Below are 56,414 nucleotides of genomic sequence, written 5' to 3'. Positions count from 1 at the left end.
CGGGGAATTATCTGGCCGTCGTCGGGGAGATCCAGGTGGCCACCAGCGGGGAAAACCCCAGGCCGCCCACGGGGAGAAAAGAATGGCCATTGACACAAGTCCGTGTCGATCGCGTGGGCCATGTCGGCCCCACCTGAACGCGAGCTGATCGCCGGGCTGCTGCGGCAGGCCGCTCGGGACGCACTGTCCTACGTGGAACGCAACGCCGCGTTCACTCGCCGAGGGAACATGGGTGAGGCACAGGTCGATGTCAACGGCATCACTGCGGCGCTCTTCGAGCACTGGGATTCCCGAGCCTCTGACCCACATCTGCACATCCACGCGCTGGTGTCGTCCAAAGTGCAGCGCTGCGACGACCGTGATTGGACTGCGTTAGACGGGCGCACCATCCTCGCCGCCACCGTCACCGCCAGCGAGTTTTTCGACTCCCGGTTACGCGACCTGTTCCGCGAACACGGGGCCTCCTGGGTCCAGCGTGGAGCCGAGGGAGTGGACCTCAAACGTCCCGTGTGGCAGCTCGCGGGTATCCCGGTAGAACTGGTGAGGACGTTCTCCCAGCGGCACCAGCAGTTCGAGACCGCACGCGCCGCGCGGATCGTACAGTTCCGCCACGAGCACCGTCGGGAGCCGAAACCTAAAGACATCTTCGCCATCAACCGGGCGGCTCAGTACGACAACCGCCCCGGTAAGCAGCCCCCGAAGACGCTGCCGGAACACCTGCGGGCCTGGCGTGAACACGCCGAACAGGTCGTGCCTCAGGAGGTGCTAGACGCCCTGGGGCGACGCGCATTCGTTCCGATGAACACCAAGAACGAGCCGGTCGACGTGCTCGCGCTCGCGCAGAACACCCGCGCAGTCGTCGCCGAACACTACAGTCACTTCTCCTGGTGGAACCTCGCGGCCGAAGCCCACCGCCAATCAGCTCACCTAACGGTGCCCGCGGACAAGCGCGAGCAGCTGATCGATGACGTGGTCGCAGCGATCCTCGACGAACCGGACACGCTCGCCTTGACAGGGCCGGCTGCGGTCGAGGAACCCCCGTCATTACAACGCCGCGACGGCGAATCGGTGTTCATCGAACGGCGCTCCACCCGCTACACCACCACCGCCACCCTGGCCGCCGAGGCGGACCTAGTCGCGTGGGCCCGCCGCGGCGGCGGTCACCGGCTACGCGCCGACACCGTCGCTAAAGCCCTCGCCGAACAGAAACTCAACACCGGCCAGGAGCGCATGGTGCGGGAATTCGCCCGCTCCGGACGCCGCGTGCAGCTCGCGCTCGCCCCCGCCGGCGCCGGTAAGACCACGGCGATGAAGGTCCTCGCCACCGCCTGGCGGCGGACCGGACACCGGGTGTACGCGTTCGGGCCCTCCGCCCGCGCCGCACAAGAGCTCGGGGCCGCGATCGGCGCGAAACCGCACACCCTGCACCAGCTGACCACCACGCAGGCACTGGGGTTCGCGCACCGGGCGTTCCCCATACGGGCCGGGGACCTGGTCATCATCGACGAAGCCGCGATGGCCGGAACCCACACCCTGCACGCTGTCGTCACCTACGCACTACACCACGGCGCCGATGTTCGGCTCATCGGTGACGACGCCCAGCTCGCCGCCGTCGAAGCCGGTGGCGCGATCCGGCTCATCGCCCACGACGTCGGCGCGCTGCGCTTCCGGGAAATCGTGCGCTTCCAAGGCCCCGACCGGGCCAAGCAAGCGGCCGCGTCGCTGCAGATCCGCGACGGCAACCCCGGCGGACTGCGCTACTACCTCACCCACAACCGTGTGCGGGGTGGGTCGCTGGAAACGATGCGGAACGCCGCGCACAGCGCTTGGCGGGCCGACCTCGACCGCGGCATCCAGTCATTGCTCATCGTGCCGACCAACGACGACACCGGGGCACTCAACCTCGAAGCCCGCGGACTCCGTCTACGTCGCGGTGACCTCACCCGTGGCCGCGAAGTCGAACTGCACGACGCCACCACCGCCGGCGTCGGCGACTGGATCGTCACCCGTAACAACCAACGACTGCTCAGCCTGTTCGGTGGCAAGGACTTCGTGAAAAACGGCGACGTCTGGACCATCAAATCAGTCCACCGCAGCGGCCGGATCACCGTGCAACACCGCACCCACCAGGGCACGATCACCCTCCCCGCAGGCTACGTGCGCGCCCATGTCGAACTCGCCTACGCCGCAACCATCAACCGCGTTCAGGGCATGACCTCCACCGGCAGCGCCCACCTACTGGTGCCTCCCACCATGACCCGCGAACAGCTCTACCCCGGCATCACCCGCGCCATGCGCGACAACTACCTGTATGCGATCACCCACCATCACGTGATCGACCAGCACCAGGAAACCCCCGAACCCCAGACCCCGAAAGCCGTCCTCACCGGCGTGCTCCAGCACGTCGCCGCTGAGGTCTCGGCCACCGAAACCCTGCGAGACACCCTCGCCGAAGAACAATCCATGGGCACCTTGGTGAAGCGCTACAACTACACCGCCACCTACCGCGACGAGGACCGCTACCGCGCCGTGCTCGCCCGCCACGCCCCCATCACCCTCGACCTCGACAGCGAAGCAGCGCTCATCCAGACCCTGCGTAACGCCCACGACCTTGGCTGGCAGCCCGACCAGATCCTCACCGCCGCCCTCGGTCGCCGTTCCCTCACTGACGCCGATGACCCCGGGGCCGTGCTCGCCACACGCGTCAACACCGACCTGCAACAACGCCGGCCACCCTCCCCGAGCGTTCCACCGCACCGCGCGGACGTGACCCGCTGGTGCGGCATCATCGACGCCATCGCTCCGCACGCCGCCGTCGAAGACCCCTCCTGGCACCCCGTCTGGCAGCGCGCCGCGGGCGCACTCGCTGCCGGATTCGACATCGACGCTGCCCTGACCGTCGCGGCCCACCAGCTCGCCGCACGCCCCGCCGGGCTCGACCCCATGCCCGATCATCGCTACGCCGAAGCCGCACTCGCCGCCGAACTCGAGCGCCGCGCCGACCGCGGACAAACCCACACACCCGCGCTGCCGTGGCTGGCCCGGCCCGACTTCGCCGCCACCCGACACCACCCCGGGCACACCCAGTACCTGCACGACACGAACACCGCTATCGCCACACGGCTCGAACACCTGCGCGCCGACATGGTCCAGACCCCGCCCTCGTGGGCGGCGGGCCTGGGACCTCGCCCCGCCAACCCGATCGCGGCCGAACAGTGGGACGAGCTCGCCGGGCTCGCCGCCGCCTACCGCGAGACCTTCCACATCACCAGCGACAACGCCGCCACACCACTCGGCGAGCAACCCGACAGCCACGGCGCCAAGGCCGCCGCCTGGCACGACATCACTACACGCTGGACCACCCTCACCGAGCCACCCCCACCCAGCCAACACGCCGCGGTCCAGCGCACGCAGCCAATCGAGATCGAACTCGCTGACTCCTTCGCGGAGTTCACCGGCCAGGACGACCGCCACGCGCTGGAACCCTTGAACGTGCTCGTGCGCCGTTACGACCGGCTCGCTCGCGATGGCGACGAGGACCGCTTCCTCGATCTCCTCGGCCGCTACGTCCCAGCCGCGGTCAATGCCGGAGCCGAACCCGCTGCCCTGGCCGCGCTCAGCCGCGCCCAAGACCAAGGCTGGCAAGCCGAGCGCCTCGTCCGGGCCCTCGCTGACGACACCGGATTCAGCTGGGCTGACGACCCCGCCGCCGTGCTCGCCAAACGCATCACCACCCACACCAGCCGGCATCGGCCACCCGCACGCACTGCCACCCCCGCCACCGAGGAGATCGGCCGCTGGCGGCACATCGTGACCCAGCACCTCCCCGACGCCGAGGTCAGCAGCGCCTCCTGGGACATCGTGTGGCGCCACGCCGCCGGCGGCACCAGATACAGGCTCGACGCTGATTCGGCGCTGGCCGAGGCCGTCCTGCACCTGGCCACCAACACCACCGGCGCTCATCCCAGCGACTACCGGCGCACCGGCGAAGCCCTTGTCGCCGCACTCACCCGCCGCATCGCCCACGGCGAAGGACACCATCGCGCGCTGCCCTGGCAAGCAGTCCCCGACCTCACCGCCCGAACCAACTACCGGCCGACGCTCGAGCGACTCGACGCGCTCAATGCTGAAATCACCGCGCGCATCGACCAACTCCGCGACCAGATCACGCGCGACCAGCCCCGCTGGGCATCCCAGCTCAGCCCACGACCCACCGAGCCCGAACAGACACAGCACTGGAACCACACCGTGGGACTAGCCGCCGCGTACCGCGAAACCTACGGAATCAGCACCACAGACCCTGCCTCCCCACTCGGTGCGCAACCCGCAGGGAACGGCCCCAAAACCCAAGCCTGGCAAGAAATCACCCGCGACTGGAGGCAGCTAATGACCACACCCGACCGCGAAGACATCGAATCTGACGCCATGTACACCCGCGAATCGCGCCGTGACACCCTCAACGCGGTCGGCAAGGAGTTCCACAGCGGCGTCGCAGCCCGCGCTGCAGCAATGCGCGCACAACACGAAGGCGACCGCACCGCACGGGACGACGAGGCGGACGACGAACTTGACAACCTGCGACACGGCGAAGGCGATGACCTGCGCAGCGGCCTCGGGTATTGACCCCGTACGACGAACGCGTCTGGGGGCTGGTCAACCACGCCGACGTCATCAGAGCCGACGACGAGAGACCACAAGCTCGGCATGGGCGACCCAGGGTCGACGGCAGGCGCGTCCAGGAAGCTGGGCGTGCCCTGGCGGCAGCACGGAGCGCGCCGCCCTGACCTGTCACAGGCGGCAGCTCAGCTTTGCTGTCGTCAGGTGATAGCGGTGCCCTTGCCCGGCAGGGACACGACACGGCCTCGTTCGGCGAGTTCGTGAACGGCGCGGTCGATGGTGCGGACGCTGGCGCCGTACTCAGTGGGAGGGTCTTGCGCCTCGGTAGCCAGCCGTCGAATTCTCCGGCTTCAATCCGTTGTACCAGGTGGTTGCAGACTTGTTCCCAGACGTACTCAAGGCCACTGCTGAGCGGGTAGCGTGATTGTTTGGGCTGGTTGCCGGTGGCCCCGAGACGCCGGATCTCTGCGATCCAGTCCAGCTCCGCGTCGGTGAACCCTTGGTCCAGCGTGAACGTCTCCTGCGGCTTCCGGGCCGCATAGAACATGACCTCAGCTTGACGTGCGTTGTCGTCGGCCAGCGCCTCCGCAATGGCCTCGCATTGTTCCTTGGTCAGGACCACGAGCTGTGGGTTTGCGCAGAGTTGATACCGGAGATCTGTGACATCCCAGCGGGCGTGTCCACCCACGGTCACGCAGCCAGGCACTACCAGACCAGATCTCCACCATCGGGCCAGCGTCTGGCGAGGGACGCCAATGGCATGTGCGGCAACGCTGGTTCTCACGAGTGGCATGGACGTCGGTGACGGCACACACCACAATGCCGGCGCTAGGTACCGCGCCGGGCTTGCTACGGCCGGGGAACGAACGTGCCCCGGCCGAAGCGGGTGACGACCAAGCCGTCCTCTTTCAGCTTCAGCAAGGCACGGCCGATCGTCCCGCGGGCTACGCCGTAAATCGATGCCAGGTCCGACTCGCTCGGCAACCGCACACCGGGCGCCAGCGAACCGCTTTCGATGTCGGCACGCAGGTCGGCAGCCACCTGCTCCCAGATGAAGTCCGGTCCGTCGTGATCAATGCGATCTGCACGATTGTCCCAGCTCACCTCCAGGAACCTACGCACCTCTATGCGCTCCCCTTGCGCCAGAGACGCCTGCAGGCGACTATAGGAGTCTATAGACGACTATGTTTGAGCTGCGCGAATATGAGAGTTGAGCCATGAGGGAACCACCAACGACGTCACAACCCCCCACACCCAGCAGCACCACGAACCAGGAGGAGTTCTCCGTGCCGCCCACCAACCACCAGTGCCTTCGGATCGCCGACGCACTGCTGGACGACAATGTGGCGCAGGCCGAAGTCTTCCTGTGGGCCGCGTGGCACCCTCTCGCCGAGTTCCCCGACGAGGACTATTCCCTAGAAGAACAAGCCTGGGCCGCCAGCGTCCGCGCGCTCCGCCGGCCCCCTGACCAGGACCCGGACTCTGCACGGACGCGGCTGGACGACGCGATCCGCGCCGAAACGACCAATCTCCTGCTCCGCGACCACAGCGCTGCGCGGGAGGCGCTGCGGTTGGTCGGCGCCCACCTCGTCACGCGCGGCCACACGGTCCTCATCGCCGCGGAGCCTCGGCCATGATCCTGCGACGACTCCGCCGACGCACCAGCCTCACCGCGCAACAGCGGGACGACATGATCGACCTCCTGAGCGAGGCCACCATCGCCAGCCACGGCACGCTCGAATACCTGCAACGCCGCGGACGGGGCATCCTAGAATCCGCCCGCCGGTCACGACACATCCGCCCACCCGCAAACCCGCTCGACACTGCCGCAGTGCGTTTGCGCTGCGAAGCATACGAGGCGATCGGCCTGCTGATCACCTCCATCGAGCATGCGGACGACCCGCACCACCTCAACCAAGTCGGCGCCGAAGTCCGCATCATCGCCCAGCGCATGGAAGCCTTCCCCCGCGAACCAGACCCGCCGCCGCCCTCTGGCGATATCAGCGTCCAACTCCGGCGCATCAACGGTGCCGTCGACGCCGAAGCCGACATGATCTACCGACTCCAAGACACCGGCAACCCCGTCGCCGCGGCCTACTTCCGACACCGCGGCCTTCATCTCCTCGAACTCGGCATGATCGAAACCGAACAAGCCGGTATGGATGTGACCACGATCCGCGCCGCCATCTCTGCCACGTTCAACATCCCCGACCCACACAGATAGTGGTCTACGCCCTCCTCGTGCACGTCCTGGACTTGCAACGCGTGCACGAGGCGCGGGCCAGCCGCAGCCGCTCGTCGGTCAGCACCCGCGGCCAGCCCGGTTGCAGCTCGGCCTGGTCATATAGACACGCAGTACGTCGAGCAGCACGAGCGGCCCGCACTGCGGGATCGCGAACCGAGCCAATCTGGTTCCCGGTCACATCTCCCAGTTTCGGGTCCGCCAGGCACCAGCCGGCTGGGTCTGAACTCACAACACTCGTCGAAGCGGCCCTGGTCGAGCCGGTTGGCGAAGCCTGCGCCGAAGTCGTTGCAGGCAAGAATAGGACCCCACTAGGGGTGCTGGTGGGGTCGACGAGCGCCTACAGGCAGGACGCGACCCGTGGGTAGCGCTGACAATGCGCAGCAAACAGGTTCTCGTGGACGTCGGGATCACTTTGCAGCGGCCGGGGTGAGAAGTAGCCCCGCGAACCGCTCACTGTTCGTTCGTAAACCGGTCGGGCCTGGATGGTGCGCCGGCGGGCTTATGGCCGTCGGTGAGGCAGTGGGGGTGTGTCCATTCGGTGGTGAGCCGTTCGGCGAAGCCGGCGCGCCAGCGGTCGTGCCAGTATTGGGCGTCGCGGGGTGAGGCGTTCTTGCCGATGTGGGCGGCTCTCCAGGTGTAGGTGAGTGTGGCGAGTTCGGCGAGTAGGGCGGGATGGTTGAGCCAGCAGTCGGGGATGGCCACGGCGCGCGAGCCGGGTTTACCGACGTAGGTTTCGTTGTAGTACCGGACGAAGTGCGCGATGGTGAACAGCGGCGTTTCGTCGCGGTGTTGCTTGTCCTCGGCGGCGGGTGGTGCGGCGAAGGGAAGCCACCGGGCCAGGCGCGGGTTGTGGTCCTGGTCGTCCTCGAGGGCGGTGATGCGTTGTTGCAGCCGGTCGATGTGCGCCTGCTGGCTTTGCATCTGGGTCCACAGTGTTTCGACCATAGCGTCGAGCTCGTCCCGGGTCCGCCGCTGCGGCGGGCCCGCCGGGTCCTCGCTAGGTGCGGGGACTGGGATGTCTTCGTCGTCGTTCACTGCTGCGCCTGACGGTCGTATGTCCTATTCGGAGCGTTCTCGAAAAGGGTCGGGCGGGCATAGCCGTCCGCGTCGACGGAGGCTTGGCCGTTGCGGATCGCGGTGATGTCGGCGCGGAGTTGGGGCCAGTCGGGGCGTTGTTCGACGTCGATGGTGCGTCCGAGGATGGGCAGGAGGTTGGCGTGCAGGATCAAGACGCGGCCTCGGGCAAGGGTACGGATGTCTCCGGGGCGGTAGGTGGGGACGGTCTCGGTGCCGATGGCGGCGCGGCCGGCGCCGAGGAAGCCGTCGCTGTGGTGCTGGTAGGTGCGGCGTCGGTGCTGCCCGGACAGGGTGGAGACCCATTCGAGGGTTTTGTCGTCTTTGAGTCCGGGGAAGATGGTGAGGGTGAGGGTGTTGTCGATGAGCTGGAGGCGGCCGTGTTCGCCGTAGAGCTCGTCGAGCTGGGAGCGGGACTGCGCTGACCAGTGGATGAGCACCCCGCGGCCGGCGGAGTCGGCGATAAGGCCGGGCAGTCGGGGGACGGGGGTGGCCGCGTAGAGCTCGTCGAGGATCGCGGTGACGGGCGGTTCGAGTCGTCTTCGTGGTTGGCGTAGCGCGGTGTCTTGGGCGGTGGTGAGGATCTGTTCGGTGAGTGCGGTCAGCACCGGCCGGGCTTGGGGTGCTTGGTGTTCGCCGGCGATGATGAACAGGCTGCCGCGGCGGGCGAGGAAGTCGTCGATGTTGAGTTCTTCTCCGGGCCCGGGGGTGGCGAAGTGCCGGATGGCGGGGTTCATGAAGGGTTCGATGGCGCGTCGGACCGACATCCAGACCGCGTCGGAGGTCTCGGCGACCATGCCGATCTCGGAGCGGAGGTTGAACGCCAGCTCGGGATGGGTGGGGCGGAGCAGCTCGACCGGTTCTTGGTCGGGTGGTTTGGTGATCGACCAGTTCACAAGGTCGGCGACCGTGCGGTGATGTAGCGCGGCGGCCAGCAGGTAGGCCTGCAGCACGATGGTGGCGCGGCCGCGGAAGACTTTGTCGTTGCCTCCGATGTCTTCCAGGCCCAGCGCGGATGCTTCGATCAGGGTTTCCGCGCGGCGCAGCGCGACTGCGGGATCGTGACATCCGGACACCGGGGACCAGCGTGCTGTCGCAGGCCACCGCAGGGTGTTGGTCGCGTCAATGAGCAGGACCGGACCGGCGTCGGGGCGGCGAGCGCGGGCCAGGAGTCCCCATTCGGCGAGGTCGTTCTTGGTGGTGGAGGCGAGTAATGCTCCGGGGGCGGCGAGGACTTTGTGCACCAGGTCGGTGCGTGACTTGCCTGAGCGGGTGGGGGCGATGGTGCCGGTCGGGGTTTCCAGCGAGGTCACCAGGCGCTGTCGCTGGGGGCCCAGGTGCAGGGGCGTCGCGATCTCGTGCAGTGGTGAGCGGCGGCGGGTGGCCGGGGGTAGGTCGGCTCGTGTCCATCGCGCGGTCTGGCGTGCCGCTGCTGGGGAAAGGGTTCTGCGCAGGTCACGGCGGGAGGCGTGCCCGGCCTGGTCTGGTCCTAGCCAGCGCCAGGCGGGGATCATCGCAGCCAGGATGGCGCCGGTGATCACGAGGATTTGGCTGGTGAACAGGATCCAGAAGGTCGGGGTGTGGCCGGCGAGTCCGCTGGTCCACGGCTCGGGCAGGTTGGTTCCGGGTGCGCCGGGGTGGGTCAGGATGCGGGCTGCGAAACCCAGCCAGTCACCTGGCCGCTGGGGCCAGGTCCAGGGTCCGCCGTGGAGCGCGGTGGTCAGGACCGCAGCGGTGGTCAAGGCCGCCGCAAGCGTGCAGAGGCCGGCGAGCGCGGCGACGCACAGTGCCACGAGGGCGACGTCGCGGTCCAGGGCGAGTCTGTCGGTTCGTGCGCGGGGCATGGCGCACCGCTCCCTCCCGATATTGGGGAGGGACCGTCATGGGCGCGGGTGTCACGTGGTTGCGCTCCCTCCCGGTGGCAGGGAGGGCGTGCTGGGGGTGACGACGCGGCGTATGGACACGATCTGGTCTGCCCAGGCCGACAGAGGTTCGAGGATGACCCCGGTGGAGCTGTCGTAGGAGTTGACGATCAGGCCGTGCCCGGCGTAGATCCCGACGTGGCGGGGCACTTGCGGGGTGCCGAGGGAACCGGGAATGAACAGCAGGTCCCCGGGTTGGATGTGCGCGAGACTCGCTACGGCGTGCCCGGCGTGGACTTGGTTCATGGTGCCTGCCGGGATCCCGACGCCCGCTGCGGCCCACGAGGCGAGCATGAGGCCGGAACAGTCGTAGCTGTCCGGTCCTTTCGCTCCCCACACATAGGGTTTGCCCAGTTGCGCCAGGGCGAACGACACCGCGGCGGCCTGCCGGGAATCGCGGGGCAGTGTGTAGCCCACGGGCAGCGTCGTGGGGTCCACCGTGTCGGGGTGCAGGGGGATGTTGGAACCGCCGAGGTCGGGGCACCGGGTCTTCGCGGTCACCGCCTGGATCGCTTCGGTACCGCTGTCGGCGTCCGAAGTGGGTGGTGTGGGGTTGTCTGGGCCGGTCCAGAATTGGGCCACGATGGCGGCGGCCGCGTCTTCCCTGGGGGCGTAGCGGTCCGGGTAGGCGCTGCGCTGGACTGCTTGCGCGGCGACGCCGGGCGGCATGGTGTCCCAGCCGGGCAGCGCGATCAGCGCGTCGAGAAACGTGTGCGTCGCGTATACGGGGTTCAGGATCTGGGTGGGTGTTCCCCACCCTTGGGACGGGCGTTGCTGGAACACGCCCAGTGAGTCGCGGTCGCCGTAGTTGAGGTTGCGCAGTGCCGACTCGACCATCCCGGCGGAGACGGCGAGGACTGCCGCCCGGCGCGGGAGACCTCGCTGGTGGACGACGTCGACGATCGTGCGTGCGATGTCCATCTGGTCGGCGTCGAGCACCTGTTGGTGCACGGCCACGCTACCGCCGCCGGGGCCGCCGCGGTCGCAGCCCGACAACGCCACGACCGCGCCGGCTGTGGCCGTTCCCAGGACGATCGCTGTGGTCGCGATCGGGATCGCGACCACAGCTGTCACGGCAGCCGAGATCATGGCGAGCGAACCCCCGCCCCCGCTGGTGGTGGCTGGTTCGGTCACCGCGGCTCCCTGGTGTCGCGGTGACGCTGACGGAGTTGGGCGTTGGTGTCGAAGATGGTCTGTTCCAGTCGACTGAGGACGGTCTGCACCTTGTAGCCGGTGCGGTTTTCCACCTTCCACAACGCGCGCCCTTTGCGGTCGTTGGCCCATCCTGTTGTGGTCTGTTGTTCCTTGTCGGACAGGGCGAGGTCGTCGGCGAGTTCGTCGGCGACACGGGTGGACTGTCCGAAAAGGATCCGTGTGCTGCACAGGGCGAGGAGGTCTTTGGCGATCGCGACTTCCTGGGATCCGGTGTTGCCGACCGAGAGGAAGTCGGAGGGTTTGTGGCTGACCAGGATCTGGATTTTGCGTTCGGCTCGGGACAGGCGGAGCTCGCTGTCGACGGCTTGGACCGCGCGTAGGCCGAGGCGCAGTTGTCGCCAGATCTCGTCGCGGACCACGATGCGGAGGTCACCGTCTTCTTGCAGGTCGGTGGCCAGTGATGACCACGAGCCCAGGCAGGTCAGGGCGATCGCGACGGCGTGGTCCCCGCGGGAGCGCAGGCGGGACAGGTCCATGCTCTGGGCTGGAGCGTCCCAGTCGACGGTGATGTTGGTCGGCTCATCGAACAGTCCGGCGAGCGGGCCCGAGATCAAGTTCGCGAGGGCATCGGTGATGGACCGTAAATGGTCCAGGAAGTGCCGTCGGTTAGAGAATCGCATCTCCTGCCACAGCGCGAGGTCAGGGTTAGCGAGTTCGCGGTGGACGTCGGGGATGGTGATGGGGCGGAGCCGGGTGTAGCCCTCGGCCGCGCCGATGAGTCGTCGCAGGACCGCGGAGAGCACCGCCTCGTCGGTGACCGTGGGGTTGTAGCCTTGCGCTTCGGCCAGCGCGACGAGTAGCTGCACCCAGCGGCCCAGGACACTGTCGAGTTCTTCGCGCTGTCGGTCGACGCTCCAGCCGTTCCAGCGGGCCGCCAGCGGCCCCAGGTCCAGGGCGTTGAGCCGGGCGTGGCTGCCGCTGCCGAGCATGATCGGTGTGACACCCAGCGCCCGGAGTAGTGGGCTGTACTCCCCTTTCACATCCCCGGAGATGAGGGTGCGGACCCCGAACACCATCATGCGGAGGAGGAAGGCCACAACGGTGGAGCTTTTGCCCTTGCCGGGTTCACCGAAAATCACCATGTTGGGGTTGGCGCACATGTTGCGCAGCACCCACTCCACGGGATGGCAGTAGAACGCGCCGCCGGAGTGCACGTCGTAGCCGATACGCGCCCCCACTGCCGGTGTGGGGGTGGCCGACAGTAGCGGGAACAGGCCACCGATCTCGTGTGTGCTGGCCTGATAGACGGTCAGCGGGGGGAGCACGGGTGACCAGCCCTGGCCCCGGCGCGGGTGGCCGCGCCGCGGCGCGACAGGCTGGTTCAGACGTTGTCTCGGCGGCCGGGTCACCGCCGGCGGGGTGGGTCTGGTGCTGGGGGCGGAGCCGAAGGTGGCCAGCAGTTGCGCGGCGGAGCGCTCCCGGTTCGGCGTCGAGCGGTTCATAGGGCGCCTCCGCGCAGGCGGGGAAGCCCGATTCCGACGGGCAGGACGGCCGCGACGAAGCTGGAGTCCTGGGCCAATTCCATGCGCAGCAACTGGAATCTGCCGGCGATGTCGTTTTCCAGGCGAGCCGCGTGGTCCTCGATGTTCCAGTGCGAGGGCACGGTCACCGCGGTCGCAGCGGCGAAGCGGACGAGGCCATGCCCGGCGGCGACGGCTTTCTCCTGGGCGTGGGCTCCGCTGGCGTCGCGGCTGTCGGCGGCGCTGCTGTTGAAGCCCTTGGAGGTTTTCCAGTCCCGGACCACGCCGGAGCGGAACCGGTGCCCGCGCACGAGGTTGCGGGCCCGGCGGGGCGGGAGGACCTGATAGTGGATGGCCAGGCTTCGCCGCTCCCCCGGGGTCCGGACCGCCAGCAGCGCACCGAGGGAGCCGAACACCGTGCCGGCTGCGGGCATGAGCACCGAGTAGGAGACGGTGGAGAACCCATCGTGGTGGTAGGCCCGCCCGGACGGGGCCGGGGCATGGGTGGGGCCGGCCGCGGCCCAACTGACCGCCCCTGCACTGCGCGAGGTTTCGCTGTGGTGGTAGGTGGCCAGGCCCGCGGCGGTCGCGGGGTTGAAACCGGTGCGGATGGCTTCGGCCAGTTCCGCGCCGGAGAGCCATCGCACGCTCCTCGCCCCCAAGGATCTGAGTTTGTCCTCCAACCCGTCGAGCACCCGGTACAAGGCTGCGGCGCGGCCGGCGATCCCCCCACCCGCTGCCGAGGCGGGGCGGCGCAGCGCTTCTTCCGTGCCGGACAGCGTCACGAACACCTCGTGGCGCACGGACACCGCGCCCACGACGCGGTCGAGTTCGGTGGTGACCTGGCGCGCCAGCGCCGGGGTACCGGGTGCGTCGTGGCCGGCCCGCCAGGCCGCGTACTCGGCGCCGTCGTCGGGCACCGTGCGCACCAGCAGGGTCATCCGGTCGACGACCTCGCGCTGCCCGATGGCCAGCAGCAGGTTGCCCAACCGGTGGGCCAGACGTTCGCAGTCGCCGTCGGAGAGCATGCCCACGCCGCCGTGGGTCAATCGCGCGGTCGCGCCCCATCGGCCCTCGGCGGTGTCGTGGATCAAGCAGACGCGGCCGAGGTCGCGCAGGGGCGGGCCATCGGGGAACCGCAGCCGCGCCAGGACACCGGGCAGGTCGGGCTCACCGGGATCGACCGGCGCTCCACTGGCGGCTTTGGCCTGCCAGCGCGACCACCCAAACGCGATGCCGACCTGGAACAGCAACAGGTGCGCCAACCAGCGCAGCGCGGGGCGGCCACGCACCGGCACGACAACCAGCGCCGCGACCGACGCGGACACGGCGAGTAACACGAGGGCCTGGGCGAGGTTTCCTGCGGCCAAGGCCACGATTACCGGTACTGCCAGGGCGATACAGGCCAGGGCTTGCCCCGGGGTGAGCCCCGCGATCCATCCGGCGTGCTCGCGCCGGCCCAGGCCGCGGTAGATACGGGGCGTCATGCGCTCACCGCCGCTTGTTCGATTTCCTTGTCCTCCAGGGCGTCCCCGCCGCCGCGCGCACTCGGGCCGCCACCAGTCGGCGGCAACGGGCTGCCTCCACCGGGGCCGGGTCCGTTGGGTGTCGGTGGATCGTCATCGCCCCCATCGCGGTCTCCCCCACCGCCGTCGCCATCGCCGTGAGCTGGGTTGGGCGGGTGGTCATCGGCAACGTCCGGTGCGCCAGGGTCTGCACCACCGGTCGCACTCGAGGCGTCCGCGGTCGTGTCACCGTTGCCCTCGGCGCTGCCGCCACGCCCCGAACCCGTTTTGCAGTCGCTGCCGTGGGTAGCGGCGGTTCCGGCGGGGTCGTCGCCGACCCCGGCAGCCTCGAGCCCGCCCCCGTCCTCTCCCCAGTCCTCGAAGGCTGCGGCGCGGTCGAACCGGTCGGTATTCGCCTGTTCTTGACCCGCCCCGGAGTCGCTGCCCTCGCTCGCCCCCAAACCGCTGCCCCCGCCGCCGGTGGCGGCCTTGCCTGCCTGGCCGGCGATGCTGTTGGACCCGTAGGAGTCCAGCCCCACGTCGTGCAGCTTGTCGCGGAACGCCGCACCCGCGTCGGTATTGGGGTCGACGAACGCGAACAGCTTGAACAGCACCAGGGGAACGCATAGCGACACGAGCAGAACTCCGATGCCGGCCAGCAGCCCCGAAAGTCCCTCAGCTCCACCGGCGATGGCGATACCGAGCACGAGGGCGAGCGCGAGGACCGGTTTCATCGCGATGGCCGCGAGCAACCACCGCGTGGTCTTCCAGAACCATCCGGCGGTCACGTTGGCCAGCAACCCTGCCGCGGTCAACGGAGTCGTGGCGACCAGCACATAAATTGCGGCTTCCCGAAATAACATCTCCACGACGTAGCCGAGGGCAGCGGGCACCACCCCGAACAGTCCGGCGATGCCCAGCACGACAGCTTTCACACTGTCAGAGATGGCGTCGGTGAACCCCGTCATGGTCAGGGCTTCCTCGAAGTTCTTCGCTTGCAGCGCGGAGTCCAGAATGGCCGCGGTCAGCGCGTCAGTCGCGAGAAGGAACGAGCTGACGAGTCCGACCGTGACCGCCAGCGCCACTCCATATTGGAATGGACCCGCCACCATGCGGGTAAACCCGCGGCCGCCGCGCAGCACGGTGACGATGATCTGCCAGAAGAACAAGCCCAGCGCCAGGACACCGCCGATCCACAGCATCATCGGCCACAACACCGACACCGGCCCCTCAGTGGTGGACACGGTGAACATGGAGAAGTTGTCGGCGATCTTGAATGCCGTGCGCAGGATGCCCAGCGCCCCTTCCCAAATTCCCAACATGATGGCATCGAGCAGACCCGACATGACATCTCCGATGGCGATGCCAGCCGAGTCGCCCAGCAGTCCGAGGATGTCCAGCGGGTTCACCGTGCACCACCCCCGGTCAGCGCCCGATAGCCGGCTTTGACGGAGTCCACGCTGCCCGGCCAAGCCGCTGGCGCGTAGGCGGCGCGGCTCCCTGGGCCGATGCGCCAGGAGGTTCCTGTCCAGCGCAGGGCCTGGCAGTCGCCGATCCCGAATGCCGTGGAGTGGCCTTTATAGTCGAACCTCAGCTGCCCCAGGGTGCAGACCACAGTGAACCGTCCGACGTCCGCACTGCCCTTGATCAACCCGTGCGTGACGTCGTAGGACACGGTCAGGCCCTGTGTCAGCTGCCCCGCCGACAGTCCCGCACTCTGCCGGAACCTGCTCAACAAGGTGTGCAATCCACTGCCCTCGACCGGGGGCGCGCCACGCAGGGCCAAGGCGGTGTAGGCGCGACCATAGACATCGGGATCACCACCGCGCAACGCAGTCTCGTTGAGCACTTTCAGCTGCGCGAGCGCGCCTTCGGGTGTGTCCGGGAACCCGCCTGGGATCCAGGCGCCGACCGTGGTCGCCGGGGGCGGGAGCTTGATGTCGGGCTCGGCGGTTTGGGTGGTGAGGGGCTGGGGTTGCGCCGCATCCGGCGGCAACTCAAGCATCGGTCGGGCAGCGAGCGCGCGCTCGACCTCTGTAGCATCTCTCGACTGCTGGTGTGCTTCGGTGTGTGCCGGTGCGGTTGGGGTGCTCGGGCGGTCCGCAGTGCCAGCGTCCCGTGTGGACAGATACGCGACAGACGCCGCCCCGGCGGCCACGACGACAGCAGCCGCTATGCCCGCGAGCCGGGCCCCGGCATGGCGGCGCGCCTTCCGGTCGATGGTGGAATCGATCATGACTCAGCCGCCCGCGAAATCGTTGATCAGCGTCCAGCCAATGCCGTACAAGATCGCGCCACCGACCGCACAGAGCATCATGACCACGCCGATCCTCCCGGCCCGATGGTGATCGACCCAGCGCCCACCGGCCCACACGATCAAGCCGATGAAGAAGCCAAGGATCAACGCCACGCCAGCAGCCCATTTGGCGTTGTTCACCACGCCGAGAATGCGGTCGTCGCCCGGCGGCGGAGACGGGCGCGGATTGGGGATCTGGGCAACCCAGTCCGCCAGGGTCTGCGCGAGCATGTGGCCTCCCCTGTCACCGCCCGCGGCAGCGCCGAAGGCGGATCGTGTGGGAGGGCTCAATCGCTTGTGTCGTGAAACTGGATCAGCTGATGATCGGGCCGAGATGCGCTGTCACCAGATGTTGCGGCGGGCCGGCAACTTCGCCGTTGCGGCAATGCGGGTGGACCTGCCGAGTGCGGCCGGTCGCCGGCGACTCAATAAGTCTTGCCAGCCCGCTGTGATCACTCGAGGTTGACTGCGGTACTGCGCCTGCCTTTTGGTCGGCGGGCGAGGGTTTTCCATCGGGAGGGCGGAGCTGGGGAGAGAGCGCCCAGGGTGCGCAGCAGCCGTGTTGCCGCGTCGCGCAGTCGTGCCGGGGTCACCGCGGCGGTGATGCCGTGGACAGCCACCGCAGGATCGCGGGGCAGGAACACGGCGTCGCGCATCAGGACTGCGGTGCGGCGGCCGGCGTGTCCGGCGACAGTGTTCGGCCACCGTGTCGCCCCCAGGACCACCATCTGCGTCGGCGGAGTGGCCGCGCCGAGCCGGATCCAGGGCTCCAGACGAGCCAGCACCTGCTCCGCATGGGCGAGCCCCGGCACGGTGGGACGGACGACCAAGAGCGGACGCGGCGAGGGGCTACCCGTCTGCAGCCAGGCGCCAGCACCAGCCAAGGGGTGTGCGCTCACCCGCCACGCGTCGCATCCGATATCGACGACAGTGACATCGAGCCGACGATCGCCGGGCTGCCAGAACGGCGGTGGGGGCACCATGCTCGGCGCCAGCACCGGCAGCGAAGTATTGATCCGGGCCAGTATCGCCCGGGCTCGCCACGAGAACCGGATCCCCACCGCCGGGTGCGGTCCCGCGACGAGCGGCCCCTCCGTGCGGGTCGCGCGACTCAGTCCTGATCGCACCGGGTCAGCCGTGTCCACCATCAGTACCGCACGCCCCGACAGTTGCAGCGCATCCGCCACCGCGGTCGCCGTGACCGTCGCCCCGCACCCAGGCGACGCCGCGAGCACCGGGATAACCAGACCAAACCGGCGCCAGTCAACAGGGTGCAACGCGTCGAGAGGCCCCCGGTGCTGCGCCACCGCCCCGGCCGCCATCGCGGTGCGCGCAGCGATGTCCGCACCAATACGGTCAGGGTGCGTGAGTGGGTCGTCGTCACGATCAACTTGCGCAGCAGCGGCACGCGCCGATGCGAGCAGGCCCGCCTCGACTGCGGCGTCACGATCAGCACTGCCCGCGCCCGGCGCCGCAGCCTTAACTTGTCGCGCAAGGTCGTCAGCAAATGCGCGCAGCAGGTGGCTGGGGTGCTCTCGACGCGAGCCGCGCACTGATGTCGTGGATCCTGGACACATGCATTCCTCCCCTGCCCGAAACAACGGAGCAGCGGCCACAGCAGCTGTGCTGCCGGGCCGGTTGTTCAAGGGGAGGAGCGGCCAGCTAGTCGATCGACCACAAAAGTTGACTATCTCCGATCAGGGTAAGGAGCAGCCTGCGGCATTGTCAACTATTGTCATCTCTGAGACAGTGGTGGCGGTACGGCCAGCTACGTGGCGCGGCCGTGCAGGCCAGGACAGGCAAAAGGAGGGGTGCTGACGGTGGCGCAGCGCACACCGCAACCCGAACCGTCCGGAGAACGCGACCGTGAACCTCAGGACATCGAGTCGCCCATCCCCCTGCGCTCGGATCGCGATCAAGAGGCGCTGACCAAGACGCTGCTGGGACTTCCCACGTTGGCAGAGCGGCTGTCGTATCTGCTCGAGCATGAGTCGTACTTCTATGAGCTGAACCGTGAACCCGTGATCGATCCCGACGTGATTGCCGCCGCACCGCGTGGCCTGAAGCGCAAGCTCGCCCGCGTACCGGTGGTGGCGCGTTGGGTCGAGCAGCGGACCGGGCGGGGCTTCACGAAAAGCGCGATGTACCAATACCGCGATGGTGAGCGGCCCAAGCCACGCGCCGACGTCGCCAACGCGCTGGAAGAGTTCTGGCGCCTCGAGCACCGACTACTGGATCCCACGGTGCCGGCCAGCAAGTTCGAGGACCGCAAGGCCGAGGCCGCCGGACTCGACGAGCTGGAACGGCGTGCCTACGAACTCATGACCGAGGTCGGCTTCCAGGGGGTACGACCGCGGGAGATCAAACGCACCCTCGGTGAGACCGGCGATGCGAGCCGGTACGCCTTTCTCGCCGTGTTGGAAGCGATTTCCCGGGACCGGGCGAGCCGGCATCCCGCGGACACGCCAACGCCTCCGTCCAAGCCACCGAAGCGCACCTCAGCGGAGGACCGCCCGCAGTAAGGCGTGACCGTGCGACCCGGCCTACGGGCCGGCGGCAAGATCTCGCTTTACCGTGTGGCACGGTCCTTGGCAACACATGCCTGGGCCCGTGCGACAACCTCTTCGACAGCGGGATGATGCATTGCCCGGGATATGTCGGCCAGCCAGGCGAGTTCGTTGTCGTCGTCGGCAACCAACGTCGTGTGCTGAGGTCTCGCATCCACCTTGGTGTAGGCGGGGGGCGCTGCGATCCCTTCCTGAAACGCCAGTAATGCCCCCCGTAGCTCCGCGGCGACGGCGACCGCGAGTGCCCGGCGGCCTCGCACGTTCCGCGCGTGACTGACCTCCGTGATGAGTCGACGAAGGTTCGGATGAATGTGCGCACGCAGGAACAGGCGGGCATCCTGGATCTCGACCACTTGCTGGCGCAGGCCGGGTTGCCCGGTGCCACGCAAAACCGTTGTCTCGACTCGGACGGGCTCAAGCACATGCCACAGCCGCGTCACCTCCCGGGCACGATCATGGTGTCGGCGATCGTGCAGCCGTCGCACCGCCGCCGCGAACACCGAGCCCGCTGCGAACAGCGCAGCACCGATGATCTGAGCAATGTAGGGAAACGCCCGTCCAAACAGCAGGAACTGGTATCCAGCCACGGAAGTGAGGACAGCCGCCAGCTTCCACACCAAACCCAGCAACCCCACCCCCACGCCCAGCGCGGCCAGGAAGACACCAAACTGCACGACCCGGTCCTCGCCACGGGAGCCGCGCCACACACCGCGCACGAACAAAACGAGGCAGCTGATCATGTACACCAGGTAGAGCACGGAAAAGGCCACCGACGCGGGGTGGTGGTTGTCGCTGACGGCAAAGGCGTGGTCGGTCTTTCCGTGGAGGAGATACAGCACCACCAGCACGCCGATACAGGTGGCGAACACACTCAGGACAGTCCGGAGGCGAATCGTGGTCTGTTCCACCGTGCGCAGAAAGGCCACCACACACACCATGGCCGCCATCGCGGTCACGCTGTGCACGAGGATCCCGAGGTTGCGGACCCCCATGTGCTGATCGCTCCATCGGATCGTGGCCGGCGCGCCAACCACGAGTGACACCGCGATCAGCGCTAGCCCGAGGGCCATCCAGAACCGACTGAATTCATGCCCCAACCGCTGGTTGACGATGGCCTTCCGGATTGCCTCACCAAACACCACAGCAGCCGCCGCGTAAGCGACGATGCTGAGCGGATCAGCCATGGTTCATGCGCAACTGGCGATCTGGCCCGAAGGCCGAACGCAGTTGTCGCTGCGGCCCACGCAACCAGTGCCGACGCTCCTCAGCGCGCACTCGCGAGGCCAGCCGGTAGGCGAAGAACTCCGCTTCCTGTTCCTCCGCATGGAACGCTGCCGTGCGGGCCGCCCCGGGAAGCCGCTCGCACCGGTGATCGAGCATGATATGCCCGATCTCGTGAAACACGTGATGACGGACGTGCCCCGCGCTAGTACCACGGACCACGAATACGTAGTCCCGCTCCGCGGTCGGCACATACATGCCCGCGGGCAGAGCATCCACCGGGTTGATTCGCCACAATTCCAATGGCCTCGCGCGCCCCCGGTTGAAAGCCTGCAGGAAGCCGGTCACCTCGAAGGGCACCGGGATCGGCAGCAAGTCGATCAGCCCGTCACAACGATGCTTCAATTCGCGACGATCTTGGTTGAATCCCACCAGCGCGTCTCCCCTGTTCGCGAGCACAATTCCACGCCACGAACTAGGCAACCCCGGCCATCAAGCCGGCGGCGGGGGCCCGCCGTTCGCGCCGCACAGCGAATGTGGCCCACCGCGCCCCCAACCGGACCACACCCAACCGCTTTCTCAAGATCGCAACTAAACCACAAACAGACACACTCCGGGGCAAATCTCTCACCCACCGTGACACGATCGGGTGAATACGAGCTCGGCGGTATCAGAGCCAGCGCCAACCGTCCTGAGTGGTCCTACTAACACGCCTGACACATTCACCGCACACCAGCTCGTGGCACAGGCAGCTGCTTCCACGGTCCCGCTGGAAGGGCAACGGACTCCTGTTGTTCCGGACGACGCACTCTATCTCAATCCTCGAGTCTGACCACTTTTGTTGACTTTTTGGGCGCCTGCTTCTACGTTGAGCTAGATCGAGATCACTTCACTTGACTTCTCGCTGGTGTGTCCTGGTTCCAGCGCCTCCCCGTCGTCAAGGCATCCACAAGGAGATTTTCCATGCCTACGACACGTCAGCTACCGGCCCGTCTGACCCTCGCCGGCCTCGCCGCCAGTGCTCTGCTCACCGCCGCCGTCAGCTCCTGCAGCACAGCACCCGCATACGCGATCTCGAACGCGCCCGGAATCGGCCATGCGGTCACCCCGCCACAACTGGCAGCCTCGCAGCCCGACGCGACCATGGCTCCCGCTGCCGCCACGCCCGCAGACCCATCGCCCTCGCCGTTGTACCGGCCTTAAGACCCAAGCAACCCGACAAAAGCGTGGCCCGTCCTCGTTGCCCCCACGAGGACGGGCCACCCCTACAGCAATCCAGGCTTCAACCGGCGCTCCTCCCCTCAACGCCGAGCGGTCACAAGCCATCCGTTCTGTCCACGCGTCGCAGTGAGGGGAGACCATGCCCGCGACCGTCCTATCCCATCCGGCATCCCAAACACCCAGCAGCAACGTTGATCAACCGAAGCGCGCGGTGCACTTCCTCGGGTCGCTACCCCCGGAACTCCTGGGCGACAACCAACAGACTATGCAGTGGTTCCTCGACCAGACAGCCGACGTCGAACTCCTCACCCTGCCCTGTGAGCCGCAGCCGCACGGGCTCATCGACTGGCTCCAACGCCTGGCGACGGTCCCCGCCCTACAGCCAGCCCAACCCGCGACCTCGGCCACCTACGGCGGCCTGCCCACCTACACGCTCGCCCCGCAGCACCGGTTGCAGCCGTATCACGTCGCCCCCAACCGCGCCGAGGACACCGCAGTGGCCATGGCGGCACGGCCTCGCCTCCGCACGGCACGGGAGCTCCCACCGCACCAGGTACCTATTAGTCACCCGCTCGACCTCGCCTACTTCTGCTTCGGAGCGCAGCCACCCGCTCTCACCCACCTGCCGGTGTTCCGCGAGGCCGTCGTGGCCGAGGTCCTCGACATCCACCGTCAGTTCAGCGACGAGATCGTCTTCCAGCTCGAAACCACCGCCGTGCTCGCCCTCTACGACCGCACCCCGCGCCGGCTCTGGCACGCACTCTCCTTCGGCCTTGCCCAGCAAACCGCACAACTCATTGCCGCCACACCACCGCACGCCCAGTGGATCATCCACCTGTGTCATGGCGACCTCGGCCCGCAACCATTGGTCACACCATCCGACCTCGTCGCCCCGGTGATCTTCCTCAACGCCATGCACCGCAAACTCACCAAGCTCGGCTACCCCATGCCCCTGGCACACATCCCCCTCTACACCAGAACAACCGGGCCATCCACCGACGCCCACTTCTACCGCGCCCTCCCCCACCTCCGCACAGGCATCAGCGTCATCGCCGGCGTCGCCGACGAACACAACCCAGCCGACTCCCACACCGCCCTACGCCTGACAGAACAAGCCCTCGACGCGCCCGTCACAGCCATCGCGGCAGCCTGCGGACACGGCCGCCGCACACCCGAGGCCGCCGCCGTGAACACCGAACTCGCCCGCGCACTCACCCGTGCTCATCCCGGCCACGACTAACCCGCCACACAACAAGCGCCCGAGGCTACATCGCCCGGCGCAGGAGCCCATCTTGGACGGTTCATGACTCGAAGAACACCTGAGCGCGACGGTTTCGCTAGCACCTCTTCCCTGCAGCTGCGGGCAATAGCCCTATCGCATCAACCATCCATTGCAGACGGACGGTTCCCAGAATTCGGGTTCTCGCTAGCGGCACGCGACCTCGTGAAACCGCCTCTACCAAGGCCACCTGCGATCCAACGAACGCAATCGTCGCCACAAGGACAATGCAATGCACAGGCACTCTCAGGCGATCGTAATCTCGGAAGATCTATCGGCGAACCCGCCTTCGTTGCGAGGCAGCGCGAGGACTGCTGATTCTCCAGCCGACTTGGACACCTCACTGTTTGGCCCGCCCTACGTCCTCATCGGCGAGGACAACGCACGAATAGTCACCGCACCAACGCTTGACAGGGCACGGCATGAGCTCGCTGGTCGCCCCGATGCTGTGGCCATCGTCGGTACACTCCGATCCGGCGTACTTGGTGTGGATATCGACCCCGATGACACTCGCGCCGAGCCAGAAGCTGGTCATGCTGTGGGCGACGATCTTGTTTCCTGGTGCGACCGATTCGGCCTCCCGTGGCTATGCCGTGCATCAGGTCGCCCAGGCCACGTGCACGTGATCGCGATCGTCCCGACACAACTCCGGGCAGAGTTCCTGCAACTTTCGCGCATCGTCAGTGCACATCACGGTGTGTCGGTGACGATCCGCGCCAGCCTGAGGCTGCTCTCTGCGGCCCACCGTCGCCGTCTGCCCGCCCCGATCATCGACGCGACACTGTCCAAAAGCGACCTGCTTGGCCTACCATCGACGCAACCGCGAACTCGCGCCGCCGGCCCACGGCGACGGCACCAACCCCGGCAACGCCCAGTCCAGCCGAGTCGCTCCGAACGTGAATTCGGTAACGCCCTCGCCTACGCCCGCGCCCACTGGACCGCCTCTGAAGCCTGGAACGCCGCAAACATCCCCGGCAGCAAAGCCAGAGAACTGGGCCAACACTCGTGGCGACGATGGTTCTGGGCACCAGCCATCACCATTAGCGCCGCAGAAGACAGCTGCACCGAAGACCAAGCCTGGGACCGGTTCCGCGAGGCATCGCCCGCACAGGCCACCTGGCTCGGACGGGAGCGATGGCGTGCCGAACGCTGGTGTCCGGCCCTCGGCGAGGCCGGTCGCGACCGTCCCCGGCGAACCCGCATCCCTCCGTTAGCGGGATGTCCAGATCTGGCTCCAGCGCGGGGCCTTACCAATGATCGGGACCAGCGGCGGATCAAGGCCGTGCGGCGCACGCTGCTCGAAGCCGCCCGTCGATGCGCCCACGACCGTGGTCGCCTGCCACACGGTGTCCGGCCAGGCACACTCTTGGCGGCGCTGAGTGCCCTCGCTGAACCCATCGCACTCCACGACGGTTCGATCTCGATCCGCAGTTGGGCCGAGCGCGCGTGCCTCGACCCGAAAACCCTTCGCCGCGCCCGAGACGCCGCACACCAACTCGGCCTCATCCAACAACGCCACACCTACCAAGGCGGCCCACACGACTGCGACGCCTGGACACTCGCCGAACACCTGCGAACAGCCACCAAACACCACCTGACAGGGCATTCCCCCACTCAGTACACCCCCGTCCACGGCGCGGCCGACCCCATACGCCTACGCCGCCAGCATCACGCCGAACGCCACGACTGGCACAGCTGCTGCCGAAGCACCGCGTCGACGCGCCACAATGGACATTGTCATCCAGACGCTCCACCCACCGTTGAGGCGCTGGTCCTCAACCCGAAGGTTCCCCCGCCCAGCGACCCCGGGCCACTACTACAACTGCGCCGATTTGTCCTCCCTCACAATGAGAGAAGGGACGGGCAGAGATGCTCACGTCGCGGAATCCGCACCCGAACAACGCAGACATCACGGTCGCGGACAAGATCGCCCTGTCACTGCGGCCGCACAATCCGACTCAGCGAAAAGCGCCGGAACCACTCGACCTGCCGGATCTGGGATCACTTTCGGTTGACACCTCAACGACCTACGCATTGTGCCGGGTCGACGCCAGCGGCGCGGTCTCCGCCCGATCGGTCGTCGGCGCGCTCGGTTGGCAGCCTCGAGACCCCATAAGCTACGCCGTCCAATCAGGCGTGCTCATCGCCCACCGGAATCCAGAAGGTCTCTACCAAGTCCCGGCCACATCCTCGCTGATGATCCCGGCTGCGGCCCGCCGGGCCAGCCGCATCACTGTGGGACAGCAAATCCTCCTCGCCGGCCTACCCGCCCACGCCATGCTTGTGATCTACCCGGAGGCAATGGTTGTCCAGATGCTCCGCCTCTTCCACGACAACCTCGACCGCGCGAACACCTGAGATCTGGCGCGACGACGTCGGGCCATGGCCGCGCATGACCTCACGCTCATGCAAACGAGCGTCACCCTGAGCGGGATCACTCACCATGGGGTGCCGGAACCGGTTGTAAGCTCCACCGGTTCCGGCACCCCGTGGTGAAACACTCAGACCGGGGCTCCGCCGTGAGGCGCGGCGAGTGGGTGGGCTTCGCCGGTCAGGGCCGCGAGGGCGGCGGCCACCTCGTTGAGTCCGGCCTTGACATAGGTGCCGGTGGCCGAGTCACGTCCCCTCGCCGGGGTGTGTCCGGCGAAGGCCTCGGCCACGCCGTAGCCGAAGTGGCGTTCCACCCAGGTCAGCGTGGTGTGCCGCAGCCAGTGGGTGGACACCTGCTGCGCCTCCGCCCACGGCAGATGCCGCGCTACCCGCGTCCAGATGTGGTCGTAGCGGCGGTGGGTGATCGGCCGCCCGTCGGCGTAGCGCAACAACTGCCCATCCCGACACTCCATCCCTCGGGTGTCGGTATGCGCGCGCAGCCGGCGCATCAGGGTGGGTGAGACCGGCTGCCACCGCACGGTCTCCCCTTTCTCCCGCAACAACACCAGACACTGATGCTCGTCGAGGTCCCGTGGCCGCAGCGCCAGCGCCCCGCCCCGGCGTGCGGCGGTCTCCTCATGCAACCGGACGATCAGCGCGTCCAGCTCGGGGTCATCCCCCGTGGTCGCGACCACCTCGTTCAACTCCGCGATCCGCGCATCCGGCAGCGCCCGCCGCGCCGAGGGGATGCGCCGCGGTTTGGTCACCCGCCGCCCCGGATTCGCCCGCTCGTCGATCAACCCATCCGCTTCGGCATGCCGATACAAACAGCGGGCCGCGGCGATCAGGTTCTCCGCCGCCCCACGACCACCGCGGGAGTTGCGCCGCGGCACCGCCTGCGCCCGGGCCTGCTCCGCCAACCCCCGCAACTCACTCGCCGTGGGCTCGTCCAGCCGCCGCGTCCCCCACGCCACCTCGATCTTGCGCCAATACGTGCCATAGGTCGCCGCGGTGCGCGCCGACACCAGGCCGGCCACCACCGGAATCCACTCGCTGAAGGTCGGCACCGGCCGTCGCCGGTGCGGCTCCACCGGGTTGGGGGTGTCTCCGGTGGTGATCAGGTCGGCGGGGTTGATCCCCATCCGGGCCAACAACACCCGGGCCGCCTCCACCTCCGCCGGGCCCGCCGGATCAGCCACCGGGTGCGCGCCCATCACCGGTCACCCCCGGCCAGCCGACCGTGCAACCAGCCCAGCATCTCGGTCACCGCGGCCGGTGGATGCACCGCCAACACACCCCGAACAGCATCGGCGGCCAGCAGCACCCGGTCTCCCACCCGCACACCACAGGCCGCCCGCACCCGAGCGGGCAGCCCCAGCGACAACGACGCCGACAACCGCAGCGGACCGTGGCGATCCGGATAGATCACCACCGACCCGCCCACCACCGTCGCCCGCAAACGCTTCCCCACACCCCAGCCCAGCGCGGCCAGCACGCCACGGTTCCGCACCCGGCCCGTGGCCTCCATGACTGCGGTGTCGAACGACAACGACGGAACCGGCGCCGCCGGCATCCCCCACACCGGGACCCCCTCCGGCACACGACTCGACTCCCCCACACTCAGAGAGATCGTTCCCGCATCAGCACGCACGTACCCGGGGAGCACCGTCGATGAGACGGCAGAACTCACTGTCACCCACTCCTCACCCTGTCCAGATCACCAGGGGGAGGGCGCACCGAGGCCGAGCCTACCGGCCTCACGCTCACACCGAAAACTACTCACCGTAGCTATTCGATCACTCTCGCATGAGGCAAATTTGCCGTGGATATGTGTCCGAGGGGGGACTTGAACCCCCACGCCCTTTACGGGCACTAGCACCTCAAGCTAGCGCGTCTGCCATTCCGCCACTCGGACTTGCTGCGGAAAAGAGTAGCCGACGTCCACCTGACCTTGCATCGGGGGTCTTGTCACCGCGACCTCATCAGCCTCACCAGCATCGATGGTAGGAATAGCGAGTGACCGAACCGAGCCTGATCGATGCCGCCGCCGACGAGGCAGTGACGCTCACGAGCGAGCTGATCCGTATCGACACCACCAACACGGGTGATCCGAGCACGCTGGTCGGCGAGCGCGCCGCGGCGGAGTACGTGGCGGAGAAGCTGACCGAGGTCGGTTACGAGATCAGCTACGTCGAATCCGGCGGCAAGAACCGGCACAACGTCATCGCCCGGCTCGCCGGCGCCGACCCGAGCCGGGGTGCACTGTTGGTACACGGGCACCTCGACGTGGTGCCTGCAGACGCCTCAGAGTGGTCGGTGCATCCGTTCTCCGGAGCCGTCCAGGACGACTATGTCTGGGGCCGCGGCGCGGTCGACATGAAGGACATGCTCGGGATGACGCTGGCAGTCGCCAGGCACTACAAGCGCGCGGGCATCGTGCCGCCGCGCGACATCATTTTCGCCTTCGTGGCCGACGAGGAAGCCGGCGGCCAGTTCGGCGCGCAATGGCTGGTCGACAACCGGCCCGAGCTCTTCGAGGGCGCTACCGAGGCGATCAGCGAGGTGGGCGGTTTCTCGATCACCCTCAAGGACAACGTCCGCGCCTATCTCATCGAGACCGCCGAGAAGGGCATCCGCTGGATGACGCTGCGTGTGCGCGGGACAGCAGGCCACGGTTCGATGGTTCACCGCGACAACGCCGTCACCAAGCTCGCCGAGGCCGTCGCGAAGCTGGGCAACCACCGCTTCCCGCTGGTGTTCACCGACTCGGTGCGGGAGTTCCTCGCGGGGGTCACCGAGATCACCGGATGGGACTTCCCCGAGGACGACATCGAGGGCGCCGTCGCCAAACTGGGCAACATCTCACGCATGATCGGCGCGACGCTTCGCGACACAGCGAACCCGACGATGTTGACGGCCGGGTACAAGTCGAATGTCATCCCCTCGACCGCCGAGGCCACGGTCGACTGCCGGATTCTGCCTGGCAGGCTCGAGGCGTTCAATCGCGAGCTGGACGAGCTGCTGGGCCCGGACATCGAGCGGGAATGGATGGAGCTGCCGCCGGTAGAGACGACCTTCGACGGCGCGCTGGTGGACGCCATGACCGCCGCGGTGCTCGCCGAGGACCCCGGGGCACGGACGCTGCCGTACATGCTGTCCGGCGGCACTGACGCCAAGGCGTTCCAGAAGCTCGGCATCCGCAACTTCGGCTTCGCACCCTTGCAGCTGCCCGCCGATCTCGACTTCTCCGGCCTGTTCCACGGTGTCGATGAGCGGGTCCCCGTCGAGGCACTGCGCTTCGGCACACGTGTGCTGGACCGGTTCTTCCGCGCCAGCTGAGACACACCTGTTCAGTACCGGGCGCAACAGGCATTCCGCCCCAGTTGTCGCTAGGGTCGAGGGCGCCATGCGAACCGACAACAGCGCCGGCGCGCTCATCGGCCGGAGCCACCCCACGGCAACCCTGCGCGCGGAGATCACCCGAACCGCTGACAGCCATGGCGGGCTTGTGCTCGTCACCGGTGAACCCGGCATCGGCAAGACCAGCCTGGTTACGGATGCGGCCGACCACGCCAGGCGCCGGGGTGCCCTCGTGCTGAGCGGTTCCTGCTGGGATTCCCACACCGCGCCGGGTTACTGGCCCTGGGTACAGGTCCTCCGGGGCCTGCGACGAACCACCACACCCGAGGAATGGGCCGCGGTCGAACAGGCCGGCGGAACCGCCATCGGCGTGCTCCTCGGCGACGGACCCACCGCCGAGCAGGCTGACACGTTCCAGCTGTACGACGCAGTGACGAGCGCACTCGTGTCGGTCTCGCAGACGCGCCCGGTTCTGGTGGTGCTCGATGACCTGCACTGGGGCGACATCGCATCGCTACGGCTACTGGAATTCGCGGCCCAGCACACCTGGTTCGAGCGCGTGCTGCTGATCGGCACCTACCGCGATGCTGAGGTGGAAGCCGCCGAGCACGGGTTGCGGCCACTGATCACATCGTTGCTTGGCCGGGCTACGACACTGACATTGACCGGCCTCGACCGCAGCGAAGTCGGCGCACTGATGGCCCGCACGGTGGGCACCGAGCCCGATCCCGCCCTCGTCGCTGAGGTGCACCGGCGAACCGGTGGCAACCCCTTCTTCGTCGAGCAGACAGCGCGGCTGTGGCACACCAGTGGTTCGGCAGCCGGCATTCCACCCGGCATCCGGGACAGCGTGCGGCACAGGCTCTCCCTGCTTCCCCCGCCGGTGACCGAGCTGCTGGCCGCCGCTGCCGTCCTCGGCAGGGAATTCCACCGCCAGGTGCTGGCCGCAACAGTTGCCGCACCGGTCGCTCAGGTCGACCGGTTGCTCGAACGTGCCATCGCGGCCCGGCTCGTCATCTCCCGTGGTGCTGGACTGTTCGCCTTCGGCCACGACCTCGTGCGCGAGACGCTCTACGAGTCACTGAATCAGGCGGAGCTGCCGCGGCGGCACGCGGCCGTCGTGCGCGCACTCGACCACTCCCCCGCGCTCGCCGAGCACGTCTTTCCCGCTGACCTGGCGCAGCACGGCTACCTGGCCGGCGCCGAGCTCGAGCCCGAGCGCGCGGTCGACCTGCTCCTCGCAGCAGGCAGGCACGCGGCCTCGCGGCTCGCGCTCGACGAAGCGGTCGGGCACTATCGCCGGGGACTCGAACTCGCCGCCCCGGCCCAACCGCGCCTCCGGACCGTGATCGCAGTGGAGCTCGCTCAGGAGCTGCTGCACAACGGTGATCAGGCAGCGGCCGCGGAGGTGCTGACCGCTGCCGCGGACTTCGTCAAGGCGCAGGCCGATCCCGAACTACTCGCACGGGTCGCGCTCACCGCATACCGCAGGCCGCGTGTCCTGACACCTGGCTTGGCTGACGAGCTGATCAGGCTGGCGCATCGGGAGTTGATCGACGACGACGTCCCCGCAGACAAGCCGTTGCAGCAACTCGCCACCGAGGTAGTGATCCGCCTCGAACATCAGGCCAGGCACGGGGGTGACGACGAGGCTCTCGGATTCAGCCTGTGGACGCTCCACGACACGATCTGGGGTCCCGGCACGGCCGAACAGCGGGTCGCGCTGACCAATGAGCTGGTGGCGGTGGCTCACCGCACGGCCGACGCCGAGATGGCTCAATACGCGACCTCGCTGCGCTGGGTTGCGCTGCTGGAGCTGGGCGATCCGGGTTACCTCGCTCAGCTCGACCGGTTCGTCGCGCTCGTCGACAAGTCCGATGACACCCGGATGGCCATGGGCGCAATTGTCGACCAGGTCATCATCGCCACATTCCGGGGTCGCTTCGCGGAAGCCGAGGCACTGTTCGCACAGGTGACAAGCCAACTGGCGACCTTCGCACATGAGGTCCACTTCGCACCTATGAACACCCATCTGCACTGGTCCTTGTTCTATCACCAGGGCAGGACCGATGAACTCGCAACCGTCCACACCGAACTTCGCAGGCACAACTACGCGCATGCCCCGTTGCTCGAGGCGATCACCAGGCTCCGCGAAGGCGACACCGGCCCTGCCCAGCGGCTCCTCGCCGACCAAGCACGAAAAGACGACGCTCCGTCGAACGACGTACTCCCCCTCTGGCTACGTTTCCAGGCGCAGGCAGCGGCCATGATCGGTGATCCCCAGCTGTGCGAACAGGCACGCGCCGCCCTCGACCCTTTACGCGGTCAATACCTCGTGTCGATGTTCGGCTTCGACATCAGCGGTCCTGCGGTCTACTGGCTGGCTGTCCTGGATGCCGCACAAGGGCGCTGGGACGACGCGATCGACAAGTTCACCGAAGCCCACCGGTCGGCGATGGAAATGCAGTCAGCGACATGGTCGCTGGAGGCCCGTGCGGGCCTCGCGGAGACGACGCTCCGACGTGGCCGGCCGGGCGACGGTGCTATGGCAGCGTCGCTTCTGGAGGACATTGAGCGCGAAGCGACGGAGATTGGCATGCAGTGCCTCACTGCGAAAGCCCGCGCGCTGAAGTCCACACTGGGCAGTGCGCAACCAGTGCCGGTCAACGAGTTCCGGTTCATTGGCGAGGTCTGGTCGCTGACAATGGACGGTCACACCGTCCACCTGCCCGACGCCAAGGGTCTGCGCGATCTGCACCACCTGCTCAGCAGGCCAGGCACCGATGTGCCTGCCGTGGCGCTGCTCAATCCCGCCGGTGGCGACGTCGTCGTCGCAGCGAAACGACTCGGCGGAGACGACGTCCTCGACGACGAGGCCAGGGCGCGGTACCGGCGCCGGCTCACCGAACTGGACGAAGAGATCGACCGCGCCACGCTGCGCGGTGACGACCGCAGGGCCGCCGAGTTCGACCGGGAACGAGCGGCATTGCTGCAGGAACTGCGCGCGGCCGCGGGCCTTGGTGGCCGCCCGCGCCGCCTCGGTGACGACGCGGAGCGGGCCCGCAAAGCCGTGACCGCGCGCATTCGCGACACATTGCGCAAGCTCGACGATCGCCACCCCCAGCTCGCCATGCATCTACGGGCGACCGTCTCCACCGGCGCGAGCTGCCGCTACGACCCCGGTCCTGCTGTCTCCTGGCGGCTGTGACCGCCAGGAGACACGGCTGTCACTTACTTCCGGTTGTACTGGCGCATCGTCAGCGTTCCGAAGACCACGAGGAACGCCGCCGCATAGACGAATGTCCAGGTGACCGCGTTGCCGTCCCAGGTGCCGTCCATCGCGCCACGCACAGCGGCCACCAGGTAGGCGATCGGATTGATGTCCACGAAGCCCTGCAACCAGCCCGGCATCGTCTCCGGGTTGACGAACACATTGCTCAGGAACGTCATCGGGAACAGCACGAGCATGCTCACGCCCATCACCGACCGTTCGCTCCGCAGCAGCAACCCGAACAGAGTCCAGACCCAGGAGAAGGCGAACGAAAAGGCCAGCAGAACCCCGATGCCGGCCAGCACGCCTCCGAAGCCGCCCGCCGGGCGGAAGCCCATGATCAGCCCCAGCCCGAGGATGACCACCGAGGCCAGGGTGTAGCGGAACAGGTCACCGATGAGCGCGCCGACCAGTGCCGAGGGCCGCCAGATCGGCAACGTGCGGAACCGGTCGAAAACGCCCTTCTCGATGTCGGTGTTGACACCCACACCGGTGTACATCGTGATCATCACAACGCTCATCACCAGGATTCCCGGCAGCAGGTATTGCAGGTACTCATCGGTCGAGCCCGCGAGCGCGCCACCGAAGAGGTAGGTGAACATCAGCGTCATCATGATGGGGAACAGCGTGACGTCGAACAGCTGCTCCGGCACGTGTTTGATCTTCAACATGGTGCGCCACGAGAACGTGAGCGAGGCCGAGAGCGCGCTCGGCCGGGGCGGCTGCTCACCAGCCGCCAGAACGGCGGCCAGGCTGTCGGCAGCCGGCACGTAGGCCGTCTCCGGTGCCGAATCGTTGGTCGTCGCGGTCGTGGTCACGCCGCTACCTCCTGCGTGGTCGTACGGTCGGTCAACGCGAGAAACACCTCGTCCAGGCTGGGCTGGCCGAGTGAGAAGTCGTCGACGGTGATGCCCTCGCGCGCCAACTCGGCAAGCGCACGTGCCGCTTGCTCGGCAGCGGCACGTCCGGACTCATCGCCCGAAATTCGGGCAGTGAGCGCGACCGGATCCGGGTCGAGCTGCACGGTGGTCTCCAGCGTGCGCGCCAGCACCGCTTCGGCCTGCGCTCGCTGCGTCGCATCTCGCAGCCGTACATGCACCGAGCCGGAACCGACCGAGGCCTTCAGCTGGCCCGGTGTTCCCTCGGCGATGACCTTGCCGTGGTCGATCACCGCGATGCGGCCGGCCAGCTGATCCGCTTCATCGAGGTACTGCGTCGTCAGCAGCACCGTGGTGCCCTGCGCAACGATGATCCGGATGATGTCCCACACCTGGTTGCGGCTGCGTGGGTCGAGGCCCGTCGTCGGCTCGTCGAGAAACAGCAGGTCGGGTGTCTTGATGATGCTCGCCGCGATGTCGATCCGGCGGCGCATACCGCCCGAGTAGTTCTTCACCTGGCGGCCCGCGGCCTCGGTCAGGCCGAACGCCTCCAGCAGCCCCGCGGCCCGCCGCCGCGCCGCCGGCTTGCGATGCCCGAGCAGGCGGGCCAGTAGGACCAGGTTCTCCGTTCCGGTCAGATCCTCGTCGATCGACGCGTACTGCCCGGTGAGGCTGACCCTGCTGCGCACGACGTCGGCCTCGTGGATCACGTCGTGTCCGAACACCCGCGCCTCACCGCCATCGGGGCGGAGCAGGGTGGCCAGCATCCTGACGGCGGTCGTCTTGCCCGCACCGTTGGGGCCGAGCACCCCGTACACCGTGCCGGCGGGGACGGCGAGGTCGATGCCGTTGACAGCGCGTGTCTTACCGAAGGTCTTGATCAGGCCTGACGTCTCGATCGCCAGGTCGTGTCCGGGTTTGTTCATCGAGGTCCTTCCATCAGTCGCAGGGGTCGCCCTCAGCACACGTAGGGGCACGTGGTCCGGGCGGAGCGCAGCGCGCAGCCCCACCACGCAAGCTGGTCGAGCATCGCGGTCACGGCACGGTCGAGTGCCTCGCTCGGCGGGGGTCTGCCGCCCTCGACGCCGTCATCGAGAAGGTTGAAGCTGACAGTGTCGCGCATCGTAACCACATGCAGTTCGGTGAACACTCCGCGCAGTTGTTCGACCGCGTACAACCCGGCCGAGCGAAAGCCGTAGGACACGAACCCGGCCGGTTTGGCGTGCCATTCGTCATAGGCGACGTCGATCGCCTGCTTCAGGGAGGCGGGGAAGCTGCGGTTGTACTCGGGGGTCACGACCACGAACGCGTCCGCCCACCGGATCCGGGCCGCAAACTCCACCATTGGCGCGGTCGCCGTGTCGGGCAGCCGGGACGGCAGCTCGAAGTCCGCGAGATCCACCAGGGTCACAGCCATATCGTCACGGCGCCGCGCCGCACCGGTGAACCACGCGCCCACAGCGGGGCCGACCCTGCCGTCGCGGGTGCTGCCGATGATCACCGCCACGCGGAGCGTCTCCCCATCACCCATCAGACCTCCCTGCAGGTGCTGCCTTCACAGATCAGGCGCGAGATCCGGTAGGCGCGAACGCTAGATCGGATCTAGCGGGATACGGTGCCCACGGCGAGGGGAGCACGAGACGATGACCGGAAACGTCGACAGCCTGTACGTCTACCCGATCAAGGGCCTGAGCCCGCAGCGTCTGGCCGCGGCGACGCTCGAGCCGGGCGAGGGGATTCCGCACGACAGGGTTTTCGCATTGGCGAGGCCCGATGGCCGGTACGTGCCGGGGATTACGCGCCCCCTGCCGAAGACGCAGTTCTTCATGCTGGCGCGCGACGAGCGGCTCGCCGGGTTGGCAACGCACCTCGACCCGGCCAGCGGAATGCTGCGGGTGCACGTCGACGGGCGCCAGGTTCTCGCGACGACGCTGACCACAGACACAGGCGCCGCCGACGCGGCTGCGTTCTTCGGGCGGGCGCTGGGCCGGGCTCCGGAAGACCCGCCGGTGCTGGCCCGTGTCGAAGGGCGGCGGTTCACCGATGTCTCGGTGGTCTCCGATGCGATGATGAACGCGATCTCGCTGGTCAACCTGGCCTCGGTGCGCGATCTGGCGCAGCGTATCGGCCGGCACGTCGATCCGCTCCGGTTTCGCGCCAACGTCTACGTCGACGGCCTGCCACCGTGGTGCGAACGAGATCTGGTCGGCAGCGAGATGCGGATCGGCCGGCTACGCCTGCGCGTGGTGCTCAAGACCAAGCGGTGCGCGGCCACGGAGGTGGATCCGGCCACGGCGCGACGGGATCTGCGGGTGCCTCGGCTGCTCGCGCAGGAGTACGGCCACATCGAGATGGGCTGCTACGCCGAAGTGCTCGGTGGCGGCACCCTGCGTCCCGGTGACACCGTTCATCTCGATACCGGTGCATAACCGCTGCTAAACATAACAAGCCGCTGTCAGATTCCTTTCTTACATCCGCGGATAGGCGGCATCCGGTACACTTCCGCCGGAGAAGGCAATTCGCATTTGCCTTGTCCCCACAAAGCAGGAGGAACGGTGGCGCAGCAGATTCTTGTCTCCCTCGTGGACGATCTTGACGGTTCCGACGCCGACGAGACCGTCGAGTTCGCCCTGGACGGTGTCACCTACGAGATCGATCTGTCCGCAGACAATGCCGAAGAGTTGCGCGATTCGCTGGCGCAGTACATCGAGCACGGACGCCGCGCGGGTGGCCGCAAACGCCCCTCGGGCAAGCGTTCCAACGGCGTGGCGCCTGCCCGGTCGTCGACCGCCGACCGGGAGCAGAATCAGGCGATTCGCGCCTGGGCACGCAAGAACGGTTTCGACATTTCCGAACGCGGCCGCATTCCGTCCGAGGTTACCGAGGCCTACCACAAGGGAAACTGAAACGATCATTCCGCTGCGGGACGCTGGCAGAGTTTTCGGCGTCCCGTTGCCATGCGGAAGGACGTTACCGATGTCTCTACAGTGAACACGATGAGTACCGAGTGCATGTTCTGCCGGATCGTGGATGGTGCGATCCCGGCAACGGTAGTCCACGAGACCGACACCGTTCTGGCCTTTCGCGACATCGCCGCGCAGGCGCCGACTCACATCCTGGTGATCCCGAAAGTGCACTACGCCGATGCCGCCGCGATGGCCGCAGCCGACCCTGCGCTGGCGGGCGAGGTGCTGGCGGTGGCCGGTGAGGTCGCGAAACTCGACAGCGTGAACGCCACCGGCTACCGCATGGTCTTCAACACCGGACCCGACGCCAACCAGACGGTCTTCCACGCGCATTGCCACGTGCTGGGAGGCCGCGGCATGACCTGGCCACCCGGCTGAGCGCGGCGAGCGTTGCGCTGGCGACAGCCGGGCGGGGAAGATACGCGCGTGCGCGCGGCAGGCCATGTGGTGGCCGCGGGAGGGAGGGCACACACAACCGATGATCGACATCGCGACCCAACTCACGTGCGTGTACCGCGAGGTCAGCAGACAGTCGGATGCAGGTGACCAGACAGCGGGTGTACTGCTGCGCCGCCGCTATCCGACCAGTGTTGAGGAGGTGTGGGCCGCCGTGACCAACCCTGCCCGCATCGGAGGGTGGTACGCGCCGGTCAGCGGCGATCTCCACGTTGGCGGCCGGTTCCAGCTCGGCGACGTTGCCTCCGGCGAGATCCTGCGATGCGAGCGCCCGCACCTGCTACGGCTGGGCTGGGACCCAGGGGGAGGTACGGTGCAACTGCGCTTGGCGGCGGATGACGACGGCGGCACGGTGCTCGAGTTGACACACACGACGCCGTCGGAAACCACCTGGAGCGACACTGTCCCCGTGCAGCTGGGCCCCGGTTGGGACGTCAGTCTCCTCGCGCTCGACCAGCTGCTGCGCGGCGAGCGGGCCCACGGGCCGGTGGTCTGGCGACAGTCTCCCGACGTACAGCGATTCTCCCAGCATGTGATCAGCGCCTGGGCCAGTGCCACCGAGGCGGCGGGGACTGCGGCGCCCGCCGAGATCACCAGGGCGACCACTGCAGCGCTGGCACTACACGCGCCGGACCTCACCGAACAACACAGCTAACAGTTGCAGTGACGACTGGTGGGCCTGATGTGTGAACGGGTCTTTTCGGCGGCAGGACGGGTGCGACCAGCCCGTGCGCCGATCGGAAGGCCCGTCCAAGCCCACGGTAACGCTCCGCTGACCTTTGCAGGGCCGTCACCGGCTCGTCGAGCGCCGCGCAGCCTGCCCGATCGCACACGTGTCCTGGCACCCACTCCCCAGAGCTCACCGACCATAGCAACCGTCCGCGCCCTTGGTGTCGGAACGGGCCGGGGCGGGTGCAGGTTCTTTGCAGCCAGTCCAGTGTGGATGCGGTCGTCGTTCAAGCCGAGAAGGAACCGTGGATGAAACGTAGGTCGGAGCCACCTCATCATCCTGTCGGGAAAGACATCCTTGCCGTAGAACTACTCAGCCAGCCGGACCGCTGGATCTTCGATGAGGTGTTGGGTGACGGTAGTGGCGGCGGCCCGCGCGACCACATCTGGAGGTAGCCGGGAAGGGCGGATCCGCATATCTGCGCCCAGCTCGGGGCACTGTTGAGCCAGCTCGCCGCGGACGCGTTCCAAGAACGGTGCACCGAGCGTGGCGAAGTGACCGCCCAGCACGATGACGTCCGGGTCCAATGCCGGCACGAGGCCGCCTAGGACCTCGCCGAGTCCTTCGGCCGCGCGGCGGGCTGCGGCGACGGCCCGCCGCTCCCCGGATTCGAGCAGCGCAGGGAGTGGGCCATCACCGCCGACCAGTCGGGAACGGCTCGGCATGTCGACACCTGACGCTCGCGACAGCGCTTGCTGACCAGCCACCGTGTCCAGGCATCCGACGCCGCCGCAGGCGCACGGCAGGTCACCGAAACTGACGCGAACGTGCGCGAGTTCACCGGCCGCGCCCCGTGCCCCGCCACGCACCTGGCCGCCGGCCAGAATGCCTGCGCCCAGGACCGGTTCCCCGCCCACGTAGACCAGGATCTCGGCGTTGTCACCGGTGAACCACTGCTCAGCATGAGCCGCGAGATGGTGACTGTTGTGCACGGTCACCGGGATACTTCCAGCACCGAGCGCATCTAGCCGGTCGCCGAGCAACCAGGGCAGATTGGTCTCGCTCCAGCCGAGGACCGTGGAACGGACCACAGTCGCGTCTCTGACACGCCCGGGTAGGCCGACCGCCACCCCGGCGACTACGTTATCGGTACTGTTCGCCGCATTGATCAATCGACGCAACACCGGCTCAGCAGCCTTAATCACACGCAGTGGATCCCCACGCAGGTCATCGGCCCGCCGGAGCGCGCGGTCGCGGATCTTGCCGGTGAGATCTGTCAGGTATCCGGCAACGTGGTCGACGCCGACCTGCAACCCGATGCCGACCGGCCCCAGCGAGTCGAGCACGAGCAGGTTCGCCGGCCTGCCGGGCCCGCGGGCGGGGCCCGTACCGATCTCCCGGAGGAGACCACCACCGACGAGTTCCCCGGTCAGCTGGGTGACGGTGGATTTGGTCAGCCCGCTGTCGTGCGCGAGCTTCGCCCGCGACACGGCGCCTGTGCGCGCCACCAACCGCATGATCAGCGCCAGGTTGTGCTCGTGCTGCTGCGCCGGCCGGGCAGGCGAGTCTCGCTCCATGATCCCCTGATTAGTTCGTCTACTAGACTATCTAAGCCTAGCTGCTAGCGCTTGTGATCGGATAGACAATGCGTATGGCTGATGTGTCGTTCCGCGAAGCGTCCCGAGTTTTCTCCGGCAATCCCCCCGTCCGCGCCGTCGACAAGCTTTCGCTCGACATCGCCGACGGTGAGTTCTTGGTACTGGTGGGCCCTTCGGGGTCGGGGAAGTCCACCGCGCTGCGCATGCTCGCCGGCTTGGAGGACGTCGATGAGGGCTCGATCACCATCGGCGGCCGCGACGTCACCGATGTGTCGCCGAAGAACCGTGACATCGCGATGGTGTTCCAGTCCTATGCTCTCTACCCGCACATGACGGTAGCCGAGAACATGGGCTTTGCGCTGAAGATCAAGCGCGTCGGCAAGTCAGAGATCGCGCAGCGCGTCAGGGACGCGGCCCGCCTCCTCGATCTCACCGACTATCTCGACCGCAAACCCAAGGCCTTGTCTGGAGGGCAGAGGCAGCGCGTCGCGATGGGCCGAGCCATTGTCCGGGAACCAGCCGTGTTCCTGATGGACGAACCGTTGTCCAACCTGGACGCCAAGCTGCGCGTCGAAACCCGAGCCAACATCACGGCCTTGCAGAGCCGGCTCGGCACCACCACGGTCTACGTCACACATGACCAGATCGAAGCCATGACCATGGGCCACCGGGTCGCCGTCCTCAAGAACGGCGTCCTGCAACAATGCGACACCCCGCGCGCGCTGTACGACACACCACTCAATGTGTTCGTGGCCGGGTTCATCGGTTCGCCCGGAATGAACCTGACGACCGTGCCATTGACATCGGAGGGCGCCAAGCTGGACGGCCTCACTGTACCGATCGCGAGGGACCTCCTCGCCGGACCTGAAGCAAGCGGCCTGCGCGAGGTGACCGTGGGCATCCGACCGGAAGGCCTGCGCCCCGCCCAACCCGGGGAAGCCGCACTCGAACTCAAAGTCGAACTTGTCGAGGTGCTGGGTTCCGACGCCTACGTCTACGGTCGAGTAGACATCGGCGGCGGCCAGGAGCGGTTCATCTTCCGCACAGAAACACAGACCACGCCCGCCTTCGGCGACACGATCCGGGTCAGTCTGCGCGCCCCTGAAGCCCCGCACGCATTCAATCCCCAGACGGGGCAGCGCCTGACTGCCTGACCGATGCCGCCCGGTATTCGGGTCCGACCCTCGGGCCTGTTGCCAAGGCTGGCATGGTGGCACGATTGACCGATGTCCAGTCTTGGACCCGTACAACCCGGCGCGCAGCCTTCCGCATCGCCGCGGCCACTTGGCGTGGTCGCGGCAGCGTTGGCTTTCATTGCTGCAGGACTGACCATCGCCGGTTCCTTCTTGCCGATTTTCTCGGGCCAACTGACGGTCCTCGGCAGCACACAATTCGAGATGACTGTCACGAGCTGGGGATTCACAACCAGCGCCAGCGACCAGGAAGGCGGTGTGCCGAACAACGGCCTGCCCTTGATATTCGCCGCACTTCTTCTGATCCTCGCCGGCCTGGCGGCAGTGCTTGCCATACGAGACAGGGCTGGTCCGCGTGCGCGCGGCGCTGCCGTCTTGACGACGGCCATTGGTACGGCGTTTCTTGCGGGTGTTGTGTGGACCGTGCTGATGCAGGTTCTGAGCCTCCAAGACACGCTGCGCCCAACGGGTGCAGCGACTGGCAATGATGCCTTCCAGGTCCAATCCGCCATCGGGTTGGGTTTGTGGCTGTTCATCGGCGCGACATTGCTTGGCATTGTTGCCACAGCTCTCGCGCTTCGGCTGATGCTCGCCGACCGGGCGATGGATTCGGAACCGATCACACCGCGGTATGGCTTCCCAGCGCCAACGCCCCCACCTGCAAACGCCGACGCACCACCGGCTGCGCCACCGTGGCCTCCAACGAGACCACCCGAACCGCCCCAGCAGGGCGACGAGCGCTAAGCACGCCACGGCGCCGATCGCGAGGATGAACCTTCGGCAACCTCGACTATCACCGTCAGAAGGACCCATCGGTTTCAACCCCCGCGGCCCGCGATCGTGGATCACCGTCGACCGAACCTGTCCAGAGTCACCCACCAGACGGAACGCCGTCCGCCGGTGATACCGATGTCTGACCCTCTGTCCCGAAACCCTGCGACGGGGCCAATGCGCCGAGAACACGCATGGAACGGCGTCGACGGAAACGTGTTGAGAACTTCGATTCTCGACTAGCACTACGTTGACTCACCCCCTGCAACAGCAGGTCGGCGAACACATCGGCACGTAGCTGGTCGAGCGTCTTACCTTCTGCGTCATTCCGTCGGCGACGCGCCTCAGCATCAATGCGGGCAAAGGCAGCCACTCCTGCATTCACTGGTAGGTCACCAGCAAGTCGAACGGTTCCTCGCTGTCGATGAATCAGGTCAACCTTTCCCACGGCGACTTGCGGCACGGCTCGAACTCCGGTCCCTATGGGGTCCGTCTTCGCGACCGCACGATTGACCGAACGCCGCAGGGCGGAAGGAGTCTTGCCGCGAGTACGGGTTGCCATCACGGCATCGACCTCGCGAGCCTGTTCGTCAGTCAGCGGACTTGTTGGCCCAGCAAGCTTGCTCGCCTTGAGTGCATCCAGATCCCCTCGCTGCATGGCTTCCAGCGTGTTAGGCAACCGAGTTGTCAGCGCCTTGGCCAGCCCGATCTCCTTGTGGGCCGACGTTTCCGAAACACTCAGAATATTCGCGAGCTGCTTCGCCAGACCATCCTTATCTTTCGTGAGATCGTCGAGCCGAGCGACGGCCTTCAGTCGCAACGCCTCGAGCCTGCAGATCTCCTCTTGGAGCGCTTGAATGGTGCGCACGAGATCACCTCCGCTCAGTCCTTCCAATGACAGCTCGTGCAACATAGGTTTCAACCTCTCGTTCTGACCAGGTGTATGGCATGGCAGCCCATCGCCGTCCACAACGGCGGTGTCTGCACAGACAGTATCGAACGTATGTTCTATTGTCACCAGTCTTGTCGCGGAACCCGGTGTAAGCAGAGTCGACGCCGCGCGCTCGGCACACTGAGCGGCCGCCAGCTGCGATACGCCGACGGCCACGGCTTTCGTTGCGATATCAAGAAAGTGCGGACAGGAAACCCAGCGCCGGCGCCGGGTTGCGAACCCAAGCTCGGCGGCGTCGTCGGACATCTCACCCGGCACGAACGGACCGTTCGCGCAAAGCATGTTCGGTAAGCAGGACATGGCAGGCCCCGGACAAGGGCGCATTGATCAACAAGTCCCGCGAGTTCGCACCGGCGACAAGAAACTGACATCGAAGGAGAGCAGGAATCCCCCGTACAGCGGGAAAGTTGGCGGTGCGGGCAGCCCGCACCCCATTTAGCCGGCTGCCCGCACCATGACCGGGCCGTGCGCATGCCGAGTCCCAGAACTCCCAGAACTACCGTCCAGGTGTGCACGTCCCAATACCGACCGGCGATTCTTCCCCGCCACCGATCAGTACGCACCGCGGCTCAGACCCCAACGGTCCGCCCGTTTCACCGCGGCCTAGCGGGCGAACGCATACAGCTTTACGGGCTCCGACCCGGCAGGACAGGGCCGAAAGCCCCCATTCCCTTCCACAGCAGGCGACGCACTCGTACACAAAGTCGGGTAGCAGGCGGGACAGATCAAGACCTGGTCCAGCACTGCGACGAGCGTCGCCTCGCAGGGATCACCACATTCGGCGCAACCAAAGCGGATTGCCACCGCAAGGCTGTGCAAACCAATCCCGTTACGCACGGGATACGACGAGAGCACGCCCACCGACTGCCCATTCCCGAGCAAAATGTGCCGGGAGCCCTCTGTGACACGTACCAAGCCGGTCACCATGGTCGAGTTGGCCACGCAGGGCTGACCCACCGTCGTCTCCGGGACCGTTTGCATGCTCCGGACGTACCCGGCGACACCGACCCGAAACGCTGCGGCTGCAGTGCGATTTTCGACTATCGGAACCAGCGACGCCGCCGATTCTCCTCAGGCGTGAGCCAGATACTCGGCAAGCCGGTCAAGGAAGGCCTGTTGAGCCTTCACCAGCTTTTCCCTGGCTTTGGTAAGGTCGAACCAGACGACACGATCGAGCTCCGGGAACTCGCGGACCACCCCCGAACCGCGGGGCCACTCCAGTTGGAAGGTCCCTGGCACGACAGTGTGCGGTTCGAGGTCGCCGGCGAGGGCCCATACAGTGACTACCTTGCCGCCCGCCTGCTTGACCTCTCCCAAACAAGCCAGCTCCCCCGCCGGAGCCGGCAATCCCAGCTCCTCCTGAAACTCTCGGCGGGCTGCGGCAGCCGGCTCCTCGTCCTGGTCGTACTCGCCCTTCGGGACCGACCACGCACCTGCGTCCTTCCGCGCCCAGAAAGGCCCACCCATGTGGCCGAGGAGAACCTCGACGCTGCCTTGGGTGGCGCGGTAGAGCAGGATTCCGGCGCTGCGTTTGGCTGACACAGCCGCCATTCTGCCCGGCCACCGCCGTTCAGGGCGCGCGGTGGGCAACCGCGGTATGCCTGCCGGCCGGCCCCGTCCGACCGCGGGCCTGCGAAACAGCTGAAAAGCCGACCTCGCGGAGGCACACACGCCTTCGACATGAGCCGGTCGTCGACGCGGAAACACGCCGCCCGTCAGGCAAACACCTCAGGGTCTCGTCTCAGCCGGAGGCGGACACGGGACTGGCTTGACGCGGTAGTGGCTCCCGGGACACACGATGCCGCATTCGATATCAAGATCAACAAGTCCTGTGGAAAGCACGGTTGGGAGAGCGCGCAAGCGACTGAAGAAACCGGGCTGTCGGATTGTGAGCTCTGCAGCGACGTTCTTCGTGATCCCCTCGAAGGGACGGCTAGTGGACGGCGAAACCGAACGTGCTCAGCGGCTGGGAGAGCAACTGGCAGTGCAGGTCGCGCATGTTGCAGACCGGACTTACCGCGGGGCAGCGTCGTAGCAGGCCAGGACAACCCGGGACAGCCGCCTGACCTCTGCCGGATCCGGCGCTGGCCGGGCGCTGTGCTGCGCGGACTCCTCCGGCTCCTGCAGCGCCAGATGCAACCCCTCCTCAGCGGTGAGCCCCACCATGTCGAGGAGGTCCGCTAGATCGGCGGCATCACGCGCGTAGTGTGCCAGGACGCGCGCCGCGCGGTGGCGCTGCTCCGCGTTCGGCACGTGCGGCAGATGAGTCGGGTTCATACCGACACACGGTAAGGATCCCGAGTTACGATCCGCGCCCGGCGGAGGTCCCGTTCGCCAGGGACCTCCGGCCCTGTGGCGTCCATGAGCACAACTCTTTGCCCACCACGTAATGTCACCGTTGGCGACTCAACGCTTGTGATCGCTTGCGGCTACACCGGATCGAGTTCGGCTGACTCTACAGGGGTCGGCGGCACCAGATCCGCATACACGTCCCGCCCCATATGGGTCCACAGCACGACCTCGGTGCCCTTCTCTGCCCCCGCCGTGCCCACCGGTCGCTGCGCCGTGACGACACCCGACGTCGGCTCGTCGGCACCGTCGGGCCCAACGGGCACGAGACCAGCGCCTCTCACGATCGAGCATGCGTCCTGGGCGCCCAGCCCGACCACGTCTGGCACCTCCGTCACCGGTCGAGGTCGATGCATGCCACGATTGTAGGAGCCTTCCCCCTGTATGTCCGTCTCACGAACAGCTGTTCGCCCGGTTCCGCAGGGGCCATTAGTCACGGTTACCCGAATTGCTCATCTCACGCCGCACCTCAGTCATGTCGATGGCGCGGACTTTGTCGATCAACTGCTCCAGCACTTGCTCAGGCAGCGCGCCAGGCTGCGCGTAGAGCACGACACCGTCGCGAACGGCCATCAGTGTCGGGATCGACGAGATCCCGAACGCCTCAGCAAGTGCCGTCTGTTTCTCGGTGTTCACCTTGCCGAAGACAATGTCCTGATGCCGGCCAGCGGCCTGCTCGAAGACCGGCGCGAACATGCGACACGGGCCGCACCACGATGCCCAGAAGTCAACTAAAACGATGCCGTCCTTGCCAACTACCTCCTCGAAGTTCCCACTCGTCAGCTCGACTGTCGCCATGATCACCCTTCGCCGGATACCCGTACAGGTATGGCAACACCGTCGGCAGGTAGGTCATTCCGGCCGGCGGGAAGACGTCCAAGCGATGACTTCAGCCACGACGGGCGGTCAGTACTTCCAATACGCCGATCCGATCCGACACAGGAGGAGTAATAAATGGTCATCGTCGCAGGACACATCCTTGTCACCCCACAAGGTCGCGAGTCCTACCTTCGAGACTGCGTGCGCATCGTCGAACAGGCTCGCCGTGCGCCCGGCTGCCTCGATTTCACCATCAGCGCGGATCTGATCGATGTCGGCCGCATCAACGTGTTCGAGCGCTGGGACTCGCGGGTGGCCGTTGAGTCGTTCCGAGGCGCCGGGCCTGGCGATGACCAGCGCGCCGCAATAGTCCACGCTTCCGTTGCCGAGTACGACGTCACGAACGAGCGCCCTCTGACCTGACTGTAGAACATCTGTTCGATTTCAGGTAGACTCGGTCGCATGGACCTCGCCTTTCAGGGGTCACTGTTCGGAGCGGCCGAGGAAACCGCACTGCAACCGCTCGATACAGGACGCCGCACGGCGCTGAGCCACGGCGCATGGATCGACGTCCTGTCCGGCTGGCTGGCGGGCGCTGACGCCCTGTTCGACCGTCTTGTCACCGAAGTGCCCTGGCGAGCGGAACGCAGGCACATGTACGACCACATCGTGGACGTACCCCGACTGCTCTGCTTCTACGGGGAGGATGAGGCACTTCCCCATCCGGTGCTCGACGCGGCACGGGCAGCACTGAGCGAGCACTACGGTGACGAGCTCGGCGAACCATTCCGTACCGCTGGGCTGTGTTACTACCGGGACGGGCGGGACAGTGTGGCGTGGCATGGGGACACGATCGGCCGTGGCAGCTCCGAGGACACGATGGTGGCCATCCTCTCGGTCGGCGCGCCGCGGGCGTTGCTGCTGCGTCCGCGGCACGGGCACGGTGGCACCGTCCGGTACGGCGTCGGGCATGGCGACCTGCTCGTCATGGGCGGCTCATGCCAGCGCACGTGGGAGCACGCCGTGCCCAAGACGACCAAATCGGTCGGCCCGCGCATCAGCATCCAGTTCCGTCCTCAGGGCGTGCGCTAATAGCAAGCACCTGGGGAATCTGCCACCAAGTCAGGTGGCGGGCCGCGTGAGGTGCTGAACGGCTGCCCGCCAATTGCACTATTCGCGACATGCGCCCACTATGTGGTTCTCGACCTCTGACCGAGGGGTGTGTGATGAGTGTTGTCGTGTTTATCGGGCGGATCTTGTTTGTCGCGTTGTTCCTCGGCTCTGCGTTCGGGCATCTGACGCAGACGCAGGCGATGACCGCTTATGCGGAAGCGCGCGGGATCCCAAACGCTCGCCTGGCGGTACAGGCCTCGGGTGTCGTCATGGGCATCGGCGCACTCATGATCCTGTTCGGTGTCTGGGCCGACCTGGGTGCGCTGTTGTTGGTGGTCTTCCTCGTACCGACGGCATTTCTAATGCACGCCTTCTGGAAGGAATCCGACCCGGAAACTCGGCAGTTCGAGATGATCCAATTCAACAAGGACATGGCACTGGCAGGTGCCTCGCTGATGCTGTTCGGCTTTTTCGCATCGGTCAGCACTTTGGGTCTCACGATCACCGGTCCACTGATCTCCCTCGGCTGAGTCAGCACAGACTGCGGGTTCCGTCCGGCAGCCGCCGGGTGATCCCGGCTGCGTCGAGGCGTTCCAGCAGCGGCACAGCAACGCGGCGCGTCGTACCGAACGCGCGGCGCGCCTCACTCACAGTGAACGTATTGCTGAGCCCTGCAAGCACACGTGCCGCTCGTGTGAGCGCATCAGGTGCTAGGACGACAGTTGTTGTGATGCGCAGTAACCGGCCGGCGCGTTCGGCAGCCGCGAGTTCCCGTGTGCCGAGGCCGAGGTGGTCGAGTTCGTCCGCCTCGGGCGCGACGAAAGGTCGCGCGGCCAGACGGCGCTCGACCTCCGCGACCGCACGCTCCACCCTGCCCGGTAATCGGTCGGTAGCGTCCGTCCGCCGAATCAGTCCACTGAAGACGCCGAGGTCGGTTCCACGCAAAGCAGCAACCAGTACCTGCGCCGGCACGCCGAGATCGCGCCGGAGCTGGTCCACCGGCATGCCTGCTGCGAGCGGGTTCTGCACGGACCACTCCGCGGCGCGGTCGAACGCGCGGCCCGACAACGCGGCGAACAGCTGCTCGTCCACAGCCCATTTCCCGATCAGCATGCCGGCCGGCTCCCAACCCAACGCCCGCAGCTCGTCGGTCGGCACGGCACCATGCCTGCGCACATAGCCGGCCGCGGCGGCGCCGCTGTCCAGTTCGTGGGCCCTGTCCCGTGCGGAACCCCTGCGGCGCAGCGTCGGCGGACTGGGGTCGAGGACCTCGAACCCAGCTGGGATTCGGTGCGCCCCGGGATCACGCAGCAAACCAGTATCGTGCGCTCGCACCGGCAGAGCCGTTCGCAGCGACAGTCGCGCGGTATCCGTCCCCAGTGGACGAACCCGGCACGGGACCGCGGTGGAACCGACGTGTAGCACCAGCTCGCGCTGGAGATCCACAGCTCTATCGCCGCGCAGCCGGACGTCCAGCTCGGTGGTGCGCCGCCAAACGGCGGGCTTCAGTAACGCATCTCCGCGGCGAACGGCGTGACGGTCGACACTACGCAAGTTGATCGCCACCCTGGCAACGGCAGCAACCTCGGTTCGGGTCACACCGAGCGACTGCAGGCCACGTACGACGACCCGGTCTCCGGTACTCCCGATCTCCAACTCCGCACCGACCTGGAGGGTGCCGGCGCCGAGCGTGCCTGTCACCACGGTGCCCGCGCCCCGCACGGTGAACACGCGATCCGCCCACAGCCGAATATCGGCATCGGGATCCGCTGCCGGAAGGCGGGCGACGAGGCCGGCGAGCGCGTCGCGCAGTCTGTTGAGTCCCGCACCGGTGTGCCCGCTGACGGCAACAGCGCCAACGTCGCCGAGTGTGGTGGCCGCGATCCGGTCCCGCGCCTCCACCAGCGCCGGGCCGGGGTCGGCGCGGTCGGATTTGGTGACGACGAGCAGTCCGTGCCGTACCCCGAATGCATCGAGCGCAGCAAGGTGCTCGGTCGACTGCGCCCGCCAGCCCTCGTCAGCGGCGACAACGAACATGACCGCGGCGACCGGTCCGACGCCTGCGAGCATGTTCGGCACGAAACGTTCGTGGCCGGGAACGTCCACGAACGCAAGCATGTCGCCGGCGAGCTCCATCCACACGAAACCCAGATCGACCGTCAATCCGCGCCGTCGTTCCTCGGCCAGCCGGTCCGGTTCCATACCGGTCAGCTGTCGCACGAGCGTCGACTTACCGTGGTCGACATGCCCTGCGGTGGCTAGCACGTGCATCGCGACACGACCTTCAGCAACAGTTTGTCGTCGCTCGGATCGACCGCACGCAGGTCCAGCAGGCAGCGGCCACGGTCGATACGACCGACCACGGGCGGATCAGCGGTCCGCAGCCGCTCGGCGTAGCCGGTGGGCAGGCTCACCGCAGCGCTCGCCAGTTCCACACCTGGCGCGCCCCCACCACCAACCGTGGCCCGCGAGTCGACCGCGAGCGCATCGATGCCGCACCGAGTCAGCTGCACAGCGAGACGCTCGGCACGTTCCCGCAACACCGCGGGATCGGTGTGGAGGGCCAGGCAAACGGGCGGCGCCGGTCCACGCAGCGTGGCCTCCAGAGCGGCAAGGGTCAGTTTGTCGACCCGAAGGGCTCGCGCAGAAGGGTGTCTACGCAACCGGTCGACGAGTACCTGGTCGCCGAGGACAATCCCCGCCTGCGGCCCTCCGAGCAGCTTGTCGCCACTCGCGGTGACGAGCGTGGCGCCGGACCGCAGCATGCTCGTGACATCGGGCTCGTCCGGCAACAGTGGATCCGGGCGCAGGAGCCCGGAGCCGATGTCGACGACCACCGGCACCCCCAGCTGCGCCAGCTCGGCGACGCCCGCCTCGGCGGTGAAACCGGTGATGCGGAAGTTCGACGGATGGACCTTCAGGATGAACCCGGTGGCCGGGCCGAGCGCAGCCACATAGTCGGCGACCGACGTCCGGTTCGTAGTGCCGACCTCATGCAACCTGGCGCCGGCCGAGATAAGGAGTTCCGGGATCCGGAACCCGTCACCGATCTCCACGAGCTCGCCACGGCTGAGCACGATCTCCTTGCCCTGCGCCAGCGCCAGCGCACACAGCAGCAGCGCGGCGGCGTTGTTGTTGACCACATGGACGGCGCCGGCTTCGGGAACCGCTTCGGCCAACACGGCGAGCGCACCGCGGCCGCGCCGGGCCCGCCGGCCCGTGGCCAGGTCGAACTCCACATCGGTAGTGCCGCCTGCGGCTCGCAGTGCGGCCAGCGCGGCAGCCGACAGCGGCGCCCTGCCGAGATTGGTATGCACGAGGACACCCGTCGCGTTCAGGACCGGCCGCAACGTCGATGCTGTCGCCGGCAAGGTGGCCAGTGCGGCGTCCGCGACCTCTTCCGGATCGATTTGGCCTGCGCGGGCACGCTCCTGCGCAGCCACGATCGCCGCCTTCACGAGCGAGGAACCCAGCTCCTGTACCGCCTTGGCAAGCCGGGGTTCTGCCAGCAAGGCGTCAGTGCGCGGGATGCGCCGCCGCGAGTCGGTCATGGCCGCGCACCTCGGCCGTCGGCGCGGAGGCGAACGGGAATCGAACCCGCCAACGACAGTGCCTGCCGTTCCACGGTTTTGAAGACCGCGCCGGTCACCAGGCCAGTAGCGCCTCCCTTGGCCATGACGCCATCGTCGCGCGGCGAGACACGGCGCGCAGCGCAACGATTGATGACATGGCCTACCGACTCACCCAGTACGCGCACGGTGGGGGCTGTGCCTGCAAGATTCCGCCTGGCGAGCTCGAGGACGTGGTCCGCGGACTCACCGGTCCACCGCCGGCCCAACCGGTGGGGGAACTACTCGTCGGGTTCGACCAGGGGGACGACGCAGCAGTTGTACGCATCGACGGCGGGCAGGCCCTCGTGGCTACCGCCGACTTCATCACACCGGTAGTCGACGATCCCTCCGACTGGGGACGCATCGCCGCCGCGAACGCGCTCTCCGATGTCTACGCGATGGGTGGCCGGCCGGTGGTCGCGCTGAACCTGCTGTGCTGGCCGCGCGACACGCTGCCATTCGAGCTGGCCGCGGAGACACTGCGTGGTGGCATGGACGTCTGTGTCCAGGCCGGTTGTCATCTGGCAGGCGGGCACAGTGTCGACGATCCCGAACCGAAGTACGGCTTGGCCGTCACCGGCACCGCCGATCGGGAACGGCTGCTGCGCAACGACACCGGTCGTGCCGGGTTGCCTCTATCGCTGACCAAACCGCTCGGGCTCGGCGTGCTGAACGCCCAGCACAAGGCCACCGCGGAACGGTTCGAGCAGGCGATCGAGGTGATGGCGACGCTAAACGACGCGGCCTCTCGTGCGTCCGTGGCCGCGGGGATCATCTGCGCCACCGACGTGACCGGTTTCGGGTTGCTGGGTCACCTGCACAAGCTCGCCAGGGCCAGCGGGGTCACGGCGATCGTCGACTCGGCGGCGGTGCCTTACATCGACGGTGCGCGCCAGGCGCTGCGGGGTGGGTTCGTACCCGGCGGCAGCCGGCGCAACCTCGAATGGGTACGCCCGCACGCCGACCTGTCCGCCGTGGACGCCGGCACGGCACTCTTGCTGGCCGATGCGCAGACCTCGGGCGGGCTGCTGCTGGCCGGCGAGTTGCCGGGAGTACCGGTGATCGGTGAGCTGGTCACCCGCCGCGGCGAGCACACGATCATCGTCCGCTGAGTTTCGCCGTCTGCGAACACGGCAACCCTCGTCACGGAGCCGGGAAGGAGGAACTCATGCCGCACATGCGCCGCGGACGGTCGCGTACCGACCGTGAGGAGAGCCAGCCCGACCAGCCCGCCGACGATGCGCGGCGGCAAGGCAACCCCAAGCGCGCCGCGAAGGGCGACCACGAACCTGCGAACGACGAGCCCCCCGGCACCGGAAACCTGGAGCTGCACAGTGCCGCGTTCAGCGACCACATGCTCATCCCTGAGCGCTACTCCCGCCAGGGCGGCAACGTGTCGCCACCGCTCGAGTGGGGCCAGGCCCCGGACGGCACCGTGGAACTGGCGCTGCTGTGCGAGGATCCGGACGCGCCTGGGGGTACGTTCACGCATTGGGTGGTCACCGGTCTCCCAGCCGACTGCGGTGGGGTGCGGGAGGGCAGCCTGCCCTCCGGTGCGACGACGGGCAGCAACGGCTTCGGGGACCTCGGCTGGGGTGGGCCGCAGCCACCGGTCGGCGACAATGCACACCGCTACTTTTTCCGTGTCTACGCCGTTGATCGCCCGCTCGGGCTCGGCTCGGGTGCGACCGGCCGCGACGTGCACGCCGCCGTCGCGGGGCATACCCTCGCCTCCGGCACCCTCATGGGCCTCTTCGCCCGTTGACGATTCTCGCGGCGCGTTCGTCTGGCACCGGTCGGTACAGTGGACCTCGGGCCCTGACGGTCCGTCCACGCCGCTTCTCGGTGTGCCCGACATCGACGAGCGGGTCGGCGATCACGTGATCCACAACCGGCTGGAATGAACCATTTCAATGTCCATGCCCGGCGCGGAGCATCCACACAGCACGAGTAGTCCACTCAGACCTGGTCCGGCTGTTCGCAACCCCGTACACGGCATACCCTGTGCCTGTGCGGGTAACCGCTCGCGATGGCGACGCCCGGCGGCGTCCGGGTGCGCAATGTGGCGCAGCCGATGATCCGCAGCGCGTTCGCGGTGTACGCCTGGAACCGTAGCCAGCCCAGTGGGACAACCGCATCGGCGACCAGGCAGGCCTGGTCAGCCGTCGCCAGCCGGCGCGTCGGAGGTCTGCTGGTCGTCGCTGTCGCCAGATTCGGGTTCCGGTTCCGGGACCGGCGTGGAGCCGGCGTCCGGCTGTGGCTGCGACGACGACGTGGGGCTCGGCTCCGGTTCGGGTTCAGGTTCGGGTTCCGGCTCCTGACATACGATGCGCGGCTGCGCCCGGTAGACCACCGTGCGGGTCTCGCGGCGAACCTCCTCGCCCGTACCGGTTTCCCGGATCACGCGGGTGTCGTTGACACTGAAACCGCTCGCGCCGCTGCTGGGCGAGCAGTTGCCCGCCGGCATGACATCGGTCCACGGGGAGGTGTAGTTGAACCGTTCACCGGTGATCGACTGGATGTCGTAGCGCTTGGTGCCCCACAGCCGCACAGTGATGTCCGACGGAGTCCAGATGGTCTGAATGACCACGCCGGTCTGGCTGTCGTTGGTGAACTTCAGGTCGATGACGCTGGAGCCGTCCGGGTTCTGGAAGACCGTGGCCTCCCTGCCCTCCGGGTAGCGGGAGATGTAGTAGCTGTGCTCTTTGTGCTCGGTATCCTTCATCCCGGCGAAATACCCGGCGTTGAACAGGGTCGTCGCGAACTGGGAGATACCGCCACCGACCGCCCGGCCAGGTCGGCCGCTTTCGATGACACCGGCGTAGACGTAACCCTGCTCCGTGCCGCGCGGCCCGGTATAGCCGTTGAGGCTGAACGTCTCGCCCGGTTTGACGACCGCACCATCGACCTTTTCGGCGACCGTGCGGATGTTGATGCCGGAGTCGTAGGCGAAGCCCTGCGTGGTGAACTCGCCGATGACCTCCTTGATGCCGAGCTGCTGCGCGGCCTCGGTGGTCAGTGCGGCGGGCTGCGCCGCGTAGGTCGCGGTGACCTCCCGGTCCCCACGGTTGCGCAGCACGTCGGGCAGCTGCCCGACCGTGGCGGCCCAGTCGATGCCGCGGCCGTGGGTGGATGGTTCGATGGTGACCTTGCCGCCGGTGAAGTCGAACCGGGCGCTGCGGCCACGCTCCTCGGTGGAGGCCAGCTCGGGGCCGACCGCATCGACGACGGGACGCTGGTCGATCTTCGGCGCCAGCGAGCCGTCCTCCCTTGGCTCGAAGGTCAGCGCCGCGGCGATCACCTCGGGCCGCAGGTCGGCGTCCTTGCCCTCGCCACGCACGGCGACCGGACCGGACACTGCGGGTGCAGCGATCTGGGCGAGCGCAGTCTGCACCGATTCGGGGGTGGTCCGTACCGGTAGCTCGGTCACGGGCAGTACCAGGGGGCCGCGTGAGGCCCAGTCCCTCAGGATCTGCGCGCGGGCGTGGGGCAAGTCGAGCCGCACACCCGGCACCGGGTTCTCGGCCACCGGGGTGAGCCCGTCGAAGCGAACGGTGCCCTCGACCGCGTCGCGGTCGATCTCGTCCCGCAGGCGTCCCAGTGCCGCGTCGAAGCGCTGCGGCTCGGTCGCTGAGACGACACCGATTTCGTCGGTGGTGAAAAACGATGCCAGCCGGGTGAACGGGTTCAGTGGCTGCTGGGTGGCCTGCTCAACGGTCGCCGCCCAGTCGATCCGAAGCCCGGACTCGGCCGGATCAAGGGTGTGGTCCGCGCCCGCCGCGGCGAGCCGAACCGGCTCGCCCAGCCGGGGCTCCAACTCGGTGCGCAGGAGTGCCTCGGCGTCGGCGCTGGTCATACCGGCCACGTCGACGCCGGCCACGGTCCGCCCCCGCGCGACATCTCCCTGGGTGAGCAGGAGATCCAGCCCATACAGCACAGCGAGCCCACCGACGACGGCTGCCGTGATGATCCCGGCCTTGCGCAGCTTCCGGGTGCGCGCGGAGTCCACTTCCGACTCCTCAGGCGCCGTGGCCACGGGCTCGAGTGCAATCTCGACGGTCGCGTCAGCGGCGTCCTGGGTGGCCTGCGGCTGCTCAGTGGCTGGCTTTACCGCCATCTCGACGGTCGCGTCAGCGGTATCCTGGGTGACCTGCGCCATCTCGACGGCGGCACCATCGTGGGTGGCCGCCTGCGGCTGGTCGGTCGAGCTGTTCTCCTGCAAGGTATCCCCGGCTGATCACTGGTGCGGCATGTCGGTTCGGGCCGGCCAAAACTACCTCACCAGGCACGATTCCCAGTTGACCACCCCGGCGACATCAGCCGTCGTCGTCGGACTCCCCGTCGCGGCCACGCTGGCGATCGGACCTGACTTCCCGAGAAGAGACCAGCTGGTCGGAGTCGATCAGCGGCCGGCCGTTGACGACCACCATGCCGAGCTGGTGCACCTCGCGGATCACGTCACCACCGTCCATGGTGAACTCCAGTGTCACCTCGACCATCTGGTCGTCCTGGACGCGCGGTGGCTGGACCACTGAGACGGCGTCGACGTCCTTCCAGAACCGCTCGTACCGCTTCTGTCCCTGGCCCTGCAGACCCGGGCCGAGGCCATCCCATGCCTCGTCGGTGTCATCCGGTAGCAACGCGTAGTAGTCGGCGACGGCCTGCTCGAGTTCTTCCGGGGCGGTGCCTTGCACCGCCGTGGTGGTCTGCACCGTCGACGTGCTGGACGAGGTCGGCGGCGAACTCGGTGGCGCCGACGTGGTCGCCGCGGGCGTCGTGGTCTGCGCCGCGCCGCTGTCGTTCCGGCTGACGCCGACCAGCAGCTCCGCCACCAGAATGCCGACCACGGCCGCGGCGAGCACGGCAAGTGCGCTGATCAGGATCCGGGTGCGGTTCGAGCGTTCGCCCCCGGCCTGCGCGGGATATCCAGGCGCCGGTGCAGGGGGTAGAGGTCGTGGGGGTAGTGGCGGCGCTGCCGCGGGGTGCAGGTCCAGCCGGGTGGCGCTGCGGCGCGGGGGCGCCACCGCAGCGGTCGCCGGCAGTGTCGGCGGGTCCGCCGCAACGGGTGCCCTGCCCTCGGTGAGGGCCTGCAGCGCCTCGGCGACCTGCACCATGGTCGGCCGTTCGGCGGGCTCGGTCCGCAGCATGGCCTGCAGTGTCGTCGTCAGCACACCTGCCTGCCGCGGCGGAATGGTCTGTCCGGTCGCGACGGTGTGCAGGAGCGCGATCTCGTTGCCGGCATCGCCGAACGGCGGCCTGCCCTCCACCGCCGCGTAAAGCGTCGCACCGAGCGAAAAGACGTCCGAGGCGGATCCGGGCTCGGCGCCCCTGGCCGCCTCCGGCGACAGGAACGCGGGTGTTCCGGCGAGCAGGCCGGTGCTGGTGACGGTGATGTCGCCGGCCGCACGCGAGATGCCGAAGTCGGTGATCTTGGTCGTGCCGTCGGCGCCGAGGAGGATGTTGCCGGGCTTGACGTCGCGATGGATGACACCCGCGGCGTGGGCCGCGGTCAGTGCGAGCGCCACCTGCGCGCCGATACGGGCTGCCTCGGCAGGCGGCAGAACACCACGCTCCTGGAGCACAGCGGAGAGGCTGTGCGAGGGCAGATACTCCATGACCAGCACCGGCTGACCGCCGTCGTCGGCGACGTTGTACACCGAGATGGCGTTGGGATGCTGCAGCCGTGCGGCAATGCGCCCCTCGCGGAAGGCACGCTGACGGGCCTTCTCGGTCTCATCTTCGTTGAGCCCGGGTGGCAGCAGCAGCTGTTTGACGGCGACTGTGCGGTCGAGGCGATCGTCCACGGCTCGCCACACGACGCCCATGGCACCGCTGCCGATGCGGCTCTGCAGCCGATAGCGCCCGGCAACCAGCCGCCCCTCCCCGTCACCCACCGGTGCGTCCTCTGTCACGCGGACAGGTTAAAGGCTGCGTTCAGGCGGGCTTGTCCAGCATCGGCGCAGACGACCGGTCGAGCGAGCGCGCCAGCCGGGCGATGTCGGCCGGGCGTACGCGGCAGCAGCCACCCAGCAGGTGCGCGCCGGCTGCTCGCCAGCGGGTCACCTGTTCGGCGGAGAAACGCGAGCGCCCTGTCCACCTGCGGCCGGCGGGGTCCCAGCGCTCGCCGCTGTTCGGGTAGACGACGACGGGCTTGGCGGTGAGTTCCCACGCGGCGGCGACGGCGTCGGCGACGTCGTCCGGCGAGCAGCAGTTGACGCCCACCGCGACCACCTGCGCGCAGTCGGCCGCGACGGCGAAGGCGTCGGCAAGGCGCTGCCCAGCGCGGGTGCGGCCGCGCTGGATGGTGTAGGACAACCACGCCGGGATGCCCACCCCGGCCAGCGCTGCGACCTCGGCGGCGGCCTCGTCGACGTCCGGCACCGTCTCCAGTGCGAACAGGTCGGGCCCGGCCTCCGCGAGCACCTCCAGGCGAGGCCGGTGGAAGGCCACCAGCTCGCGATGGCTGAGTCCGTACCGGCCGCGGTACTCCGAACCGTCGGCGAGCACCGCACCATAGGGCCCCACCGAGGCCGCTACCCAGCGGCGCCGACCATCACCGGCGACCTCGGCCCTGGCGCGCTGGGCGAGCTCGACGCTGCGCCGCAGCAGTGCGGCGGCACCGGCGCGGTCGATACCGCGTGCGGCGAAACCGGCGAAGCTGGCCTGGTAGCTCGCCGTGGTGGCGATTGCCGCGCCCGCGCGGAAGAACGCGACGTGGGCGGCGACGATCTCCTCCGGCGCGTCGGTGAGCAGCCGCGCGGACCACAACGCGTCGGACAGGTCGTGCCCTCGCGCCTCCAGTTCGGTGGCCAGGCCACCATCGAGCACGATGGGCTCGTCCGTCAGCACGCACTGAGCGTAGTCCCGGCCTTCGCTTAGCACACAAGGGTTCCATACCGCGGCGCCGGGCGGGTGGTGACGCCGCTGAGCGTCGCACGCCATATTGTGTGCGCTGCCGAGGAGGTGCAGCGTGCCCGACGTCGACTACTACGAACTCCTGGGGGTACGGCCGGACGCCACGCCCGCGGAGATCAAGTCGGCCTACCGCGCGCTCGCCCGGTCGATGCATCCCGACGCCGGTGGCACGGCGGGCACGTTCCGGCTACTGCGCCAGGCCTACGAGACGCTCGGCGACCCCATCCGCCGCGCGGCCTACGACCGCGACGACGACCTGGACCACGAGGTCCTGGCAACGGACTTCCCGGCACCGGTTACGACGGCGACCCGTCCGCGGCCCGGTTTCCGCACCAGGACCCGCCGTTTCGGCCAGGAGCCCGGCTTCACCCCGCAACGGCCCCGGGTGGACATCGCGACGATCCCCTGGTGGCATACGGTCGGCGAGCTCACGCGCGTGCATTACGCCCACCCCGGCTCGCCGGGGCACGCGCCCACACTGGCCGCGGCGGGCACCGTGC

General features: G+C 67.7%; 52 protein-coding genes and 2 tRNA genes (1 of these 54 running past the window's edge). 23 read left to right on the top strand and 31 right to left on the bottom strand.

Going from position 1 to position 56,414, the window contains the following annotated elements:
• Positions 1-102 precede the first annotated feature (102 nt).
• The gene (mobF, locus tag ABZ863_RS11205; protein ID WP_358533883.1) at positions 103-4,623 is read left to right on the top strand and encodes a MobF family relaxase; all 4,521 of its coding nucleotides are present in this window, start codon (positions 103-105) and stop codon (positions 4,621-4,623) included.
• 843 nt (positions 4,624-5,466) lie between these two features.
• Here mobF and ABZ863_RS11200 read toward each other — a convergent pair.
• Entirely contained in the window at positions 5,467-5,739 is a 273-nt protein-coding gene (locus ABZ863_RS11200) for a winged helix-turn-helix domain-containing protein (protein WP_358533881.1), read from the bottom strand.
• 95 nt (positions 5,740-5,834) lie between these two features.
• Between ABZ863_RS11200 and ABZ863_RS11195 the strand changes: the two genes are divergently transcribed.
• Positions 5,835-6,254: a hypothetical protein gene (locus ABZ863_RS11195; protein WP_358533878.1), complete on the top strand. Its 420-nt coding sequence runs from the start codon at positions 5,835-5,837 to the stop codon at positions 6,252-6,254.
• Positions 6,251-6,841: a hypothetical protein gene (locus ABZ863_RS11190; protein ID WP_358533876.1), complete on the top strand. Its 591-nt coding sequence runs from the start codon at positions 6,251-6,253 to the stop codon at positions 6,839-6,841. The genes ABZ863_RS11195 and ABZ863_RS11190 overlap by 4 nt, the downstream gene beginning before the upstream one ends.
• A gap of 471 nt (positions 6,842-7,312) precedes the next feature.
• Here ABZ863_RS11190 and ABZ863_RS11185 read toward each other — a convergent pair whose 3' ends face one another.
• The 9 genes from ABZ863_RS11185 to ABZ863_RS11145 form a co-directional block, all read right to left on the bottom strand.
• Positions 7,313-7,897, bottom strand: coding sequence for a hypothetical protein (locus ABZ863_RS11185; protein ID WP_358533873.1), 585 nt, complete (start codon positions 7,895-7,897; stop codon positions 7,313-7,315).
• Positions 7,894-9,780 (bottom strand): TraM recognition domain-containing protein, encoded by a 1,887-nt coding sequence (locus ABZ863_RS11180; protein ID WP_358533870.1) that lies wholly within the window; start codon positions 9,778-9,780, stop codon positions 7,894-7,896. The genes ABZ863_RS11185 and ABZ863_RS11180 overlap by 4 nt, the downstream gene beginning before the upstream one ends.
• A 51-nt stretch (positions 9,781-9,831) precedes the next feature.
• Entirely contained in the window at positions 9,832-10,992 is a 1,161-nt protein-coding gene (locus ABZ863_RS11175; RefSeq protein ID WP_358533867.1) for a C40 family peptidase, read from the bottom strand.
• The gene (locus ABZ863_RS11170; protein WP_358533865.1) at positions 10,989-12,515 is read right to left on the bottom strand and encodes an ATP-binding protein; all 1,527 of its coding nucleotides are present in this window, start codon (positions 12,513-12,515) and stop codon (positions 10,989-10,991) included. The genes ABZ863_RS11175 and ABZ863_RS11170 overlap by 4 nt, the downstream gene beginning before the upstream one ends.
• Complete coding sequence (locus ABZ863_RS11165; protein ID WP_358533862.1) at positions 12,512-14,020, bottom strand: SCO6880 family protein; 1,509 nt, start codon at positions 14,018-14,020, stop codon at positions 12,512-12,514. The genes ABZ863_RS11170 and ABZ863_RS11165 overlap by 4 nt, the downstream gene beginning before the upstream one ends.
• Positions 14,017-15,447: a hypothetical protein gene (locus tag ABZ863_RS11160; protein ID WP_358533860.1), complete on the bottom strand. Its 1,431-nt coding sequence runs from the start codon at positions 15,445-15,447 to the stop codon at positions 14,017-14,019. The genes ABZ863_RS11165 and ABZ863_RS11160 overlap by 4 nt, the downstream gene beginning before the upstream one ends.
• Positions 15,444-16,274, bottom strand: coding sequence for a hypothetical protein (locus tag ABZ863_RS11155; RefSeq protein WP_358533857.1), 831 nt, complete (start codon positions 16,272-16,274; stop codon positions 15,444-15,446). Before ABZ863_RS11155 ends, ABZ863_RS11160 begins: the two co-directional genes overlap by 4 nt.
• 3 nt (positions 16,275-16,277) lie before the next feature.
• Positions 16,278-16,565, bottom strand: a complete 288-nt coding sequence (locus ABZ863_RS11150; RefSeq protein ID WP_358533855.1) for a hypothetical protein — start codon at positions 16,563-16,565, stop codon at positions 16,278-16,280.
• 221 nt (positions 16,566-16,786) lie between these two features.
• A complete protein-coding gene (locus ABZ863_RS11145; protein ID WP_358533852.1) occupies positions 16,787-17,569 on the bottom strand; it encodes a hypothetical protein in 783 nt (260 codons plus the stop codon).
• 36 nt (positions 17,570-17,605) lie between these two features.
• Between ABZ863_RS11145 and ABZ863_RS11140 the strand changes: the two genes are divergently transcribed.
• Both ABZ863_RS11140 and ABZ863_RS11135 read left to right on the top strand, forming a co-directional pair.
• Positions 17,606-17,890, top strand: coding sequence for a hypothetical protein (locus ABZ863_RS11140; RefSeq protein ID WP_358533849.1), 285 nt, complete (start codon positions 17,606-17,608; stop codon positions 17,888-17,890).
• Between the two features lie 255 nt (positions 17,891-18,145).
• Positions 18,146-18,856: a hypothetical protein gene (locus tag ABZ863_RS11135; protein WP_358533846.1), complete on the top strand. Its 711-nt coding sequence runs from the start codon at positions 18,146-18,148 to the stop codon at positions 18,854-18,856.
• Positions 18,857-18,903: 47 nt separating this feature from the next.
• On the opposite strand, the gene ABZ863_RS11130 is transcribed toward ABZ863_RS11135, so the two are convergent.
• Positions 18,904-20,085: an MAB_1171c family putative transporter gene (locus tag ABZ863_RS11130; protein ID WP_358533843.1), complete on the bottom strand. Its 1,182-nt coding sequence runs from the start codon at positions 20,083-20,085 to the stop codon at positions 18,904-18,906.
• Complete coding sequence (locus ABZ863_RS11125) at positions 20,078-20,554, bottom strand: hypothetical protein (RefSeq protein WP_358533840.1); 477 nt, start codon at positions 20,552-20,554, stop codon at positions 20,078-20,080. Before ABZ863_RS11125 ends, ABZ863_RS11130 begins: the two co-directional genes overlap by 8 nt.
• Before the next feature lie 531 nt (positions 20,555-21,085).
• On the opposite strand from ABZ863_RS11125, the gene ABZ863_RS11120 reads away from it, so the two are divergent.
• The 3 genes from ABZ863_RS11120 to ABZ863_RS11110 all read left to right on the top strand — a co-directional run bounded on the left by ABZ863_RS11120 (position 21,086) and on the right by ABZ863_RS11110 (position 23,248).
• Positions 21,086-21,325, top strand: a complete 240-nt coding sequence (locus tag ABZ863_RS11120) for a hypothetical protein (RefSeq protein ID WP_358533837.1) — start codon at positions 21,086-21,088, stop codon at positions 21,323-21,325.
• Positions 21,326-21,608: 283 nt separating this feature from the next.
• Positions 21,609-22,583, top strand: a complete 975-nt coding sequence (locus ABZ863_RS11115; RefSeq protein WP_358533834.1) for a hypothetical protein — start codon at positions 21,609-21,611, stop codon at positions 22,581-22,583.
• Between the two features lie 542 nt (positions 22,584-23,125).
• Entirely contained in the window at positions 23,126-23,248 is a 123-nt protein-coding gene (locus ABZ863_RS11110) for a hypothetical protein (protein ID WP_358533831.1), read from the top strand.
• A gap of 584 nt (positions 23,249-23,832) precedes the next feature.
• On the opposite strand, the gene ABZ863_RS11105 is transcribed toward ABZ863_RS11110, so the two are convergent.
• Positions 23,833-24,132 (bottom strand): hypothetical protein, encoded by a 300-nt coding sequence (locus ABZ863_RS11105; protein ID WP_358533828.1) that lies wholly within the window; start codon positions 24,130-24,132, stop codon positions 23,833-23,835.
• A 359-nt stretch (positions 24,133-24,491) separates the two neighbouring features.
• Between ABZ863_RS11105 and ABZ863_RS11100 the strand changes: the two genes are divergently transcribed.
• A complete protein-coding gene (locus ABZ863_RS11100; RefSeq protein WP_358533825.1) occupies positions 24,492-24,980 on the top strand; it encodes a hypothetical protein in 489 nt (162 codons plus the stop codon).
• 143 nt (positions 24,981-25,123) lie between these two features.
• Here the strand turns inward: ABZ863_RS11100 and ABZ863_RS11095 are convergent, their stop codons facing one another.
• The 3 genes from ABZ863_RS11095 to ABZ863_RS11085 form a co-directional block, all read right to left on the bottom strand.
• The gene (locus tag ABZ863_RS11095; RefSeq protein WP_358533822.1) at positions 25,124-26,206 is read right to left on the bottom strand and encodes a site-specific integrase; all 1,083 of its coding nucleotides are present in this window, start codon (positions 26,204-26,206) and stop codon (positions 25,124-25,126) included.
• Complete coding sequence (locus ABZ863_RS11090; protein WP_358533819.1) at positions 26,206-26,592, bottom strand: hypothetical protein; 387 nt, start codon at positions 26,590-26,592, stop codon at positions 26,206-26,208. The genes ABZ863_RS11095 and ABZ863_RS11090 overlap by 1 nt, the downstream gene beginning before the upstream one ends.
• A gap of 231 nt (positions 26,593-26,823) precedes the next feature.
• A tRNA-Leu gene (locus ABZ863_RS11085) sits at positions 26,824-26,907 on the bottom strand.
• Positions 26,908-27,008: 101 nt separating this feature from the next.
• On the opposite strand from ABZ863_RS11085, the gene ABZ863_RS11080 reads away from it, so the two are divergent.
• Positions 27,009-28,331: a M20/M25/M40 family metallo-hydrolase gene (locus ABZ863_RS11080; RefSeq protein WP_358533816.1), complete on the top strand. Its 1,323-nt coding sequence runs from the start codon at positions 27,009-27,011 to the stop codon at positions 28,329-28,331.
• Positions 28,332-28,398: 67 nt separating this feature from the next.
• Positions 28,399-31,560, top strand: a complete 3,162-nt coding sequence (locus ABZ863_RS11075; protein WP_358533813.1) for an AAA family ATPase — start codon at positions 28,399-28,401, stop codon at positions 31,558-31,560.
• Between the two features lie 23 nt (positions 31,561-31,583).
• On the opposite strand, the gene ABZ863_RS11070 is transcribed toward ABZ863_RS11075, so the two are convergent.
• Genes ABZ863_RS11070 through ABZ863_RS11060 form a run of 3 tightly spaced genes read right to left on the bottom strand, consistent with a single transcriptional unit; the run spans position 31,584 to position 34,032 of the window.
• Positions 31,584-32,441, bottom strand: coding sequence for an ABC transporter permease (locus ABZ863_RS11070; RefSeq protein WP_358533810.1), 858 nt, complete (start codon positions 32,439-32,441; stop codon positions 31,584-31,586).
• On the bottom strand, positions 32,438-33,427 hold the full coding sequence (locus tag ABZ863_RS11065; RefSeq protein WP_358533807.1) for an ATP-binding cassette domain-containing protein: 990 nt from the start codon (positions 33,425-33,427) through the stop codon (positions 32,438-32,440). Before ABZ863_RS11065 ends, ABZ863_RS11070 begins: the two co-directional genes overlap by 4 nt.
• Before the next feature lie 32 nt (positions 33,428-33,459).
• Positions 33,460-34,032, bottom strand: a complete 573-nt coding sequence (locus tag ABZ863_RS11060) for an NAD(P)H-dependent oxidoreductase (RefSeq protein WP_358533804.1) — start codon at positions 34,030-34,032, stop codon at positions 33,460-33,462.
• A 112-nt stretch (positions 34,033-34,144) separates the two neighbouring features.
• Between ABZ863_RS11060 and ABZ863_RS11055 the strand changes: the two genes are divergently transcribed.
• From ABZ863_RS11055 to ABZ863_RS11040, 4 genes are all read left to right on the top strand, one after another.
• A complete protein-coding gene (locus ABZ863_RS11055; protein ID WP_358533801.1) occupies positions 34,145-34,930 on the top strand; it encodes an MOSC domain-containing protein in 786 nt (261 codons plus the stop codon).
• Positions 34,931-35,056: 126 nt separating this feature from the next.
• Positions 35,057-35,407 carry an Lsr2 family protein gene (locus tag ABZ863_RS11050; RefSeq protein WP_358533798.1) on the top strand — a complete coding sequence of 117 codons (351 nt, stop codon included), beginning with the start codon at positions 35,057-35,059 and terminating at the stop codon, positions 35,405-35,407.
• A gap of 90 nt (positions 35,408-35,497) precedes the next feature.
• Positions 35,498-35,845, top strand: coding sequence for a histidine triad nucleotide-binding protein (locus ABZ863_RS11045; RefSeq protein ID WP_358533795.1), 348 nt, complete (start codon positions 35,498-35,500; stop codon positions 35,843-35,845).
• Positions 35,846-35,945: 100 nt separating this feature from the next.
• Positions 35,946-36,578: an SRPBCC family protein gene (locus tag ABZ863_RS11040; protein WP_358533792.1), complete on the top strand. Its 633-nt coding sequence runs from the start codon at positions 35,946-35,948 to the stop codon at positions 36,576-36,578.
• Positions 36,579-36,961: 383 nt separating this feature from the next.
• Here ABZ863_RS11040 and ABZ863_RS11035 read toward each other — a convergent pair whose 3' ends face one another.
• Positions 36,962-38,170 (bottom strand): ROK family protein, encoded by a 1,209-nt coding sequence (locus ABZ863_RS11035; protein WP_358533790.1) that lies wholly within the window; start codon positions 38,168-38,170, stop codon positions 36,962-36,964.
• Between the two features lie 74 nt (positions 38,171-38,244).
• On the opposite strand from ABZ863_RS11035, the gene ugpC reads away from it, so the two are divergent.
• Together ugpC and ABZ863_RS11025 are read left to right on the top strand one after the other, a co-directional pair.
• Positions 38,245-39,345, top strand: coding sequence for a sn-glycerol-3-phosphate ABC transporter ATP-binding protein UgpC (gene ugpC / locus ABZ863_RS11030; protein WP_358533788.1), 1,101 nt, complete (start codon positions 38,245-38,247; stop codon positions 39,343-39,345).
• A 72-nt stretch (positions 39,346-39,417) separates the two neighbouring features.
• Entirely contained in the window at positions 39,418-40,128 is a 711-nt protein-coding gene (locus ABZ863_RS11025; RefSeq protein WP_358533785.1) for a hypothetical protein, read from the top strand.
• A gap of 127 nt (positions 40,129-40,255) precedes the next feature.
• Here the strand turns inward: ABZ863_RS11025 and ABZ863_RS11020 are convergent, their stop codons facing one another.
• The 5 genes from ABZ863_RS11020 to trxA form a co-directional block, all read right to left on the bottom strand.
• Positions 40,256-41,353, bottom strand: a complete 1,098-nt coding sequence (locus tag ABZ863_RS11020) for a DUF222 domain-containing protein (RefSeq protein ID WP_358533782.1) — start codon at positions 41,351-41,353, stop codon at positions 40,256-40,258.
• A gap of 825 nt (positions 41,354-42,178) precedes the next feature.
• The gene (locus ABZ863_RS11015) at positions 42,179-42,658 is read right to left on the bottom strand and encodes an NUDIX domain-containing protein (RefSeq protein ID WP_358533779.1); all 480 of its coding nucleotides are present in this window, start codon (positions 42,656-42,658) and stop codon (positions 42,179-42,181) included.
• A 462-nt stretch (positions 42,659-43,120) separates the two neighbouring features.
• Complete coding sequence (locus ABZ863_RS11010) at positions 43,121-43,384, bottom strand: hypothetical protein (protein WP_358533777.1); 264 nt, start codon at positions 43,382-43,384, stop codon at positions 43,121-43,123.
• Between the two features lie 152 nt (positions 43,385-43,536).
• Positions 43,537-43,812: a PASTA domain-containing protein gene (locus tag ABZ863_RS11005; protein WP_358533774.1), complete on the bottom strand. Its 276-nt coding sequence runs from the start codon at positions 43,810-43,812 to the stop codon at positions 43,537-43,539.
• A 73-nt stretch (positions 43,813-43,885) separates the two neighbouring features.
• Positions 43,886-44,254, bottom strand: coding sequence for a thioredoxin (gene trxA, locus ABZ863_RS11000; RefSeq protein WP_358533771.1), 369 nt, complete (start codon positions 44,252-44,254; stop codon positions 43,886-43,888).
• 156 nt (positions 44,255-44,410) lie between these two features.
• Between trxA and ABZ863_RS10995 the strand changes: the two genes are divergently transcribed.
• From ABZ863_RS10995 to ABZ863_RS10985, 3 genes are all read left to right on the top strand, one after another.
• The gene (locus tag ABZ863_RS10995; protein WP_358533768.1) at positions 44,411-44,698 is read left to right on the top strand and encodes an antibiotic biosynthesis monooxygenase; all 288 of its coding nucleotides are present in this window, start codon (positions 44,411-44,413) and stop codon (positions 44,696-44,698) included.
• Positions 44,699-44,737: 39 nt separating this feature from the next.
• Positions 44,738-45,367, top strand: coding sequence for an alpha-ketoglutarate-dependent dioxygenase AlkB (locus ABZ863_RS10990; protein ID WP_358533765.1), 630 nt, complete (start codon positions 44,738-44,740; stop codon positions 45,365-45,367).
• Positions 45,368-45,501: 134 nt separating this feature from the next.
• Positions 45,502-45,918 (top strand): DoxX family protein, encoded by a 417-nt coding sequence (locus ABZ863_RS10985; RefSeq protein WP_358533763.1) that lies wholly within the window; start codon positions 45,502-45,504, stop codon positions 45,916-45,918.
• Position 45,919: 1 nt separating this feature from the next.
• On the opposite strand, the gene selB is transcribed toward ABZ863_RS10985, so the two are convergent.
• The 3 genes from selB to ABZ863_RS10970 all read right to left on the bottom strand — a co-directional run bounded on the left by selB (position 45,920) and on the right by ABZ863_RS10970 (position 49,055).
• Complete coding sequence (selB, locus tag ABZ863_RS10980) at positions 45,920-47,659, bottom strand: selenocysteine-specific translation elongation factor (protein ID WP_358533760.1); 1,740 nt, start codon at positions 47,657-47,659, stop codon at positions 45,920-45,922.
• Positions 47,647-48,939, bottom strand: a complete 1,293-nt coding sequence (selA, locus tag ABZ863_RS10975) for an L-seryl-tRNA(Sec) selenium transferase (protein WP_358533758.1) — start codon at positions 48,937-48,939, stop codon at positions 47,647-47,649. The genes selB and selA overlap by 13 nt, the downstream gene beginning before the upstream one ends.
• 23 nt (positions 48,940-48,962) lie before the next feature.
• A tRNA-Sec gene (locus ABZ863_RS10970) sits at positions 48,963-49,055 on the bottom strand.
• A 60-nt stretch (positions 49,056-49,115) separates the two neighbouring features.
• On the opposite strand from ABZ863_RS10970, the gene selD reads away from it, so the two are divergent.
• Both selD and ABZ863_RS10960 read left to right on the top strand, forming a co-directional pair.
• Complete coding sequence (gene selD / locus ABZ863_RS10965) at positions 49,116-50,111, top strand: selenide, water dikinase SelD (protein WP_358533755.1); 996 nt, start codon at positions 49,116-49,118, stop codon at positions 50,109-50,111.
• Between the two features lie 56 nt (positions 50,112-50,167).
• Positions 50,168-50,764: a YbhB/YbcL family Raf kinase inhibitor-like protein gene (locus tag ABZ863_RS10960; RefSeq protein ID WP_358533752.1), complete on the top strand. Its 597-nt coding sequence runs from the start codon at positions 50,168-50,170 to the stop codon at positions 50,762-50,764.
• A 393-nt stretch (positions 50,765-51,157) separates the two neighbouring features.
• On the opposite strand, the gene ABZ863_RS10955 is transcribed toward ABZ863_RS10960, so the two are convergent.
• The 3 genes from ABZ863_RS10955 to mmuM all read right to left on the bottom strand — a co-directional run bounded on the left by ABZ863_RS10955 (position 51,158) and on the right by mmuM (position 55,848).
• Positions 51,158-53,221: a VanW family protein gene (locus ABZ863_RS10955; protein WP_358533749.1), complete on the bottom strand. Its 2,064-nt coding sequence runs from the start codon at positions 53,219-53,221 to the stop codon at positions 51,158-51,160.
• Between the two features lie 94 nt (positions 53,222-53,315).
• On the bottom strand, positions 53,316-54,893 hold the full coding sequence (locus ABZ863_RS10950; protein ID WP_358533929.1) for a serine/threonine-protein kinase: 1,578 nt from the start codon (positions 54,891-54,893) through the stop codon (positions 53,316-53,318).
• Positions 54,894-54,933: 40 nt separating this feature from the next.
• Positions 54,934-55,848, bottom strand: a complete 915-nt coding sequence (gene mmuM, locus ABZ863_RS10945; protein ID WP_358533746.1) for a homocysteine S-methyltransferase — start codon at positions 55,846-55,848, stop codon at positions 54,934-54,936.
• 121 nt (positions 55,849-55,969) lie between these two features.
• Here mmuM and ABZ863_RS10940 point away from each other — a divergent pair, with 121 nt between their 5' ends.
• Positions 55,970-56,414: the 5' portion of a DnaJ domain-containing protein gene (locus ABZ863_RS10940; protein ID WP_358533743.1), read on the top strand. It continues 683 nt past the right edge of the window; only the first 445 of its 1,128 coding nucleotides appear in the window; it begins with the start codon at positions 55,970-55,972; its stop codon lies off the right edge, out of view.

Origin of the sequence: Saccharomonospora sp. NPDC046836 (genome assembly GCF_040645195.1) — a bacterium.
Lineage (GTDB): Bacteria > Actinomycetota > Actinomycetes > Mycobacteriales > Pseudonocardiaceae > Prauserella_A.
Note: the sequence above shows the minus strand (reverse complement) of the source record. Positions and strands in the feature narration are given on the sequence as shown.

Coding starts and splice junctions, on each gene's coding strand:
- ABZ863_RS11195 (WP_358533878.1), top strand. CDS start 5,835: ATGAGGGAACCACCAACGACGTCACAACCCCCCACACCCAGCAGCACC.
- ABZ863_RS11190 (WP_358533876.1), top strand. CDS start 6,251: ATGATCCTGCGACGACTCCGCCGACGCACCAGCCTCACCGCGCAACAG.
- ABZ863_RS11180 (WP_358533870.1), bottom strand. CDS start 9,780: ATGCCCCGCGCACGAACCGACAGACTCGCCCTGGACCGCGACGTCGCC.
- ABZ863_RS11170 (WP_358533865.1), bottom strand. CDS start 12,515: ATGAACCGCTCGACGCCGAACCGGGAGCGCTCCGCCGCGCAACTGCTG.
- ABZ863_RS11165 (WP_358533862.1), bottom strand. CDS start 14,020: ATGACGCCCCGTATCTACCGCGGCCTGGGCCGGCGCGAGCACGCCGGA.
- ABZ863_RS11155 (WP_358533857.1), bottom strand. CDS start 16,274: ATGATCGATTCCACCATCGACCGGAAGGCGCGCCGCCATGCCGGGGCC.
- ABZ863_RS11150 (WP_358533855.1), bottom strand. CDS start 16,565: ATGCTCGCGCAGACCCTGGCGGACTGGGTTGCCCAGATCCCCAATCCG.
- ABZ863_RS11130 (WP_358533843.1), bottom strand. CDS start 20,085: ATGGCTGATCCGCTCAGCATCGTCGCTTACGCGGCGGCTGCTGTGGTG.
- ABZ863_RS11120 (WP_358533837.1), top strand. CDS start 21,086: ATGCCTACGACACGTCAGCTACCGGCCCGTCTGACCCTCGCCGGCCTC.
- ABZ863_RS11115 (WP_358533834.1), top strand. CDS start 21,609: ATGCAGTGGTTCCTCGACCAGACAGCCGACGTCGAACTCCTCACCCTG.
- ABZ863_RS11110 (WP_358533831.1), top strand. CDS start 23,126: ATGACACTCGCGCCGAGCCAGAAGCTGGTCATGCTGTGGGCGACGATC.
- ABZ863_RS11100 (WP_358533825.1), top strand. CDS start 24,492: ATGCTCACGTCGCGGAATCCGCACCCGAACAACGCAGACATCACGGTC.
- ABZ863_RS11095 (WP_358533822.1), bottom strand. CDS start 26,206: ATGGGCGCGCACCCGGTGGCTGATCCGGCGGGCCCGGCGGAGGTGGAG.
- ABZ863_RS11075 (WP_358533813.1), top strand. CDS start 28,399: ATGCGAACCGACAACAGCGCCGGCGCGCTCATCGGCCGGAGCCACCCC.
- ABZ863_RS11065 (WP_358533807.1), bottom strand. CDS start 33,427: ATGAACAAACCCGGACACGACCTGGCGATCGAGACGTCAGGCCTGATC.
- ABZ863_RS11060 (WP_358533804.1), bottom strand. CDS start 34,032: ATGGGTGATGGGGAGACGCTCCGCGTGGCGGTGATCATCGGCAGCACC.
- ABZ863_RS11055 (WP_358533801.1), top strand. CDS start 34,145: ATGACCGGAAACGTCGACAGCCTGTACGTCTACCCGATCAAGGGCCTG.
- ABZ863_RS11045 (WP_358533795.1), top strand. CDS start 35,498: ATGAGTACCGAGTGCATGTTCTGCCGGATCGTGGATGGTGCGATCCCG.
- ABZ863_RS11040 (WP_358533792.1), top strand. CDS start 35,946: ATGATCGACATCGCGACCCAACTCACGTGCGTGTACCGCGAGGTCAGC.
- ABZ863_RS11035 (WP_358533790.1), bottom strand. CDS start 38,170: ATGGAGCGAGACTCGCCTGCCCGGCCGGCGCAGCAGCACGAGCACAAC.
- ugpC (WP_358533788.1), top strand. CDS start 38,245: ATGGCTGATGTGTCGTTCCGCGAAGCGTCCCGAGTTTTCTCCGGCAAT.
- ABZ863_RS11025 (WP_358533785.1), top strand. CDS start 39,418: ATGTCCAGTCTTGGACCCGTACAACCCGGCGCGCAGCCTTCCGCATCG.
- ABZ863_RS11020 (WP_358533782.1), bottom strand. CDS start 41,353: ATGTCCGACGACGCCGCCGAGCTTGGGTTCGCAACCCGGCGCCGGCGC.
- ABZ863_RS11015 (WP_358533779.1), bottom strand. CDS start 42,658: ATGGCGGCTGTGTCAGCCAAACGCAGCGCCGGAATCCTGCTCTACCGC.
- ABZ863_RS11010 (WP_358533777.1), bottom strand. CDS start 43,384: ATGAACCCGACTCATCTGCCGCACGTGCCGAACGCGGAGCAGCGCCAC.
- ABZ863_RS11005 (WP_358533774.1), bottom strand. CDS start 43,812: ATGCATCGACCTCGACCGGTGACGGAGGTGCCAGACGTGGTCGGGCTG.
- trxA (WP_358533771.1), bottom strand. CDS start 44,254: ATGGCGACAGTCGAGCTGACGAGTGGGAACTTCGAGGAGGTAGTTGGC.
- ABZ863_RS10995 (WP_358533768.1), top strand. CDS start 44,411: ATGGTCATCGTCGCAGGACACATCCTTGTCACCCCACAAGGTCGCGAG.
- ABZ863_RS10990 (WP_358533765.1), top strand. CDS start 44,738: ATGGACCTCGCCTTTCAGGGGTCACTGTTCGGAGCGGCCGAGGAAACC.
- ABZ863_RS10985 (WP_358533763.1), top strand. CDS start 45,502: ATGAGTGTTGTCGTGTTTATCGGGCGGATCTTGTTTGTCGCGTTGTTC.
- selB (WP_358533760.1), bottom strand. CDS start 47,659: ATGCACGTGCTAGCCACCGCAGGGCATGTCGACCACGGTAAGTCGACG.
- selA (WP_358533758.1), bottom strand. CDS start 48,939: ATGACCGACTCGCGGCGGCGCATCCCGCGCACTGACGCCTTGCTGGCA.
- selD (WP_358533755.1), top strand. CDS start 49,116: ATGGCCTACCGACTCACCCAGTACGCGCACGGTGGGGGCTGTGCCTGC.
- ABZ863_RS10960 (WP_358533752.1), top strand. CDS start 50,168: ATGCCGCACATGCGCCGCGGACGGTCGCGTACCGACCGTGAGGAGAGC.